The following is a 57,671-nucleotide window of genomic DNA, read 5'->3' as shown; positions in this document are numbered from 1 at the left end:
TAATGCATTATTTAATGTAGGCGATGATACAACAATATCTACAATAGACCCTGCAGGGGTTGCCCTTATTGGAATACAGGGACTAAATACCAAAATCGATTCGTCTTATTATTTAATAAATGAATTGACAAAACAAAATGAATTGCTGAATAATAAAATAAATGAATTGGCATTACTGGTAAATCAAATGCAAAGCAATTTGATGAATTGTTGTAATCCCGTTACTCAAAATCAAATAATTACAATTTCAAATGAATTACCATCTTTAGGACAAAATATTCCAAATCCACTAGATAATAATACGGTAATTCCATATCGAATTCCAATGAATTGCAGTGATGCCTATATTTTAATAAGTGAAATTTCTACAGGTAGAATAATTATTGAAGAAGAAATTGATTGTTACCAAAACCAGCTTATATTAAACACGGCAAATCTTTCAGCAGGAACATATGGTTATACACTTAAAGTGAATGGTTCAATCATCGATACCAAAATAATGATTGTTCAGCGATAAAACTCCGAAAAAAGAAAATGAGCAATTTGTCAGCTCATTTTCTTTTTATCATACATATTAATTTTGAAACATAAGTTTTAAACTTTTTACTGCACCTTTGTGTTGCATTCAAAAAGATAATATGTTAGTCTGGCAAAACGGCATCGTAAAAGAAGTAATCATCCAAACCCATAATACCCGTAGTTTTATTATTGAAGCAGCAGAAAACCCGGTTTTCGACTTTATTCCCGGTCAATTTGTTACCCTCGACCTTCCTATCAGCGAACGACCGAGCCAACGCATGCGCAGTTATTCAATTGCTTCAGCACCATTTGGCAACAACCTTTTCGAATTATTAATCAGTCACAAAGAAGGCGGACTCGGTTCAACGTATTTGTTTGAACAGGCTGTTCCCGGAGCGAGTTTAAAATTTCGCGGACCCGCAGGAAAATTTGTATTGCCTGATACACTGGAACGCCCGCTGGTGATGATTAGCACCGGTACAGGTATTGCACCTTTTCGTTCTCAAATTTTACATCTGCTCCACCATAATATTGCCACTCCTGAAATACATCTGGTTTTCGGAACACGAAAAGAATCGGATATTTTATATCATAAAGAATTTCTTGAACTCGCATTAAAATACCCGCACTTTAAATATCATGTGGCACTAAGCCGACACGAATCGCATGAATGGGCTGGTGCAAAAGGATATGTTCATGATGTTTATGATGCTATTTGTGAACACGGAAAACGCGACATGGACTTTTACCTCTGTGGCTGGCGAAACATGGTTAATGATGCCAAATTGCGTATTGCCGATTTAGGGTATGAAAAAGAAAGAGTACATTTGGAAGTCTACGACTAAACCATGGCCATCATACTACTCATAACCGGAATTATTGTTTTTTTAGTGATGGCCGGTTATGTGAAAAATTATAATGCCGGGTTCATTTTACCATTTGTATTAACCTTAATCGGTTTAAGTGGATTTATCTACCTTTCAACAGAGATTTTAAACATTTTTAATGCGTTAACTACATTTCCGGTTTTAATTGCCTGGATGTTATTTGCAGGCACCGGATTTATAATCTGGTGGCGAAACGGAAAATACATTCCAAAATACAATCTCCAATTTTTAACCTGCCGATATCAAAAAGGATTATTTTATGCTATCCTCTTTATTTTAGGCGTAACTTTAATTACTGCATTATTTGCGTATCCAAATAATTGGGATAGTATGACCTACCACCTCGGCCGTGTTATGCAATGGAAACAACATCATAATGTTGCGCAATATCCAACGCAAATCGACAGACAAATAACACAACCACCACTTGCTGAATATGGTATTTTGCATCTGCTATTACTCAGTAATAACGACCGGCTTGCAAATTTAATACAATGGTTGTTTTTTGCCGGAAACATAGGTGCAGCAGCACTTTTGGCCGCAGCAGCAGGCGCAAATACAAGAACACAATTGCTCGCTGCTTTTTTTGTTGCAACAATACCAATGGCAATTTTGCAAAGCAGCAGCACACAAAACGATTTAGCGGTTGCATTTTTTGTAATGATGGCAATTTTATTTGCGCTTTTATCAGTCAAAAATCAATTCTCATTTTATACAACAGGTGCGTTTTATTTAGTTTGTGCGCTCGCACTTTTAAGTAAAGGCACGGCATTTATTTATTTATTACCGGTTGTTATATTTTTTGGAATAACTTATTTAATAAAGAAAAAATTAGCTGCAATGCCATCCTTAATTTTTGGATTAATGCTGGTAGCAACTTTGTATTTTCCTTTTGCCTATCGCAATTATGAAATATATAAAAGCCCGCTGGGCAAATCTTACGAACTCAATAACGATGTTTATACCATCGGCGGATTTATTTCTAATGTGAGCAAAAATGCAACAATGCATTTACGTACACCTGTACCCGCAATTAATCATGCACTAACAAACGGTGTTACCCGGTTTAATAAATTAATTGGGGTAGATGTTAATGCGCCAAAATACAACTGGGCACCTAGTCCCGATTTTGAAGTTGGCTATTTTTCCTCGCATGAAGATGCCGCGGGAAATTTTCTGCAAATATTTTTATTCGCGTTTGCTCTAGTTTGGATGCTGGTGAAAAGGAAACACTTTTCCGGCACACAAAAATTGCTCGCAGGCCTTATTTTAATCATGTTTTTACTCTTTTGTTTTGTATTAAAATGGCAAATCTGGCACGTAAGGTTGCACTTGTTGTTGTTTATTGCCGGGGCTGTGTTATTTGCAATTGTAATTGAACAAACACCACGCTTATTGAGTCGTGGTATTGCGCTCATTACATTTTTATTTTCACTGATATTTCTGTTTTATAATCAGAGCAGACCGCTCATTGGAGCTAATAATATTTTTACAACTCCTGCTGCTACGCAATATTTTGCTTCCAATAAATTATTGCAACACGATTTTATGGAGGTAAATACTGTTTTACAAAGTAATAATTGTAATGCGGTAGCATTTATTTCGGGTGGCGACAGCTGGGAATATCCATTTTGGCGATTTAATAATCAAAATGAAGATTTTTCTATTTATCAAATTCGCATCAAAAATGAAACAAGTGTGTTGGAAGCAGTCTATTATGCAGACAAACCCATGCCCGATGCAATTATTAATGTGCGCGGCGATGAACCATTAGGAGAACAATTTGACTATAAAAAACAAACGTATAGTCTTGTGAGGCAGCAGGGAATCTACGCCGTTTATTTAAAAACCTTACTGCTTAAATAAGCTTTCTAAAATTTCATAGGAACGTAATTCGCCAAAATCCTGAATGTGCAGGCGGAAATAAATTAATAATTGTTGCAATATTATTTTTCTATCTGCAGCCTTTAATGTTATCTGGTCATAATTTTTTAACTCAGGTTCTATAATTGCCCTAAATGCGTTGGACAAATGTTCATTCAAAAATTGCTGATGCGCCGGAAAATGTTCAACAAACATACCTTCTTTTAAATCAAAATAGGTTTCAGGCGATGAGGTTGGGTAGCAGCCTAAATATTTTGTAAGCGCCAGCAAAAACCATATATGGTGATTGGCTAATGGTTTGGAAGTTTGATCTAACTCGATAAATATTTCAAATAAAAAATCAAATAATGCTTCGTTTGTTTCATGTTCGCCAACTATTTTATTTAAAATCTCCAAATAAAATATCAGCAACGAACTTTTTACAATATTAAAAGGCAAATCTTCATAAATATGTGCAAACCCACATTCACTAATGCGCAACAAATTTGCCTGCTCCTTGTGATACACCACCATATCGAGCAAATTGCCATGCTGATACAAAGCAGATTTAGACTTCCCTTTTGCCGACCGAACGCCGTTTATAATATACGATTGTACACCAAACATGTCGGTATACGCTTTTATGATTACACTCGACTCTGAGTATTTTGTAACCTTAAAAACAATAGCCCGGGTTTTGTGTAACATCTCCTAAAATTAATCAATAAAATATTCGGCTATCGATTTTATATGCAGAAAAACAAGGAATAAAATATTATTTGTCGTCGGATGGAGCATCCTTTTTATCCATCAATTTATCGTAACGATCAAGGTCGTTTACCACCGCTGTATCATCCGGATTTTCATATGCTTTTACCACTTTTTCAGTATAAACAGCATCATTTTTATGCGTTCCGAATAAACTATAAATGCCATAATTACTGCTGATTAAAAATGCTATGGCAACACAAAGTGCTAATATGGAACGTAAAACCAGCGGTTTAATCCAAAGTAATAATGTAGCCTTATCATCCCCCTCAAGTTTGCGGTAATATAACAGCAAATAAGCCATTAAACCCATGCCTGATGAAACAGAAATAATGAGCAACTGCTTATCCATTTGCAACAGCAATGTTCTCGCCATCACCGCCATCACTGTAATCGATACTGACCACAAGCCAAATAAATAGATTAACCGCATTATTCGGCCAATACGTTGTTTATCCAAAAAAACCAGAATACCCGATGCCAGATAATAAAACGATAATGTGCCAAAAAGTATCATACTCATTCGCTCACCATAGGTTGGCAGCATGGGTTTAAGCAAAACCATCAGAATGGTATTTCCAATTAATAAATATTCAATGTATTTGGAAAAAAATTGTTTCAAGGCAGTAATTGAAGTGTAAAATTAGAAAATAACCGGCACTATTCTTTTGCTTTGCTGTCAATTATTATCGTAACCGGACCATCGTTGATTAATTGCACCTGCATATCTGCACCAAAAACACCGGTAGACACTTTTTTATTTGTGCATGATGATAGTTCAGTAACAAAACGTTCATACAACGGAATCGCAATATCCGGTTTTGCACTGCGAATAAATGAAGGGCGATTACCTTTTTTTGTTGAAGCAAATAACGTGAACTGACTCACCACCAAAATTTCGCCATCAATATCCTGCACACTAATATTCATTAATCCGTCCGCATCCTCAAAAATGCGCAACTGGGCAATTTTTTGTGTCAGCCACAAAATGTCCTCATTGCTATCATTTTCTTCTACCCCCAATAAAATAAGTAAACCTTTACCAATGGCAGCATGTGTTTGTTGTTCAATAACAACACTTGCGTTTAAAACCCGTTGAATTACTACCCGCATATTACCACTTTTTTGCTCCTTTTATTTCTTCATAAAACGTAATATAGCTGGTGTATCGCGAAGGCGAAAATTTTCCTTCCTCCAGCAATTGTTTAACAGCACAGCCGGTTTCATTTATGTGCAGACAATTATTGAATTTACAATTTTGCATTTCTTTTCTTATTTCCGGAAAATAATGTCCCACTTCATATTCATCAATATCAACCAGTCCGAATTCTTTTATACCAGGTGTATCAATAATAAATGAATGTTCATTTATGCGATACATATGTGCAAACGTTGTGGTATGTAAACCCTTTTCCGTATACGCCGAAATAGCACCCGTTTTTAAATTTAAATGCGGAAATATACTATTCACTAACGATGATTTTCCAACGCCCGACATACCAATTACCAGCGTAGTTTTATTTTCGAACAGCTCGTGCAATTGCTCAAGATTTTCTTTATTTAATACCGATGTAGAAAAACTTTCATAACCCGCTTCATTATAACTATACATTAATTCCTGAAGCAACTCATCATCTTTTTCCTGATATAAATCATGTTTATTAAAAATTACTTTTGCAGGAATACCATACACTTCGCTGTTTAATAAAATGCGGTCAATAAAACCAAAAGCAGTTCTCGGTTCACGCAACGATGCAATTACAACTGTTTGATCAATATTCGATGCAATTACATGTTTGTATGCTGCTTTATGAATATCAGAACGAACAATATAATTATTGCGCGGCAAAATTTCATTAATAATATAATTCGGTTCATCACTGCTTTCGGTCGGACCTTTTTCCACCATTACAAAATCACCAACTGCAATCGGATTCGTTTGTTTTTTATTATCGAGGCGAAATTTTCCTTTCAAACGGCAAATAATTATACTGCCATCAGCCAATAACACATCATAAAAATTTCCGGTACTTTGAACTACGGTTCCGCGCATGGTGTAAAGTTAAAATTCAGGAAGTAAATACGCGATTAAACAGTAACAGAATGTACTGCAAACGAAATTTCCTTAATCAGTGAAGTATCTTTTTCAATGGCATTGCCCACCACAACAATATCGGCGCCAGCGTTGCAGGTTTCGTATGCTTTTTCGGGGGTTCTAATGCCACCACCAACTATTATAGGTAAATCGCAATGTTTGTGCACAGCCGCAATTACCTCAGCAGGAATAGCCCTTTTGGCACCGCTGCCAGCGTCCATATAAATCAGTTTCATGCCCAATAATTCGCCGGCCATAGCAGTGCAGGCCGCAATTTCGGGCTTATCGGAAGGAATTGGATTCGTATTCGAAATATAACTCACCGTTGTCGGCGCGCCACCGTCAATCAGGATATAACCCGTTGAAATAGCCTCAATACCCGATTTTTTCACGTAAGGAGCCGCCAACACCTGGTTGCCAATGAGCAATTCGGGGTTGCGTCCACTTATAAGCGATAAAAACAGGAGTGCATCGGCATTTGGGTTCACCTGCTGAATGCTGCCCGGAAAAATCACCACCGGAATATTCGTTTGCTGCTTCAGGGTTTTGATGGTTGTGTCCAGGTAATCGCCAATAACCAGGCTACCACCCACAAAAAAGTAGTCGACATGGTTCTCATTTCCCAGTGTTACCAATTGGTTCAACGCCTTTGCATCCACCTCATCGGGGTCGATTAAAACGGCAAACTTTTTCAGTCCCTTACTGTGATCGGCTGCTATATTTTGATATACCTGATTGCGCATTGTTTCGGATAAAGGCAAAAATAGGGTTTTTTGCTGACAGGAAAGCAGGTGCCCGCCCAATAAACCGTTTCTTTTTTGGAGCAGCAACTTTTTTCCACGCCAGCAAATTCCCAACCTGCTTTTCGCTCCAACCCCTTTTCCGAGGCGGACAAAGGGGGTTTCCGCTGCAATCAGGGCTAGGAGGGGCGGAGTCGAAGCTAAAAGGATTTGAAAAAAATTGAAACAGCCGGTGAGAAAGATTGAAACAGCCATTGAACAAGATTGAAACAGAATTGAACAAGATTGAAGCAAAATTGGGGTTTGGTTGTTGGATTAAAACTATAATGCAAATAATAAATTGAAACAGCTGGTGAAAAATTGAAACAGCCATTAAACAAAATTGATCAAAATTGAAACAAGATTGAACAAGATTGAGCAAAATTGGGGTTTGGTAGCGGCATTAAAATTTTGATACTAATAATAAATTAAAACAGCCGGTGAAAAATTGAAACAGCCATTGAACAAGATTGAATCAAGATTGGGTTCGGTAGTTGCATTAAAATTTTGATTCTTCCCATAGATATCGTGATTGTTTCAATTTTGATCAATCAAAAAATCCCCTCCCCAATTGGAAACCAAAATGTTATTTCTAGTATGAATCAAAATTTTGTTCAATCTTGTTTCAATTCTGCACAATCAAAAAATAAAAACCTGAATAGGAAATCAAAATGTTATTTCTATCATGAATCAAAATTTTGTTCAATCTTGTTTCAATTCTGCTCAATCAAAAAATATAAAACCCTCAATATGAAATCAAAATGTCATTTTGTGCAAGCCCTAAAATTTTGCCTCAATTTTGCTCAATTCTGTTCAATCCCCAAATAAAAAACCCCTTGGTTTCCCAAGAGGTCTCAAACAATATCAATTTTTTAATAAGTGCTAAAGCTCACATCACTTCACCTCAATCAACTGTATCTCACAATTAATTCTAACATCTTCACTTACCAATACACCACCTGTTTCCAAAGCAGCATTCCAGTTTAATTTAAAATCGGTACGGTTAATTTTTCCGTTGATGGTAAATCCGGCTTTGGCATTTCCCCAAGGGTCTTTCATTACACCACCAAATTCAACATCCAGTTTAATATTTTTTGTGATGTCACGAATGGTCAAATCGCCGTATAATTCATAGCTGCCATCTTTGTCTACATTTTCAAATTTTGTTGGTTTGAAAGTAATTGCAGGATATGCTTCAGCATTAAAAAAATCATCGCTGCGTAAATGGGTGTCGCGACCTTCGTTGCGGGTGTTTACGCTTGCAGTTTCTGCTGCAAATGCAATTACTGCAGTCATAAAATCTTCACCTGTTGTAGTTACATCGATCGTGTATTTATCAAATTCGCCACGAACGGTTGTCATCATTAAGTGTTTTACACTAAATCCGATAGTTGAATGGGTTGGATCCACCACCCAGTTTCTTGTTGTTGTAGTTGCTGTACTCATTTTATTTATTTGTTTAATTTAATTTCATTGGAACTTCCATAACCAATATCTCAGTATTTGGTTCATTTGAAGTTATTTTTAAAGATGTAATATCCCATACACCATATCCGTCGCGTTTGTTTAATAATTGCTCATCAATTTTTACAGAGCCGTTTAACACAAAAAAATAAACGCCGTTTGTTTTATCATTTAATGTGTATTCTGTAACAACACCATTGTCAAACTTGCCTAAATGAAACCACGCATTTTGATGTATCCACACACCTGCATCATCCGGATTAGGAGATAATATTTGTTGTAGTTTATTTTTACTGTCAGCCTCGTTTAATGTAATCTGATCATAACGAGGCGCCACATTTTTTTTGTTCGGGAACACCCATATCTGTAAAAACTTTACCGGTTTATCGCTGTTTTTATTGTATTCACTATGGGTAACCCCGGTCCCGGCACTCATCACCTGAATATCACCGGAACGGATTACCGTTTTATTACCCATACTATCCTGATGTTCCAAATCGCCTTCCAGCGGAATAGAAATAATTTCCATATTGTCGTGCGGATGTTTGCCAAAACCCATTCCTGCCGCAACAGTATCGTCGTTAAGCACCCTTAACACACCAAAGTTCACCCGTTCAGGATTATAATATTGAGCAAAACTGAACGTATGGTAAGAGTCCAGCCAACCATGTTTAGCGTGTCCTCTTGTGTTTGCCGTATGTAATACAACATTTTTCATAACGTTTCCTTTTTTGATTACGCTGTGCGAATATCGCAAATTTCAGCAATTTGTATGTATATACATATAAATTACCCCGAAAGTTCGAATAAACAGAAAAAATGTTCATTATGGAGGAGTTGTTTATTAACTATTTGTAATAATCAATGCACACCCGAAATATGTATAAAGTAATCAAGTAGACTAACTACAAAGCCACAAAAAGGAGAATTTAAAATGCTTAAATATCTAATACCTTTCTTATAGCTTCTTTAATTTCATTAAAAGTTGCCTCATCAACATCACCAAGTTTTTTAAGCCTTCCTAGAGAGCGAGCGAGGAGCCGCCGGTTTTGAAAGATTTTTTGCCCAACCTTTCTAACACACAGGTCTTTTTTCTGAATTTCAGCACCTTTTGTAGGGTCAAGGTCAATCAACCAAATTTCACTTTGTTTCATAGAAGTTTTCCAAATCAAGTGAAGTAAATGCAGTTAAATCTTTGTCGTTTACATAATCATTGTAAAGTTCATTGGCAGCAAATTCCATTTGATTTCCCATTTCTTCCTTTTTAATGGATTTAATCGTTTCCTCTACCACATAAAACCTTTGGGTAAGTGGTAATCGTAAGATTTCCTGTATTAAATCAATAGTTTGCATATTCATAATATTTTAAAAAGTAATATTGCTATCTACCAACAATAGCCATTGCCATTTTTCTTTATTAAACGTATTTATTGGGACTACAGTGTCCATTTTTTTTGATAAAGATTGGATACAAAATTAACTTAAATATTCAAAAAGGTATTCATTGAGCCTATAATTCAGGTAGCACTTGGATTGCATCAGTGCTGAATTTATGCCTGTCACCAAAGATACCTGCTACCAAATAGTCCTAAACGTTTTCAACTAGTAGGTTAACATTTTAAATAGTACATTTAATTATTTCATCCCAAAATTAAACTAAAGTATACCTTTTCATAAACTCCCCGGCACTCATCACCGGCACCACCGCATTTTTAAAATCCTTAGCATTGCGAGTAATAATGGCATCGGTGAATTCGGTTTTTGTTGCAGCGTTATGTAATAGTGCTTCTTCAAATTCAGTGAAGTTTGAATTAAATGCCATTAAGATATCCTGTTTATTTATTTCAATAATTTCAACAATATTTAATAACTGTTGTAAATGTTCAACAGCTTTTACTTTTCCTATTTCTCTACGCAAAAAATAATAACAGTTAATAATACTTTGTAAGCTGATAAATGCTTCCAGTTTTTTATTTTCACATAATACCAATACCTGTTCAGCATAATCGCCAAAAGGTTTTCTCCCGAAATAAAAATCGAGCAAAATATCAGTATCAATAAAAACAGTTTTCAACGAGCGGGTTTATCTTCTTTATTTTTAATTAATTCTTTGTAAGTAATTTGTTCCGGGTATTTCCATTTAATTATGCCCTTCGATAATAAAATTGTTGCCGGTTTTTTTTCCGATGTATCATTTATTTCATATAAGCGTTCAATGTATTCTTCAAACAAAGCTGATACCGAACGTTTTTGATTACGACTAATGGAACGCGCTTTTTTAATCACGTTTTTATCGATGCTTAAGGTGAGTTTTGTTTTCATTATACGTATGAATTATAAAGATACGTATTGTTTTATTCATTTTATACCTATTAAACACCTCTTTTTTCCGCATCCAAATTTTTTTATGAAATGTTTTCCCCATTTTATATGTTTATTTCAACATAACAACACAGTACGATTCATCAATCATATTATATAAAAATATATGTGTACAAACCCGATGCACTGTAAATCATACAAAAGGTCGTTTATGAACATGCGAGTGGAAAAGTGTGACTTGTTTGTAAACACTTTTAATTCCTACTTTCGTAAAACCTCTCGCCGAAAAGTGGGAGGTTTTTCTGTCAATAACCAATTACGAACCGAAACGAATCTTATCACAATTTATGGCCAGCGTTAAAAAACAAAAAGCAGGGTTAAAGTTTGACCGCTACTTTACAAAAGAAGGTGTGAGCCCCTTCGACCAGTATGAATACGAGCTCCGTTCATCAGTTATCCGGAATACAACCGGCGATGCAGTGTTTGAAATGTATAATGTAGAAGTACCAAAAGAATGGAGCCAGGTGGCGACCGACATTCTTGCGCAAAAATATTTCCGCAAGGCTGGCGTTCCTCAGGCCGACGGCTCTTTAGGCAGTGAAACTTCTATTAAGCAGGTTGCACATCGTATGGCTGACTGCTGGAAACAGTGGGGTGAACAGTATGGTTATTTTGCAAGTGCAAAAGATGCCGCTATTTTTTACGAAGAATTAGTGTTTATGCTAGTTGGTCAGTTAGCGGCACCAAACTCTCCGCAATGGTTTAATACCGGTTTGTATTCTGCTTATGGCATTAAAGGTAAACCACAAGGTCACTATTATATTGACCCGGTTACCGAAGAATTAAAAAAATCTACTTCCGCTTACGAGCGCCCTCAGCCGCACGCATGTTTTATTTTGAGTGTGGATGATGACCTGGTTAACGCAGGTGGTATCATGGACCTCTGGACACGTGAAGCACGTATTTTTAAATATGGCTCAGGTGTTGGAACAAACTATTCGAAAATTCGTGGTGAAGGTGAAAAATTATCAGGTGGCGGAACATCAAGTGGCTTAATGAGCTTCTTAAAAATTGGTGACGCTGCTGCAGGTGCAATTAAATCGGGTGGAACAACACGTCGTGCGGCCAAAATGGTGTGTTTAGATCTTGATCACCCTGAAATTGAAACATTTATTGACTGGAAAGTAAGAGAAGAAGATAAAGTTGCTGCATTAATTGCTGCAGGTTATGCATCTGATTATGAAGGTGAAGCATATCGCACCGTATCAGGACAAAATTCAAATAACTCGGTTCGTATATCTAACAAATTTTTTAAAGCATTAGAAGAAGGCACCGACTGGGAATTAATAGGTCGCTCTAACGGTAAAGTGATGAAAACCGTTGATGCGAAAAAATTATGGGAAAAAATTGCCTACGCTGCTTGGCGTTGTGCTGACCCTGGTATTCAGTATGATACCACCATCAACGAATGGCATACCTGCCCTAAATCCGGACGTATCAATGCATCTAACCCATGCAGCGAATATATGTTCCTCGATAACACAGCATGTAATCTTGCCTCCATTAACCTGCGTAAATTCTACGACGATGAAAAACTCGTATTTAATGTAGAAGCATTTGAAAATGCATGTCGCATCTGGACCGTTGTTTTGGAAATTTCAGTATTGATGGCGCAATTCCCTTCAAAAGAAGTTGCTGAATTATCTTATGAATTCCGCACTTTGGGATTAGGATTTGCCAACCTCGGTTCTGTTTTAATGGTATCAGGTATTCCTTATGATAGTGATAAAGCTCGCGCAATTGCAGGTTCTATTTCTGCTATCATGACCGGTATTTCTTATAAAACATCTGCTGAAATGGCAGGCGTTTTAGGAACATTTAAAGGTTACGATTTAAATAAAGAAGATATGATGCGTGTTATGCGTAACCACCGTTATGCAGCATACAACGCTTCAGAAAATTACGAAAACCTCGAAATTAAACCAATGGGTATCGATCAGGCTTTATGTCCTGAATACTTACTCAAAGCTGCCTGCAACGCATGGGATGGTGCATTACAATTAGGTGAACAATTTGGTTACCGCAATGCACAATCTACCGTAATTGCTCCAACAGGAACTATTGGTTTATTAATGGATTGCGACACAACAGGTGTTGAACCGGATTTCGCATTAGTGAAATTCAAAAAATTATCAGGTGGTGGTTACTTCAAAATTATTAACCAGTCTATTCCGCTTGCATTAAAAAATCTTGGATATAAAGATGACAGCATTCAGGATATTGTAAATTATGCTAAAGGAACAGGCACATTAAAAAATGCACCTGCAATTAATTTTGAGTCATTAAAATTAAAAGGATTTACACAAGCTGAAGTTGAACACGTTGATTCAATTATGGCTGCTGCATTTGATATCAGTTTCGCATTTAATGTTTTCACTTTAGGTGAAGCAACTATGGAACGTTTAGGATACAGCACAGCACATTATACCGAACCCGGATTTAATTTATTACGCGCTTTAGGATTTTCTAAAGAAGAAATTGAAGCTGCTAATAATCATATATGTGGAACAATGACCATTGAAGGTGCTCCACACTTACAGGAAAAACATTACTCTGTATTTGATTGCGCAAATAAATGCGGAAAAATAGGTGAACGTTATATCCACCAATATGGCCACGTGCGCATGATGGGTGCTGTTCAACCGTTTATTTCAGGTGCAATTTCAAAAACAATTAACCTGCCTAATGAAGCAACCGTTGAAGATATTGAAGGTTGTTATATGTTAAGCTGGCAATTAGGTTTGAAAGCAAATGCATTGTATCGCGATGGTTCTAAATTATCACAACCATTATCAACAAAAAGCGATTCAAAAGAAACTACGGAAGCACCTAAACATGAATGGACTTCAGAAGAAGTACTTGAGGCAGCACGCAGTATCATCATGCAATCAACCGACACCATTTTTAAACGTCAGTTGTCACGCGTAGTTGAACGCAAAAAATTACCTGCTAAACGCGACGGGTTTACACAAAAATCGAAAATAGGCGGACAAACAATATTTGTACGCACAGGTGAATATGAAGATGGCACGTTAGGTGAAATCTTTATCGATATGCACAAAGAAGGTGCTTCTTATCGTTCATTGTTAAATTGTTTTGCAATTGCAGTATCTATCGGATTACAATATGGTGTGCCACTGGAAGAATTTGCGGATAAATTTACCTTTACCCGTTTCGAACCAAGCGGACCTGTTGACCATGCGAATATTAAATTCAGTACATCAATCGTAGATTATGTATTCCGTTTATTAGGATTTGAATATTTAAATCGCACCGATTTAGTACACGTTGCACCTGAAGATTTAAGTACATTAGAAAAATCAACTCAGGATATATCGACAGAAGCCACGGGAAACTATCCCGTAACTGAACCGATTGCAGAATCAAAAGAGAAAAAAGCTCAAGCAACCAGAAAAGCTACAGCAGAAAAATATGAAATTGTTAATGCAACAGATGCAGCAAACAAATCATTAATGGGAGATGCTCCTCCCTGCCCAAAATGCGGTCACACAACCATCCGCAACGGCACATGCTATAAATGCTTAAACTGCGGTGAAAGCTTAGGATGCAGTTGATCTTAAACCATTGATACTAAAAAACCCGGCCAACGCCGGGTTTTTTTTATGAGTAATGAGTTGTTCGCGGAGCTCACATGAGTAATGAGCGGTGAGTCGAAGCCTGAAAAATTTGATTATTACTTGTAATTCAACCTAAAATTGAGCTGTCAAATATTAAATGTCAAGCACACTCAAAACCACTCATTATTCATTACTCATCGCTCATAAAATGAGTTGTTCGCCTCGGCGGACAAAAATTTGATTATTGCTTGTAATTCAACCCCAAATTGAGCTTTTAAATATTAAATGTCATGTTCATACACCACTTGAACTCCCAACCACCAAACCCCATCAGCTAATTTGCTAATTAGCTAATTGAAATGTTAAAGTGATTCCCCAAAAATCATAATCTGCCAATCATTACGTTAATTTGTTCTGAAATCAACCACATGTTTTCGAAAATTTACCCAATCTGCTTTGTTTTAGGTATTGTATTATGTTCTTGCTCAGGTAAAAAAGCTACACCTGAACATGTTGCATTAGACTTTTATGACCTGCTGTTTAACGAACACAATCTGGAAAAAGCGGCAGACCTGGTTACAGTTGAGAGTCGTGAAAAATTAAAAAATGATTTTAAATTTATTGAAGGTGCTTTACAAATTGTACAGGAAGCAGAACCTGTTAAATATATTTATAAAGTAGATGAAAGTAAAACGGTAATAAAAAATGATTCTGCTTTTATTCAGGTTTGGACATCATTGGATAGCACAACAATGGAAACATTATTAATTAAATCAAATGAAAACTGGCTTGTTGATTTTAATTACACACCTCCGGTAGATGCATTTAATAAAGAGTTAATTAATGATGTATTGACCGAGATGAGTAAATATGTAGATACTGTTACTGTATCAAAATAAATTTATTTATTAAAACGGATTATTATAAGCAGGATTATCTTCAAATGTTTCATCCGTTAATGTTTTTAGAAAAGCAATTATTGCAGCCTTTTCATCTTCAGTTAATTGAACACCACCCTGAAATGCAAACTGCATAAAATTATCTGTAAACGGCGTATCATTTACCTGCTCAGAGTAGTAATCCAAAACCTCTTCCAAAGTCGCAAAACGCCCGTCGTGCATATATGGTGCGGTTAATGCAATGTTGCGTAATGTTGGTGTTTTAAATTTACCGTAATCAGATGTATCACCTGTTATTGCCCCATATCCGGGGTCTGGGAATTCTGTGAAATGCGAAACGAGGTCAATACCATTATTGCGATATTGGTAATCGGAAAATAAACCACCATTGTAACCGTGACAATGAAAACAATCGCCACCTTCTAAGGAATTAAATAATTCAAAACCTAATACTTCCTGGTCGGTTAAAAAACCCATTCCGGCTACAACTTTATCATATTTACTATTTCCACTGAGGGCAGATTTTACAAATTGTGATAGTGCTTTTCCAACTAAGTCGGACGTAATTGTTTTTTCTCCAAATGCCTCATAAAAAAGTTGCGGATAAAAATCGCTGCGTGATACTTTTATAACCACATTAGGTAAAATTTCATGCATTTCAAGTGGATCCTGAATTGGCATTACGGCCTGATCTTCTAAAGTTGTTGCACGTCCATCCCAAAAAAATCCATTATCGTATGGCTGATAACCCAAATTAAATATAGGCATGGCATTTCGTTTTCCCGGCAAGCCATCAATACCTATGCTAAATTGGGTGGTATCAGAAAATGCATGTTTCACACTATGGCAACTCGAGCAGGACAAGGAACTATCAGCTGATAAAATAGGGTCGTAAAATAATTTCTGACCTAATTGAACACCTTGTACGGTTAGCGGATTGTCTACAGATGCCGGTAATGGCGGAATACCCATAGGTTGCAGGGCTATATAAGGCGTAGGGTCGTAAACCCAGCCTTCGTCGCTTATTAGTTCCGGATCCACTTGGCACCGTGAAAACAAAAATGTTGTGATTGCCAGTATTATGAAAGATGTTCGCTTTATCATGTTATTTGCGCCTATAAAGTTATTTAAAATATCTAAATAAGATGATGATTTATTTTATTCACTTAATTCCGGATTACTAATAAAATTTTCATCCGTAAGTGATTTCAAAAAATTAATTAAATCTGTTTTTTCTGTTGGTGTTAAAGTAAATCCATGAATTAAAGTACTTTGATTTTCATGTCCGCTTCCACCAGCCATATAATTATTAATAACTGCTTCTAAATCAGGAACAATTCCATTATGCATATACGGTGCTGTTAACGCAATGTTGCGCAAAGAAGGCACTTTAAATTTACCTACATCCTGATGCATTAAAGTTATTCTTGCACGACCGGAGTCTGCAGTGTAATCGGAAAAATATCCATTGTTCTGATAGGTATAATTTGTAAATAAATAACCTGTATGACAGCTACTGCAATTTAATCCCGGACTAAAAAACAAATTCATTCCATTTATTTCAGAAGCATTTAACGCAGCAGTATTTCCGTGATAATAATATTGATCAAATTTTGAATTTCCACTTATAATTGTTCTTTCAAATGCAGAAAGCGCTCTGGTCACACCAAAAGGGTCAGGCGTTGTGCCGAATGCAGATAAAAAATCATCAACATAACTCTGGTCGGCGCTTAATCTTTCTACCAGCAATACCATATTAAAATCCATTTCAAAATGTGTTTCAATGGGCACGTATACCTGAGTTTCCAGACTGGGATTTCCGCCATCCATCAGCATTTCAGGCGCCCATGCAATATTGGCAAGCGAAGGTGCATTTCTGAATCCCAATCTGTTTTCAACGCCGGGTGAAATGGCAATATTATCGCTGAAAGCATATTCCTGTTTATGACAAGAACCACACGAAATGGATGAATCTACAGAAAGCGCTTTTTCATAAAATAATCGTTTACCAAGCGCAATTTTTTCATAAGTTAAAATATTATCATCAGGAATTACAGGAACAGAAAAACCGGTTGGTATCTGTAATTGATAATCAACCGGTTTTTCATTTATTAAAGGGTCTGTATCGCAAGAAAAAAATAAACTACCTGCAATTAAAAATAACAATAATCTATTTCCATAAAACGATATCATTTATTCTTCCTCACTAAACATCCCAAATAAATTATTATATAATATATCCGCAAGTGCTGTGTTATCAGTAACATGTGTTGTATTGTCGTTAGCCATATCTACCCCACTAAAAAAAGTGTCCCAGTTGGCTTTCATATGAACAATATTTTCGTTACCGGCACCAATTGAAACCGGAATTTCAACTTCCACGGTTGCTAGATAAACGTCACTGCCAAGGTGCATTTCAAATTGACCATCCGTATCAGGAACGCCATTGCCATCGGCATCAGCTTCACCATCTATACGCACAAATATGTATCCGAAACTCCATCCCCAATGCATACTTGGAAATTGAGCACCTAGCGGATTCCCAATAGGATATTTACTCGGGTCGGCATGGTTGGTTACGGAATCAATACCTACATTAAATTTAATTTTTGTGTAATCGCCAACCGGAAAATTACCGATTGCATATTCTTCAACCTCAGGTGAAACCAGCAGGTAAACATCATCCGCGGGAGTTTCCACGCCGTTTGCATCAACAAGGCTGATCTCGGAAATGTAAAATTGAACCAGGTTAAGATTGGTTTCAACGCCATTTATAGCATGTTGCGTTTCTTCAACCAGTTCATCACCTCCGATATACTGGTGAATATGCAATTCCACGGCCTGATCCTCATTTGACGGGTATTCGCAACCCTTATCTACCTCGGCTTCCGGGTCATAATTGAGTGCGGTTTCGTCCATACAGCCCTCTTTTTTGGCGCAGGAGCTCAATACAAATAAGGCAATAAGTGTGGTAAAGGAGAAGAGATTAAGCGTTCTTTTCATCATACTAAAACAATTAAAAAGTTATTAAGTTTTAAACTTATTGGTAAAGATAACCGTTATAAACCTGTAAACAATGACATTTAGCACCCTTAAAGGGTAAAAAACGGACAATTTTACATAAAAATGGTAATTTTGTATTTATGAAACGTATTGCGAAACATTTTAGTGCCCTTTTGATGCTGGCTATTGTATTTGCCACCTCAACAGGGTTTACCATGTTTTCACATTTGTGTTTTATGGATGGCAAGCAAGAAGTTTCAACTACTAAAATTGATTCCTGTTGTGCCCATGAAGAACAATTTCAAGGTGCTACTTTCAAGGGAGTATGTTGTAATGATGAATCCACTTTTTATAAGTTAGATTATACAGCATCAGTACAACGGATTAGCGCCGTTGATTTTAATATTGTTTTAATCGATTTAATTAATTTTAATACACATCCGGAAGCAGAAATTTTTGTTGCTCATGCAAATAAAAGTTTACCACCTCCAAAATCCGGACGGGAAATTCTTGCCTCTAATCAGGTTTTTCGTATTTGATTTTACATTTTATGTTTTTTTGTCGTTCACCAAGTGAAGGGCATTGTATTTTTTATAATATGTAAATCAAATTGTAATGAAATTTAAAATAATTTATTTATTTATCGTCACTATTTTATGTGTTCCGATGGTTGCTCAAAACATCAGCGGCCATATCATGACAAACGATGAAAGTGGCAATATGATTGGCCTTCCGGGTGCTAATATTGTCTGGTTAAATACTACAAACGGAACAGTAAGTGCCGAAGACGGGTCGTTTACTTTAGCAAAAACAAATGCTGCTCAAATATATTTTGTAGTGAGTTTTGTTGGTTATCAAAACGATACACTTGATGCCAGATCAAACACTAAATTTCACATTATGCTTCAACCTTCAACTGATTTAAATACTGTTGAAGTGGAGGGTTCAGCTTCAGGAAAAGTTGCAAATACAACAAATCCGATAAATACGGAAACATTAAACAAAAAGGAATTATTAAAAGCAGCCTGTTGTAATTTAAGTGAAAGTTTTGAAACAAATAATACCGTTGATGCGGAATTCAGTGATGCCATAACCGGTGCTAAAACAATTAAATTGTTGGGACTGGATGGTGTTTATTCGCAAATAATGGTAGAAAATATGCCGAATGTGCGTGGTTTGGCTTCATCTTATGGTTTAACCTATATACCCGGTCCCTGGTTGGAAAGTATCCAAATTACTAAAGGCCCGGGCTCCGTTGTGAATGGTTATGAAGGTATCACCGGTGCAATAAATGCCGAGCTTAAAAAACCATTTGACATTGATGAGGAACGTGCCTTAATTAATTTATACGCAAGTAATTCAGGCCGGTACGAAGCGAATGTTATATACAAACATTTATTTAATGAAAAATGGTCAACGGCATTATTTGCACATACCAGTCAACTCCAGACGAAACTGGACCATAATACCGATGGATTTCTAGATGCTCCATTAAATTCAACCTATGCAGTGATGAATAAATGGAACTACTTTTCAGGTAAAAAACATGAAGCGCAGTTTGGTGTTAAATATGTTTCATCTGACCTTACGGGTGGACAATTAAATTACGATAAACAAATGGAACCGGGCGTTAATAATGGTTACGGTGTTAACGTTAACATCAATCGCTTCGAAGCATTTATGAAAAACGGTTTTGTATTTACACGCCCAAATACTTCAATTGGTACTATAATTAATTTTGCAAGCCACCAGCAAAATAGTTTATTTGGATTAAATGAATATTCCGGGAACGAAATATATGCATCAGCAAATTTTATTTTCGAAACATACCTAAAAAATACAAACAATACGATTAAAACCGGATTGAGCTATTTGTATAATAATTTTGATGAAACCTTTCAGGGTATTGATTATTTGCGGGAAGAATCTGTTCCGGGTGTATTTGCAGAATATCAATATAAACCTTCCGATAAATTAAGTGTTTTGGTTGGCGCCCGTGCCGATTATCATAATTTATACGGCACATTTTTAACACCAAGAGTACATTTTAAATATAATGCGTTTAAGGCAACAACGTTTAGAGCATCAATAGGTAAAGGATATAGAACTGCAAATGTGTTTGCAGAAAATACCGCTTTGTTAACAAGTAACAGGGCGTTGCAAATCAGTTCAAATTTATTACCTGAAGAAGGTTGGAATTATGGTATTACAATTATTCAACCTTTCGAATTAAATCACAACGAGGGAACACTCACATTTGATGTTTACAGAACTGATTTTGTTAATCAGATTGTTGTTGATATAGATGCAAGCGCCGATTCCATTTATATTTATAATTTAAAAGGTGATTCCTATAGTAACGTGATTCAGGCAGAATTAAATTATACCGTATTCAAAAATTTTGATTTGCGCACTGCATATAAATTTACCGATGCAAAAGAAACTTACCATGGCGAATTGCTTGAAGTGCCATTAACATTTAAACACAGAGGATTGGTAAACTTAAGTTACAATTGGAAAAGAGCAGGTGTTTTATTTGATGCTACTGCTCAATTGTATGGTTCCAGCCGTTTACCTGATTTAAGTGAAAACCATGCGGCGCATGATATCGGGACAAGCTCGCCTGCGTATGCTTTGTATTTGGGTCAGATAACGAAACAATTTGATAAAATTGAAGTGTATATCGGGTCTGAGAATATTGGTAATTACACACAACATCATCCCATTATTGGCGCAACTGACCCTTTTGGAGCAGATTTTGATGCATCTGTGATATATGCTCCACTAATGGAAAGAAAATTTTATGGAGGAATTCGAATAATATTTAATTAAAACGCGAGATTTGTAGTATCGCATAAAACAAATGTATATGAAAATAATAATAACAATAATCAGCTTCTTTGTAATTACGGGAAGCTTGTCAGCCCAAACCGGTGGCAAACAATACGTAGAAATTAAAACATCTGCACAGTGTGGAACATGCAAAGCGGCTATTGAAAAAGCGGTAGGCAGTGTAGAAGGTGTAAAAACTGCAGATCTTGATTTAGATTCAAAAGTAGTAGCCGTAAAATATGATGGTGATAAAACAACCGCAGAAGCTATTAAAGCAGCAATAATTGCAATAGGATATGATGCTGATGAACTTCCGGCCAACCCTGAAGCATATGATGCATTACATTCTTGTTGTAAGAAAGAGTAAGCGTATAAAATTATATAAACCAAGGCTTCCTAATTTACAGGGAGCCTTTTTTATTGTGTAAAACATACCTGAGAACATCTTTATTTAAAACTTTATCAGCCGGCTTAAATTCATTTAATTTTTTTACGAGTTTCGGATCGTAATCAACATATTTTGAAACCAACCGATAAGCCTCATTATATATAAATGACTTTATTTCATTGCTGTTGTTGTAATGTGTATGTAATAAAAATAAATAATTTGAAATATTATTTTCAGTTAAATACTTATTAGAAATTGTTGAAATTTCTGCCTTCAGTTGCTCAGCCTCTGTAATATTATTCAAATACATACCGAGACAATTTCTTGCATCAGCATTATTTACCCAACCGCTTAACAACAATTTTTGAGCACCCTCAACATTGCCCATTTTATCTTTATAAATGATTGAGCTTTTAATATATTGATTACTCGCATTGTAATTTTCAACAACCTTTTCATACATTACAAATGCTTCCTTTTTCTGATTTAATTTGATGTACAAATCACCAGCTTTTTCGTATTGTTTTAACTTAATATGTATCTGAATAGCCTCATTCAGCATATTGCCGGCTTCATAACAAACTGCGGCCTGTCGTGGATTTTTATCATAGTTAAGATAAATAGCAGCGGCTTCCGCAAATAATTTGCCCTCATAAAGTGTTTGAGCTGCTTTATAATAATTTTTAAGCAATTTCATATATACAAAGGCAGCCTGTTCATATTTTTTTTGCTCAATTAGCAATTCCGCTGTTTTGACATATTGATCGTACAGTTTTTTAATTTCTAAATCTTCTAATGATACGCTCCCACCGGTGGTTCGATGATTTTGATTTAAACCCAAATTTTTCCAGATTTGTGAAACCCGATAAGTGCCTATGTTTGTTCCACGTTGTGCACCCGTACTGTTTATAGGTAAAGCGTATTTCAGTGCCTCATGCGGATCTTTTTCTAACATACGAATAAGCTTGTCAAGCTCCTTTGCACTTCGGTCATCAAGTGCTTCAAATTCATTTTTAGCATCTCCCTGCCAATTTTTATTCTTTTTATTAAATAGGCCACCAATTTGCATCCATATTTTATAGGCAGGTTTTTCGGTTGTTTTGGGTGATTCGGTATTTAACTTATCTCTTCTGAAAAGTAGTTTATAAAATTTATATTTGATTTTTTCCTTATAACTCAGTTTGTTTTCAGATAAAGATTTTTTTTCAGGGACAACTTTTTTTTCTAATGCCTCTAAAACATTTACATCGTTAGCTAACAACACCTTAAAACTATTTATGGTAGATGGTGGCTGGTAGCCAATATTTGGCATTATAGTTAACTGTTGCTCAGAATCAGGTAGTTTTATTAATTCCTGCAAATTTAAAGGTTGGTCTAATTCAAATAAGCCGAAATCAGGATGAAAAATATGACGTTTGTTTTTAAATAGTATTTCAATATCCCTGACCGATAAGTTAGGCAAAACATCGGCACTCTCGGGGATGTAAATTACATTATGAATAACCTGACAAAGAAGATGTTTACCCGCCAAATCTGCATTTAATTGGCCATTCGTTATTAGGAGACATCCCCAGATGGAATTAGCCTGTAAGCCCGGGATGGGATATACTTCCACATGACGCATATTAATTTCCATGCGCATGAACTCCTGAAACCAATAATGCACACCTTCACCCTTTATAAGCAATGCACTTATCGGATACTTGTTTTTTTGATATGGAATTAATTTAAGCTCCATTATTCAGAATTGCTGTAATATACGGTGTAATAATTTTTTTAAAAAAAGCTTCCGGCTCAATAACCTGTAAAACACTTTCCTTTGCCACACCAATTTGTGCCGGTATAATATCACTCTTTACACCAGACGATTCTAATTCATGCTTTAATTTATGCGCCAGCTCGAGCGTTGTGTTAATTTCTTTTATATTACTATTGTTGTCTATTAGTTGTTTAACTTTTATAGTGGGGATATCTAATACTTTTTTAAACACTTTAATTGCCATTAGTGGAGAAAGTATTGGTGACAGGATATTAATATCGTAAATTTCATCTTTAAAATAATAAAGGTTTCCCGCAAATTCAGATTTGGTGCTAATCGCAAGATTCGTTTTTAACCCGGGTATGAGATATATATTTTCCTTTGCGTTATTGCTTATAATAATAACCCCGGAATCATGCATTTCAATATTGAATCCATTGCCAAAACTAAATTTATTGGTATCAATTCTAATTGCGGAAACTAAATAGTCTATATTAAAATTGGTTTCCATTCTGATGTTATTCAGTTTATCTACAATCAATTCGTGTTTATTAAATACAAGATTATGGTTTGAACTGATATGAATTGATTTTATATTTTTAAAAACGTTCGATTTGTTAATATGCAATTTTTCTATCTCCGATTCCTTTTTTTTCATATCCTCAAACTGCGGGTAAACATCCTTTGTTGGGCCAAATGATATTAAATTGCCTTCATAATCAACACAATAACTATTTGTTCTATAGTGGAGATTAAACAGGTTATTGTTATGAGTAATACCTTGAATACGTAAAGAAATACTTTCAGGAATTACCAACTTAATGTTTTGTTTGGTTTCTAAATTAATTACACCTACTTCCTGTGTATTAAAATTTACACAACATAAATAATAGATGCCATTTTTTGATTTTCCAATACAAAATTCGGCAAAAGTTACAGGTATGTCTCCGTATATAAGCTCCCAACCTTTCGCTTTGGGGGTTACCGTATGGTTATATAATTTGAACAAGTATTTGGTATGGGTTATTATAAACACCTCATCATTTTCTGTAACAATTGTTCTTTTTAAATTTCTTGCATTATTCACTAATAGCGGAAGGTTGTGCAATGTTTTTTGGTCAAAGGTGTTATGTAGTGATTTTGATTTTGTTTCGAAAAGACTTTTTAACGGCAACAAAATATGTTGGATATGTTTTTTGCTGTTTTGTTGTCTTTTAAAAATATCGATATTGCCAAATTCATCTAGCGCGATCCAATAATGAATTTTGAGTTTAAAATCGGCTAGGGTGTTTTTAATTTCAGGAAATTGCTGACTTTCTTTTCCATAGATATAAAACACCTCAATTTTGCTTTTACCAGAATAGGTTGCAAAAAAGTCTTTAATGCCATTGGCAGCATGTAAAGCAGTATCCAAATGTTGAATACCGGCTATTAATTCATGAATGGTGTTAAATTGAATTTGTTTTGCAGTTTTGCCCACCACAAATGCTGTGCTTAAAATATCCGTTTTCGGATGATGTGCAATAGCCAATAAAATTGCATAAGCTATTGATTTGATGGTCCCCCAATTATGAATAGATATGTCAATTAGAAAAACCCTTTCTAATTCGTTTTTTATGGGCGGTATTTCTTTATTTAAATACAGCGATTCATTATTGGCAAGTCGCTGTAAAAAGATATCATCCTCATAAGCGAACTCAGAAATCAGCAACCGGTCTAAATCGCCTTTATTACTTAAATCAGCTACTCCGCCTAAGGGCTGAATGCTGGGAAGTGCACTATGAACGGGGATATTTAAACCACTTCGAACTGTTTTTATCATTGCTCCAATGAAAAATGTTTCGTGGTGATTAATTAGTGCTTCTTCTAAATTTTGTTGTGGTGCAACTAGCTCAGAAACATTTTCCGTTTCAATTTTAATTGTTTTAAACTCAGGAACACTACTCAAATCTTTTAAGATGGATTCAACAGAATCATATTTTTCAGCTAAAAGTGCAAAGGGCTTAAAATCCAGTTCAATTGGTGGAATATATATTGTAGTAACAGTATCATTAACTTCCACTTCATTTTTTGGGGAAATAGTAAAGTAAATTATTTGTGATGTTTTTTGAACACTTAATTTATTATGTGCATTCGTTAATAAATTATACAACAATTGAATTCTGTTTTCTCTTGTTTTATAATTATCAGGCAGCTCACTTATAATTTCTAAAACTTTTTTCGCCTTTATTAATATGTCATCATTTTTGGCATAGGGTAATGCGTTTACTATTTCGAATACTTTATTAATATCGGCTTTACCATAGTTGTTTGTTGCAATAACGGCAAGCAGTAAGGTTCCAAATGGAGGTAAACCACTTTCATTAAAAGATTGAAATAAGGTGAATATAAAATCCTTATAAGCTATTGTTGATCCATTGGGAATAGACAATACCGTTCCGTTCTCCTCCCATTGCCAGAAGTATTGTGAATGTTGTTGTAAATAGTTTAATGGATCCATTATAAATTATTTCAAACAAGCGTTTGCCGCAACGAACTTCTGGTTAACGGAATAAAAACTGATTTGTCAATCAGGGAATAATTACCCTCAACATCCCACAATACATAATTGTGGTTTAAAGTATTCAAATAAACTTCAATATGATTTTGTAGAAAAGGGTAAGTTAAATCGTAGCCCGAAGGCAAAATAAATCCTGCATTTATCCAATAGGTATTACCCGGCAATGGCAACAACGGTGTACCCATTACTAAAGCTTCCGAATCGCCAAACAAACACCATTTTAAAGGTGCTAATCTAATCGCGGGAGCTATGTTTATATATTGTACTAAATGGCTGATAGCAACTTTTTGCAACACCGCTGTTTCCTCTTTTTCTGAGGGATTTAAAGTAATTTCAATTTGCTCATTAACACCGAAATAATTGTGATTAAACTGCGGCAGGGTAATTGGCAATCCATTTTCGATAGGAGACCATAAAATTCCGGGTATCGAAATTTCAGGAAGTAAACTGTTTAATAAAAACAATTTATTGTCTTTTTCATAAAACAAGACTTTTTCGGGTATGATTTTAACCTTAACATCGTTTATTTGTTCCTCCGTAAAACCTTTTACCCAAAACATTTGGCCGTCGACTCCGGTTTTTAAATTAGCCCAGCTTCTGATATGAGCCAATTCTGCCCTACAGGATAACGGCAAACGCAAATAGTAATTTATAATGTTTTCAGCATTGTTTGCCATAATTGCTCAATTTCATTTTCAATATATTGCTTATGCTCTTTGTTTTTTATCCAGTTACATCTGTTTTGAATATAGCGCAATTTGTCTTTAATAATATTTTGCTCCTCAAATGATAATCCCTCAACCGACCATTTATCTTTTAACAGAATTACTTCTTTCATTAATTCTTCAGGGTGAGGTGCTTTATTAAAAAGCGCTTGCGGATGTGCACCGTCGGTTATACTTTTATCTATAACATTATCAACGATACCCGATAAAATTTCAATTTGCTCTTCCGTATCCCATATATATTTTAACACCCACAAATCCGATAAAATTGCTTCCTCGCGGCCACACATTACTGCACTCGCTGCTATTAGATTTTGCACTTTCACTGCTCTTCGGTCAGAAACTTTAATACCGGTATTTCTCAAATTATGTACTAAATCAACATATTGTTTTCTTATTGGAGCAATGTTTACTTTTTTGCTTAATTGCTGTAACTCAATAATTTCTGCAGGCGTAATTTCCGGCTTAATTTTAAGTTCATTGTTTTCCAGTTGCCAGCCTTTAACTAAAACCTGTTCCATTAAATCGGTATCCACATAATCGCACTCAATTCGTATCAAAAAACGATCGAGTAGCGCATTTAATGCTTCATCCTCAGGTAAAATATTACTTGCGCCAACAAACATTAAGGCAGGTAACTTTTTAGTTTCTTTCCCCCTTCTGAAAATTCGTTCATTTAACGCCATTAGCAGGCTATTTAAGATGGCGCTGTTGGCATTAAATATTTCATCTAAAAAAACCATCGACGCTTCAGGCATCATCCCCTCGGTGTTGGTTTTTAATTCACCTTCCTTTAATTTACGAATATCGAAAGGCCCAAAAATTTCGTTAGGTTCGGTAAATCTGGTTAATAAATATTCAAAATTCTGACCGTCCTTAATACATTCGGAAAGCATACGCACAATAGCACTCTTGGCAGTACCCGGAGGGCCTAGTAAAAATGCATTTTCACGGGCAATTAAACAGATACCCAATAAATCTACTATTTCATCTTTTCCAATAAAAGCATCTTTTACGTATTGTAATACGTTATTCAGATTGGTTACTTTGCTCATTTATTTTATTTGCTGTTTTTAATTCATTCCAAAATATATGTGTATGAAGGCCTAAACATCCTTTTATATGACTGTTAAAAACCGGTAATTGTGCCAGCTCCAGATTTTTAAATTGAATAATACGGTCACAATAAAGCTGATACATACATACATTATCAGAAATTGTTGTAAAATTTATTTTGCTATAATTGAGTTGATAGTTTATTCCTGAATAATGCCAGGTTGCTAAAATATTTTCCAATAACACTATTGCCTCATCTTCAACATCAATTCTTTTAAGTTGAAACAATATAGGAGGTAAAAAGCGTAAACATAAATCAACCGATAAAATACTGCCGGCCTCAATATTTCCTGCATATGGAGGAAAAAGTAAATCTAATTCATTATTGTTTTGATTCCTATCCAGTAATACTCCGGCAGCAGCGTAAATTGTTTTGGCCCCCCACAACGCAGCTTCTGCATTGAAAGCTGGCACATTCATCGGAAATCCGGTTGATTCTTCCAAATATTCTTCTTCTAAAAATGTAATTACATCTTTATAATCCGATTCCGGTATAATCTCCATTTTGCCAAATACAATTAATTCTTCCAACATACGCAGGGAGCTAATGGTTTGAAGAAAATTATTAACGGTGTTTGACATGTTTTAAAAAATGGGAATGAATTATTTAGGGATTTTTTATTTAATTAATCAAAAATAGCGCAACTACTTTAAAATGTAGTCCCTTCCACAGCAATTTTTAGTTTTTCAACGATACTTTTAATCCAAAACGTGTTTAAATTTTTGCACAATCTGCTCAACAATAACACAATACTATCATTTTTATTGGAACCCTATACTTATTTATAAAAAATCGTTTCGCTCTCCTTACATTAGCATGTCAAATACTTTTTCTATGAGTTACCCTTACCAAATCAAAACCTTTGAGCAGTATCAAATTGCACATGCCAAAAGTTTAGCCCAACCCGGTGAATTTTGGGGAGAAATTGCCAACCATTTTACCTGGAAACAACCGTGGGAAATGGCGCTGGACTGGAATTTCGTTGAGCCGCATGTGCGCTGGTTTTTGGGCGGTAAACTCAATATAACTGAAAATTGTATCGACAGGCATTTAGCCGAACGCGGCAATCAGCCTGCAATTGTGTGGGAACCCAATGATCCCGATGAGGCACATCGTGTGCTCACATACAAACAATTATATGATAAGGTTTGCCAGTTTGCGCACGTGTTACGTAATAATGGTGTGAAAAAAGGCGACAGAATTTGTATTTATATGGGTATGACACCGGAATTGTCAATTGCCGTTTTGGCTTGTGCACGCATTGGTGCTATTCACTCGGTTATTTTTGGCGGATTCAGTGCACAAAGTATTGCTGACCGTTTAACAGATGCGCATGCTGAATTTATAATTACCAGCGATGGCGCCTACAGAGGCGGAAAAGATATTCCTTTAAAATCAATAATTGATGATGCTTTAATTGCATGCCCTTTTGTTAAAAAAGTGATTGTAAGCACAAGAACCCGTACTCCGGTAAGTATGATTAAAGGCCGCGATGTTTGGTGGGAAGATGAAATTAAAAAGATTGAAACTTTAGGATTACACGATTTTGAACCTGAGGTAATGGATAGTGAAGATCCTTTATTTATTTTATATACTAGCGGTTCAACAGGCAAGCCAAAAGGTGTCGTTCATGCCTGTGCCGGATATATGGTATTTACCAATTACACGTTTGTAAATGTTTTTCAATATCAACCGGGAGAAGTACATTTTTGCACTGCTGATATTGGCTGGATAACAGGTCATAGTTATATAGTTTATGGTCCTTTAAGTGCAGGTGCAACATCGTTATTATTTGAAGGCATTCCTACCTGGCCCGATGCCGGACGGTTTTGGGAAATTGTAGACAAGCATAAAGTAAATATTTTATATACCGCACCAACCGCAATTCGCAGTTTAATGAGTTTTGGCACTGCTCCGTTTGAGGGAAAAAATTTATCATCGCTGCGCATTTTAGGAACAGTTGGCGAACCAATTAATGAAGAAGCATGGCATTGGTATGATACACATGTTGGCAAAAATAAATGTCCTATTGTTGATACCTGGTGGCAAACAGAAACTGGTGGTGTGTTAATTTCAAACCTCGCAGGTGTAACGCCATCTAAACCTTCATTTGCAACATTACCCATGCCGGGCGTTGATCCGGTTTTGGTTGATGAAAAAGGCAATATTATTACCGAAAATAATGTAAGCGGTAATTTATGTTTACGCTCACCATGGCCATCCATCATCAGAACTACTTATGGTGATCATGAACGTTGTCGTACGAATTATTTTGCTACTTACCACAATATGTATTTTACCGGCGACGGGGCTTACCGCGACGACAATGGATTTTATCGGATTACAGGAAGGGTTGATGATGTATTAAACGTAAGTGGTCACAGAATTGGAACTGCAGAAGTGGAAAATGCTATAAATATGCACGCAGGCGTTATTGAAAGTGCTGTGGTTGGTTTTCCGCATGATGTAAAAGGCCAGGGAATATATGCCTATGTGGTTTATAATGGCAGTTCAGCAGATGATGCACATCTCACCAAACAAGACATTTTACAAACGGTTACAAGAGTAATTGGCGCAATAGCAAAACCGGATAAAATTCAATTTGTTTCAGGGTTACCTAAAACAAGAAGTGGAAAAATAATGCGACGTATCTTAAGAAAAATTGCAGAAGGAGAAGTAGAAAATATTGGTGATACAACTACATTATTAGACCCGGCAATTGTAAATGAAATTGTAAACGGTAGAGTTTAATAGAAATAGGTTGCTGACAAAATAAATTAAACTCAAATAAATAATAATATTTTTTTGGGGAGAGATTTATTTATCCTTTAACACGATAGTACCCGAAAATATGTCGTGTAATGCCCGCCGTTCGCGGTTTCCGGTAATAGAGAAAAATGAAATCCAGCCAAGCGCGACTTTAATTGCAAAACGTAAAACACCCTGGAAAAAATTTATTTTTTGATTGGGATTATTAAATCTGCGCACTTTAATTCCCATAAAATTATTTCCGAATGTGCTGCCTAACGACTGGCAAATTGGTTCGTAAAGAAAAAACAAAAAAATGAAAATTACAGCACGGAACCAATCAGGTGTTGCAGTAATCTGATTAATAATTGCGGCAACAATAAACATCATGGTAAATACAAATAAAAAATCTATAAACGTTGACTGGTAACGCGTAATTAAAGAAGGATAAATTTCAACTTCAGGTGTTTTTTGAATTTCAGGAGTGTCCATTTTGGGTAATTTGATGATAAATGTAGTAAATAATTAAAAGAGTTGTTAATGTAACATACTTTTATTCAATCACTACTGAGCCATAATGCATTTTATATCCATTACTAATTTGAATATAATAATAGCCTGCCACCAGCGTATTTGCTTTTAATACATAGTTATTATAATTTTCACTGATGATTTCATCATAAACCAATTGACCATTTAAATTAAAAATAGTAATCTGGCCACCGTGTGCTAATAAATCTGATTCAATCGTAATATCACCGGAGGTTGGATTGGGGTAGATATTAATTTGTGGCGCAATAGAAGTTGTCAAATTCAATGCAGCTGTTGTTATAACAATTGAATCTGCAGCGTTTGTTTTTTGAGATGAACAATTGGTTAATACAATGATGATATATGTTGTTTCAGCATCCAGATCGTTTATGGTTATTGTGTTGTAGGTTGATGTATAAAATAAAGTATCCTCACCATTTATTAATAAAACAGTATAGTCAGTATAATCAATGTTAATTTCCCAACTTATAATTAAAGTATTGCTATTAAAATAATCTACAGTAACTTGTTGTGGAGCAATACATTCAGGTAAAATTGATACTGTAAAAGAATCGGTTTGTGTGCAAATACTATTACTTACTGTATTATAAATAATATAGCTACCCGGGGTAGAATTAATTAAATCGATAACACCAAACACATCTGCAAATAATAAACCTTCCGGCACAACAGTAAATATTCCTGCTTCACCAGTTATATTTGGAACAGCATTTACATCTCCAATAAAAATGGTGTCAGGAAAATAATTAAATGTTGCATCTGGATTAGCAATTATAATAATCGTGTCACTATAAGTTATTTCACAACCTGAATTTGTTGTGAGGGAATAAAATATGATATGCACACCATCAGGTGTTTCTGAAACAGATAACTCTCCGGTAGTTGTATTGACAACAGCTGTTACTGAAGTGTATGCACCACCTGTTAAACCGCTTAATACAGGTAAAAGATTTGGGTGACTTTCACAAATACTATCTTCAATAAAATTAAAAGCAGCTAAGTTATTGTCTGCACTATCAATATAAAATACAGCTGCTGCGTTTGCGCAAATATTGTTTAAGTTATAATAAATATGAAATGGTCCGCCCACTCCGGTTTCCATTAAATCAATTGATCCGGTTTCTGCATTCAATATCGCATCCGGTGAATAAAATATTCCGCCTTCAATATTTACCACTGGTAATGTTGTTCCGAGTTCAATACAAAAAGTATCTTGTTCTAAATTCAGTGTAGGCGGTTCCTGAAAATACAGTTGTAACGTATCAATAAAGTTGCAACCTGCATTTGTAATTCCTGAATAATAAATATTTACCAAGCCCGGTATAACTGCTGCTGTATTTATATTTCCTGTTATGGCATCAATTTCGATAATATCAGATGAAAAAACACCTGTTGATGCAATGGTTATTTCCGGAGAAATTATTGTTCCATCCAAACAAATACTATCATTTCCATAATTAAATGCTGAAACTGCATTTGCATCTTCAATCCAGATATTTTTACTTACTGCGCAATAACCATCTACCGAATAAGTAATTGTAAATGGTCCGCCATAACCACTTGCTGTTAAATTAATTTCTCCGGTTGCAGCATTCGTAATTAAATCATCACTTGAAAAAATACCACTCGTAAAACCGGTAATTATTGGTAAAGGATTAATTGCATCTATACAAAAAGTATCTTCTTCAAAATAAAAATCGGCTGGACGAGGAGCACCGTAATATGCATAACCTTTACCATCTGCTTCTAGCACTTCCGAATACCGGTAAGCGCCAACCATAAAATCGGAATAACCATCATTATTAAAATCTGCATCCCCACCAACATGTCGGCCAAAATAACCGGCATCCTGATTTCCTTCAGCTGAAAAACAATAATCTGTTTCCAGTCCTGCTGCACTTCCAAACCAAACAAAAGCACCACCTTCATCCAACTCACCATTGTCCCAATATTTTGCACCACCAATCACATCATCATAACCATCATTATTGATATCACCGGCACCTGCACAACTATATCCAAATTGAGCTTCAGCCTGATTAATTTCTCCGTACCAATTTACCTCATTGCTTAAACCGGAAGGCGAGCCGTGATAAACAAAAATTCGACCTTCATTATGGCTTGCAGAATCACTTTCGTACAACAACGCAGAAACTACCACATCATCATAACCATCTCCATTTACATCGCCGGCACCATCTACCCAATGCCCGAAATTGCATTTTTTTTGTCCGCTGCTCATCATCCAGTCCGGCGAAGCATTCAATCCTGCTGCGGAACCATAAAATGAAACCGCCAAACCATCATCAATTTCATCAAAATCATATTGATTTGCACCTATTACCACATCGTCAAAACCATCGCCATTAACATCTCCCGCATAATTAACCGGAAAACCTGAAATGGCACCTTCCTGATCAGCCTGCCAGCTCCATCCTGATTCAACCGGGCCATCGGGGCTACCCCAGTAGAGCCAGGTTTTGCCTTCTTCAATTTCAGGCTCGTCCCACATTTTTGCAGAAAGGAACAAATCGTTATAGCCATCGCCATTAATATCGCCGTCCAAAGCTACTCCGCTGCCTAACAGAGCAAAAACCTGGTCAAAATCCAAGCTCCAGTCCGGCTCACCGGGGTTTAAACCCGAAGGAGAACCATACCAGAGGTAAATACGGCCTTCGTTATACTGGTCGCCGGTCCATTGCAGACAACCCGCCACCACATCGCTAAATCCATCGCCGTTTAGGTCGCCTCCGGAAGTGCTAAACCCCAAAACCGAACTATCGTTATTCGACTCAAACTCCCATGCCGGTTCGGTTTCCAGACCGTCAGGGCTTCCGTAAAATAAAAATAATTTCCCTTCTTCGCCGTTGGTTGCTTCGGGGTTACTGTAGTCGATTGCCGAAACAATCATATCTGTAAACCCATCACCATTCACATCCCCGGCATTACTCATGCTCCAGCCGAAAGCGGTATAGGTAAGTTCGCCGTGGTATTCCCACCCCGAACCCGTATAAAACGCTTGTGAATAGGCACCAAAGCCGCTTATAAGCAGATAAATCAGTAAAAACCGACGCATAGTTGTCCAAATATACGGCTGAAACTGATTGTCGGCCAATGATTTTAATCCGGCAATTGCACATACCGAAATTGAAATCCTTATCGTTTTTGTTTAAAAATAGACGGGCTATTGATTTGTATTGAAAATCTTAGTAACTTTGCACCCCGGCTCGATTTTATTATTTTTATTGAGTTTGAGGAAACTTTTTAATGAGCATACCGTTCTAATTTAACGAACCATTCATTTCACAAGAAACAAACGAGGTTAATTAACGATGCGTCAGCTTAAGATTACGAAATCCATCACCAACCGCGAAAGCGAGTCGTTAGAGAAGTATTTACAGGAAATTGGTAAGGTAGACCTGGTTACTGCAGAAGAGGAAGTTACCCTTGCGCAGAAAATCAAACAGGGTGACCAGCTTGCGTTGGAGAAACTGGTGAAAGCCAACCTTCGTTTCGTGGTATCGGTTGCAAAACAATACCAACACAATGGTTTATCATTAAACGATTTAATTAATGAAGGCAATGTTGGTCTGGTAAAAGCAGCTCAAAAATTTGATGAAACGAAAGGTTTCAAATTCATTTCATACGCCGTTTGGTGGATTCGCCAAAGCATTATGCAGGCATTGGCTGAACAAAGCCGCTTAGTGCGTTTACCTTTAAATAAGGTTGGCTCACTCAGCAAAATCAATCGTGCATTTTCTGAATTAGAACAAAAATTTGAACGTGAACCAACTTCCGAAGAATTAGCAGAAGTTTTGGAACTGGCACCGGAAGAAATTAAAAATACATTAAGTGTTTCAAGCCGCCACGTATCTGTTGATGCACCTTTCGATGATGGTGAAAACAGCAGCTTACTCGACGTATTGGAAAACCGCGATACAGAACGTACAGATGAAAAACTGGATTACAGTCACTCATTAAAAGTGGAAACTGAACGTACTTTGGCAACTTTAACTGAAAGAGAACGCGATGTTATTAAACTTTTTTTCGGAATTGGTGTTCCTTACGCAATGACGTTAGAAGATATTGGTGAAGAATTTGGATTAACACGTGAACGTGTACGTCAGATAAAAGATAATGCTATAAATAAATTACGCTCAAGTACAAGAAATAAAGCGCTTAAAGCGTATCTTGCGCAGTAATTAAGATATTGTTCGCCATGGCGGACTAAATTTTGTGTTTTCATGGGGATCCCCCGGTAAAGTCTCCCGACTGAGCTGGGGTTTTTTATGGAAAATTTTGCAGTTATGAGGCATCCACTATTGTGGAAATATTAATGAGTAATGCATGCAAACACTGAAATGAAAAATTGTGCATGTTCAGTTGTCGAACAATTGAAAATTCCTCAACAAACAGCCGAAACCTCAAAGGCTCCAAGGCCGCTAAGTTTCGCTAAGTGAATTGTATTAAAAACTTTGTGTCTCTTTGTGGCCTTGGAGTCTTTGTGGTTAAGGCTGTTCTTTACATTATTCTAAAAACGCAAATTTTCAAATTAATTCAATTCATCACCTCATTTCCATCCACGTCGCATCTTAATTTCATCATAAGCTTCAATTATTTTTCGAAGTTTATCTTGCATAATTATTTTTTCTGAACCGGATGCAGAAGGATTGGAATCAGGATGGTATTTTTTAGCAAGATGATGGAATGCGGTTTTTAATTCTTTTTCAGTGCAGTTTAATGTGAGATTAAAAGTGGAATAAATATCAGTTGAATTATTGGTGTAAGTTGTAGTCGTTTTATATTGTTGTCGCGTGTGCTGATTTTTAAATGCGGAATAAATTTCCTGTACCGATTCGTAAGGTAATGAAATACGTGCAGCGATATAATTAATACTATGATGTAATTTATCGCTGTTTGCTGTAGGATGAAAACTTAAATCGAATAAAAACTGAATGATATCTTTTTTTTCATTTTCAGTTGCATAACTTTTTATCTGATCACAGATTGCTTCCACCTGGATACGTTGTCGCATCAGTTCATTAAAAAATGCAAATCTTTTTGCCGCATAATTATCTCCAAATTTTTCCACCAGTCGATAGCGCAGTGTTTCATTCATAATCCTGTCGCCTAACTCACTTGCCTGTAAAACAAATGCACCTAACATTAAATAACTGATACGATTATCGCCCGGTTTTTTGGGTTTGCGTTTTACCATTAAATCGCAATCCATAATCAATCCAATAAATAAGCCAAGAAAAATTCCGCCAATACGACCGGTTAATAAAAACCCAAAAAATGCAAGCAATAATTTATGGTAACCAAATGGCTTAAAAACTAATTTCCATTCAGTTGTGCGTAATAATACAATATTGAGTTTCGTATTGATGCGCAAATTATTTGGCTTTACTGGTAAAAGGTGAATTAGCTATTCGAAATCGCCAGGGTATTAATTTATAGGGACCACTAAAATTCATTCCTACACGTGGTGAGGCAATAATATTTTTAGGGTCAACGGGTTCGGCATCACATATTCGAATCGCCTGCCCCATTAACGATAAACCATTATGTTTTGTTGTAATACCCAAACATTGGGTTACCAAACCCGGTCCGGCACCAATACTTTTTGAATATTTTTGAAGATTGCGTCTTTCCAGCATAAATGGTATTCCGTCTAACGGTTCTATTGCTCTTATTAAAATGGCATGCGGTTCACCGGCGTTATGTGTAACCACATTAAAAAGATAATGTATGCCATAACAAATGTAAACATAACTCACACCACCTTCGTTATACATAACCTTTGTTCTTTCCGTAAAACGATTGTTATATGCATGGCAACCTCTGTCTAGCGTGCCGCAATATGCTTCTGTTTCACATATAATACCCGAGGTGGTAATACCATCAAAAGTGGTAACCAACTTTTTACCCAATAAAGCCTGAGCAATACCTAAAGTATCGGCCTGGGTATAAAATGTTTTTTTTAATGTGAAATTATTCATCCAATTTTGTTCTGCATCTGCAACAACAACGCAAAGATATTAGTACAATTGCAGAGCTTCATCAACACGATACTTTTTTATGAACGGCACCTTATATCTGATACCTACTGTTTTAAGCGAAGAAGCGATACATGTAATACCACAATATGTTCATGATATAACAAAAAGATTAACCGTGTTTTTTGTTGAAGATGAAAAAACTGCGCGCAGATACCTGCGGAAAACAGGATTTACCGCTTCATTCGACACAACTATAGTTTTACCACTCAACGAACATACAGATGCTACAGCGGTGTCAACATACATTAGCCATTTAAAAAATGGAAACGACTGCGGTTTAATGAGTGATGCCGGTGTTCCCGCAGTTGCCGACCCGGGTAGTGCATTGGTGCAGTTATGTCATCAAAATGGTATAAAAATAATTCCACTGGTAGGCCCTTCCAGTATTTTGCTGGCTTTAATGGCAAGCGGATTAAACGGTCAGCAATTTCATTTTCACGGTTATATTCCCGTAAAGCAACCGATGCGCAAACAATATATTCAGCAAATGGATACTGACGCACGAAGGGGAATTACTCAAATTTTTATTGAAACACCTTATCGCAATAACGCTATTATTCAGGATGTAATAAGTGCCTGCAGTTCAAACACTAAATTGTGTGTGGCCAGCGACCTCACCGGACCAAAAGAATCGATTCGAACCAATGAGGTTCAATATTGGAAAAAGCAAGTGCCGGTGATGGAAAAAATTCCTGCAATTTTTTTGTTGGGGATGTAATTGTATTCTAGGTAGATAAGGTGTTGCACCTGTAAAATTCATCCAAAAAAGCTGTAAATTTGCAGTATGATTATTATTCAGCAGACTCTGGTAAGTGAAGATATTCTTGATAAAGAATTTGTTTGCAATTTAAATGCCTGTATGGGTGCTTGTTGTGTTGAAGGCGATGAAGGTGCATTTGTTGATGAAGATGAAAAAAAACAATTAAAAAAAGTATATCCTATTGTAAAAGAATACCTTACAAAAGATGGTATTGATGCAATTGAAAAACAAGGCTACTGGGTTACCAACGAAGAAGGTGTTTTAAAAACTCCATTAATGAAAGACGGGCCATGTGCTTATACCATTTGGGAAAAAGGTGTCGCTTTATGTGGCATTGAAAAGGCGTTTTTAGATAAAAAAATAAAATGGCAAAAACCGGTTAGTTGTCATTTATATCCAATTCGAATTTCAAAAGTTGGAGATTTTCAGGCATTGAATTACGAAAAATGGAGTATTTGTAAACCGGCTTGTAAAAATGGAAAAGAATTGGGCGTTCCAATTTTTCGTTTTGTAAAAACTGCATTGATTCGTAAATATGGCGCTGAATTTTATGAAGCATTAGAAGCAACTTACCAATACCGCGAGCAAAATAAATAATTAAAAATATATTAAGCGGAATTTATTTATTTAAGATGGTAATTATTTTGGCAATATGATGATCATCATGTTCAGCAATAAAATAAGCCAGATCTACAATCCGCATTTTTACTTCCAATCGCGGATGCATTGCCGTATTATTTAATTCGTTATCACTAAAAGAAGTTAAATCAAATAATAACATATTTCTTACCCGTCTAAATTCTGATAACAATTGTTGTAAAGTTTGCTGATTGTGATTTCCCAAATTTGTTTTTTGATTTACAACATCCCAGGCGCGCAATATTGTTGCTCCCGATTTGTAATCCTCAAGCCTGCCGATATGTAATTCTTCCAAATCAATTAAATGGCCAATATGTTGCTGAATACTCCATTTGGCTTGTGGCTGATAGGTGAGCAAATTGGTATTACAATTATTCGTTATTTCGGCTAAACGCGCATAAGTGCCTGATAATCGGCCGGTTATAACAGGAAACAAACCGACAGGGAAGTCAAAATTGAAAGTACGTGATATCCAGGTTGTTTGTTCCATAAGCGGATTTTTATATAATAAAATTAATGAAATCAGGCGAAACGGCTTACCTTCGCATAATGCATAAAGCCGATTTTCTTGTAATAGGTTCCGGAATTGCCGGACTAACATTCGCGCTCAAAACAGCACGTCGTTTCCCCGATAAAACAATTACCATCATAACAAAAGCTGAAGAAGAAGAAACCAATACCAAATATGCGCAAGGTGGTATTGCTGCAGTATGGGATTTTGAAAAAGACAGCTATGAAAAACATATTAGCGATACATTAATTGCCGGTGACGGATTATGTAAACGCGATATCGTTGAAATAGTAGTTAAAGAAGGTCCAGAACGTGTTAAGGAAATAATTAATTGGGGTGCAGATTTTGATAAAAATAAAGAAGGTGAATACAGTTTAGGAAAAGAAGGCGGCCATTCAGAATTTCGTGTACTCCATCATAAAGATGTAACAGGAAAAGAAATAGAAAAAACATTATTGGAAGAAGCAGTTTCGTTACCGAATATTACCATTCATGCACACCATTTTGTTATTGATATTATTACACAACATCATCTTGGAAGAATTGTAACAAGGCATACACCGGATATAGAATGTTATGGTGTGTATGTATTAAATAAAAAAAATAAAACCATCGAAAAAATTATTGCAAAAATTACGGTAATGGCGAGCGGTGGTGCCGGACAGGTTTATAAAAATACGACTAATCCATTAATTGCAACCGGTGATGGTATGGCAATGGTGTATCGTGCAAAAGGAAGAATTTCGAATATGGAATTCGTTCAATTTCATCCTACATCATTATATCAACCCGGTGTTTCTCCATCCTTTTTAATTACTGAAGCAATTCGCGGCGCAGGTGGTGAATTAAAAACCAGCGATGGCCAGCCGTTTATGCATAAATACGATGAACGAAAATCGTTAGCGCCGCGAGATATAGTTGCGCGTGCAATAGATAATGAAATGAAAATTCGTGGTGATGAATTTGTGTATTTAGATTGTTCACCAATTCCTAAAGAGGAATTGTTAAATCATTTCCCCAATATTTATGAAAAATGTAAATCTATCGGATTAGATATTTTAAAAGATTTTATTCCTGTGGTTCCTGCGGCACATTATATGTGTGGTGGTGTTTTAACAGATGCACATGGCAATTCCAGCATCAATAATTTATATGCCTGCGGCGAATGTAGTTCAACCGGTTTACATGGGGCTAACCGACTTGCAAGTAATTCATTATTAGAGGCTTTAGTTTTTGCGAACAGAATTTATGAAGATGCTGCAAATAAAATTGATACCATCGAATTTCAGGAAAATATTCCTGATTGGAATGCAGAAGGAACGAATGAGCCGAAAGAAATGGTTATGATAACACAAAGTATCAGGGAGTTGAAAGAAATAATGACAAATTATGTTGGCATTGTTCGCAGTAACGAAAGGTTGGAGCGCGCATTGGCAAGATTACATTTATTATATGAGGAAACTGAAAAACTATATGATACTACTACAATTTCACCTCAATTGTGTGAATTGAGAAACCTGATTACAATTGGATTTTTAATAACCCGCGGCGCAAGTGCAAGAAAAGAAAGCCGTGGTCTCCATTACACCACCGATTATCCTGAAAGGTCGAATTGGGCTGAGGATAGTTTATTTTAAATACCGTAATTTTGTAATGTTTGATTTGGTGTTCAAAATGAAAACATTTTTATTTAGTTTATCCGTATTATGTAGTGTGTTGCTGTCTGCTCAGGACTATTGTAACATGAATCGTTTCGATGAATTTATTTTCGAAGAATCAGATATAGAGGTTACTTCAGATGTAGTTTACGGAGAAGGTATTAATAATCTGGGAAATATGCAGGATTTGAAACTGGATATTTACAGGCCTAAACCTGCTCTGGATGAACTCACTAAAAAACCATTAATCTTTTTTGTACATGGTGGCGGATTGGTTGGTGGTTCAAAAGACAGTCAGGGAGCCGTCGACCTTGGTTACTTATATGCGCGCATGGGATATGTATATGTAAGCATCGATTATCGCATAGGTTGGGATAATGGTGATGCTGATGATGGTTGTGGCGGAGATACTACCGATTTATTTCGTGCTACCTACAGAGCTATACAAGATGTGCGCGCGGCTTATCGTTTTATTAAGGCAGAGGCCGATGGTTATGGTATAGATACCAATGCAATTTTTGTTGAAGGCAACAGTGCAGGTTCACGTTTAATTTTGTTTGCCTTATATGCCTCACAAAGTGATTACGACCCACAATTTTATGATGAATTAGGCAGTATTGATACAGCAGTAAATGCGTATACCAATTATCATTTTAATCCAATGGGCGTAATAACTGAAGCAGGAGGAATTGAAGACACCAGTTTATTATATAATAATAGTTTCCCGCATTTATATTTTCATGGTACCTGCGATTCTATCGTTCCGTTTTTTTCCGGCCCAACATTTTTTTGTTATCAGCCCTTTGAATATCCCAATCTGCATGGAAGCTGGCAGTTGGTACAGATGTCGAAACGTTTAGGCAGAACATATCAGTTTTATATTGCCGAAGGTGCAGGACACGACGCCGTTATTCCGGACTCAATAATTATTTATGCAGCACCATTTATAAAAGATATTTTATGTAATAATTTACAAACGGAAGAATTTTACCGTGTGTTGGGAAAATATAAATGTGCGGTTGCAAATGAAGGTGAATTGGTAATTGTTGACATTTATCCGAATCCTGTTATCGACAATATTTATCTGCAGGTAACCAGCACCCGTGATAAAGAAATTGAAATGGCAATTTATAATGCTTTAGGACAGGAAGTAATTAGCTATAACCTGGAATTTTATCCGCCCATAAAAGATTATATCATTGATGTTTCAGGCTTAATGCGCGGTATTTATTATCTACGCATCAGTCAGCGCCAGGAAATTTATGTAAGTAAGTTTTTTAAATAGGAGCTGCAAAATTTTATCACTCTAATAAATCAAACAGTTCTTCTAAAACAACATAGTGATTCCAGCCATTCGGTTTAAAGTTCGAGGTAAATCCCTGTTCTTGTAAATCTTTAATGTAAAAGTTATTTGCATAGGTTGTTTCATAAGCGCCTAAATCTTTGAAGTAATAGTTTATAAGTTTTGCGGGATTCAATGCTATTTCACCGCGATGATTGTTTTTATCATCTTTATCATCCCAACCCCATGGCGTATTTGATGAATTGCTTGGGCAACCAAAAGGGAAAATTCCATCACAATCCCCACCATCATCTCCTTTTAAAACACCCCAGCTATAAAATGTTTTTGTATCTGAAGAATTTTGTTTTGCTTCTAACAATTGAAAAGTCCACAAATTTCCATAATCAGCCATATTTATTAACTTGTATTGTACATTGCGATTGTTACCATCGGTTGGCATTTCAGAATCTGTTAATGAAGGAAAATAAATAACACCATCTTCATCATCTGCACCACTAAAATTTGCTACTGATGAATCACCCATAATAGGATGCCCCCGTGGGCCTTGATAAATTTTTGGATGCATTTCGTTTTGAAACACTTCAAATCTGATATCTCCATCAATAGATTTATTATTAGCAGATAAACCGGCATTGGGGTTTACATAAGAATAAAAGTCGGTATGAGAAGTAGTTACCATGGCAATCAAAGTTCCAAATTCACTATTATCTTTTTTTATGACAGACAAAATCCCTTCAAAATCGTTTTCGTGTTCATCAGTAATATATGGAATATGCGTCCAGTCACGAGGGTGATAAAATGCATAAATAATAAAAAAATGAGTTGCTGTTTCAACTACCGAGTAATAACAAGCGGCATTAATTTCAAAACTCGATAAATTTTCCCAATTGTTAATTCCTTTCCAATCTCCATCGTAGTCGAACCTGGTAATGTAGTCAGCAGAGTAATGCCAATCATCTGTATCCTGATAAAGTATTGGAGCATGATGGAGTGCAATTTCGTCATAATTGTTATTTGTACCGGGATTACAGCCATCTATTAATATAGTAATAGCAATAATACTTAATAGTTTGTTTTTTAAAGTCATGTCGTTTTATAATTATTAGCAGCAATCGGTTGCTAAGTTAAATGAATTAACAACTCGCACATAAGATTCTAATCAAATTCACGGTTTTCCGTTAATGGAAATATGAAGTATCCGTGTAATTTTGATGATTATAACTCACTGAAAATGTACAAGTATAAAGAATTAATTATTTTAAATAATTTACCGGTTGAAATTCCAATTGTTGGTAGTTTGAAAAACGGTTCGAATGTTTTACAGTCAGAAGGAACAGACAAAAGTTTTGTTGGATGGTACTTATGGCTGGGAATTGGCAGTAAGGTATCATTTGAGGGTTTATTCAAAAACGCGAATAGTGTTAGATATTGGCTTTATTATAGAAAAACATTAATTGAACCATTAGAACTGATTAAAGAATTAACCATTGATGCAGTTGAGGATTTGAATCTTGGTGAATATGTTTTTGTTGCTCAACCCGGGAATACTCAGATTAGTTTTGAGTGTGTTATTAATTCTAATAATCAAATAAGTCAGGTCGCAAAACGACCGAATAAAATAAAAGAAAGCTGGTTTCCGCATAACCTTTTTGAGACATTAAAAAACAATGGTCTTAATAAATTGTCGGAAATTAATATTCATGGTAACTACAATAAATTACTGAAAGCGGGCTTAAGTAAAAAATTGTTAGATGAATTAGTTTTACTTGCACCTTATTTAGATATTCCAACTATATCTTATCAGAAAGCAGCTCATATTATAAGGAAGAAAATTAATCTGATAAAAAATAATAATGAAGTATTAAATCAACCGATAAATATAGAAGGCCTTCTTGTTGACGGGGGTTTAAATCCAACCGATAATGATTTGCCATGTATTTCTATTGGTACCATTTCTGGCATAATTGATGACAATGATTTGAACCCTAAAGTAGATTGGAATTGGTACAATGAAAATGGTGAAATTGACCATCTAATTATTAACCGTCCATGGTGGGAAGTGCCCGATAATTATGATTTTAATGAAAATGAAGTTCAAAATTATTGGTATCCTGATAGTCAAAAAGGGTGGCGGGTATTTGGATATCAATTTGGCGGTTCTCCAAACCAAATCGGTTATGTATTATTATATAATATTATTACCGGCGTTTTACGCTTGTTTATTTATTTACCTAATGTTCAGGAACGAAATTTTAATAAATTACTCGTTAAAACTTCATTAGTAAATTCTGAACGAACTGCCGTTAAAACATGGAGTTTCCCGCTCGTTGATATTCCGCCAAATGTGGTTTTACCTCAACCCAAACCTAAAACAAATGGTTTTTGGGATTTAATATCCAATTGGTTCAATAATCGTAACGCAGATGAAGTAATTATTTCAGAAGCTTACACACCTACTTTTACATGGCCGGGTTTAAATGAAGCATTTCATGACCTTACAGCATCTTCATCAACGTCTGAAGGGAAATGGCTTAGAACCGAAACTGCTACCTTATTTGATCCTGTTTTATATCCTGAAACCCAACCATTGAGAGCGCTGGGAGGTTGTTTAGGGTTGTTGTTCCCTAATGTTGAAGCTAATGCAAATGAATTAAAAGAATCGGATAGAAAATTATTGCGGTTAGATTTTAAAGGTATTTTGGAAGGACAAGTAAATCTTGAAGCGAATTTGTCACTTAATTTAAGCGGTAAAGGTGTGCCTTCCACAAGTGTTGAAGAGGATCAATATGGAACGGTAAAAAATTATATTAGTACAAGCGTAAATGCACTGAAAGGTGCCTGGGAAATCAAAGATTTTATTACAACAGCCGTTGCAGCGGGCTCAATTGAACTAGCAGCAGCTGCAAAAGCCGCCGGGGTTATCTACTCATTATTTCAAAGCGAGAATGAAAATACACCTACTGAGTATGATATAAAATTAATGGGTGCAGCAACCGGTAAAATTGAAGGAACCATCGTAGTCGTTTTACCTGTATCGGATTTTGAAATTAATTTGACCGGCACTTTTGAAGCAAAAACAATTATGACAGAAAACGGTCCGGTTTATTTGCCACTTGGATGGCCTCAAACATATCAACGTTGCAATAAAATCAGATTTGGTACATATGGCTTTAAAGCTGCTGATGAAGTTGGTGTTGCATTTGGAAATGATCCGAGACCAAATTCAATTGAAGTAGAGTGGATTCCTGCTGATGAATTTGCGCAAAATTATTATGCTTTAGTAAAGGTTTCACCAATTGGATTATTCCAGGTAGCTCCCTGGGCTGACATGACAATTACTAGCCAATATGCTGAATTAGAAAGATTTCACAGAAACGCTATATTACCACATACAATTACAACAATTCGACGACTTGAGGTAAATCAACAAAATCAATTTAGACTAACGAGTCCTTCGGATCTTAAAAACCTTTCAGAAAATGAACAAATTAGAATTCGCTGGGTAGCATTATTTACTCCTGCAAATACTTTGGTGCCACCTTTTGAAATAACTTATGTTTTAGATTTGATAGGAAAAACAAATTTTATAATTCCTGTTATGCCCGGTAGTGGCGATGTGCCTGATGACGACTGGAATTAACTTCCCTTTTCCTTCATCATTCCGTACAACTTCACATACCGCATAAACACGCCTTTTGCAGCAAGTGAACAAACAATAAATCCCGTCCAACCGTCTAAAAAACCCAGGTCGATAATATAATGTTTGAAAAAACGGAAGGCAGGTTTAATAATAAAATGAAAAAACCCCGGACGTTTCACTTTTTTAGCAGCATCGTTTGCACTCCATGTTGAATAACGATCCCATTTTTCGAGGTAATGGAAAATATCTTTATAGGTATTGTGTACCAACTTATTTTTTAATTTGCTTACTGAGCCCGAAGTAATAACTTCTGCATGAACATGTTTTTCTTCATAACGACATGTATCGCGTTTAAAAAAACGAATTACCTTATCACGTTGCCATCCGCTGTATTTTACTTCTTTACCCATAAAATAATTTTTACGGTAAATCCAGTAGGCATCGTGTGGAATTATATCCTGTTTTAATAAATTTTGTATTTCGTTTTTTAATTCAGGGGTTACACGCTCATCGGCATCTACTAATAAAATCCATTCGTGTGCAGCCTGCGGAATAGCCCTGTTTTTCTGACTTGCAGAATTAATATATTCGCTTTCAATAACGCGGGAAGTATATTTTTTTGCTAATTCAACAGTATTGTCCGTGCTAAACGAATCAACAACTAAAATTTCATCACACCAGGCCACAGAAGCCAATACCGCTTCAATATGAACGGCTTCATTTTTTGTTGGTATGATGGCAGTTATTTTATGCATGTAATTTTGCTTCTACAGTGGTAAGTTGAGAATCGTCGATGTATTTTTTTATCAGCAACAAAAATAACAGATAAAATGCAGTTCCAATTTGTATTTCCAATGTATGTTCAGCCATAAAACTAAAAACCATAATCAGCAGAAACACGGTATACAACATATTTTTATATCGTTTTTTGCTAACCCATGGATACAGCAGCGATAATAAGAATACCAAAAATCCAATTATACCACTTGCTGCAAGAAAATAGACAAACTGATTGTGCGGTAGTTTAGACTTAACAAATTCACTGCCCGCACTTTGATTATATAATTTATCCATTTCCGATTTAATATCCCCAACGCCAACACCTAACAACGGATTTTTTTCGGCTATCTGCAAACCATATTCAATACTTAATAAACGTTGCGCGTCGCTGTGTTCAGGATGTAATTCACCTTTTTTTATTAAATCCATTTCATATTGGAAGTACGACATTCTTGAATGTAAAGATGGTATAAACTGCACTGCGGAAAAACCAAATGCACCTAAAAGCACTAATGCGATTATGCCTTTTAAATATGCTTTTTTGGTAAACAACCAATGAAAAATCATTACAATTATGGCAATGTATAATGTAACGATGCCGGAGCGAACAGCAAAAATGTGAATGAAAATCACTAAAAAAATGATACCTGAAAGCAGCAGATATTTTTCTTTCGGATTGGAAAAACGAAATTGATTGTTCCATAAATAAATACCTACAACTATGGCAAAAGCCATTTCCAGACTAAAACGGATATGGTCGCGCAAAGGAGCGGGAATTGGTTGCCCTCTCGACAAATTAGCGTTCAGTGTGTCAAAATGGGCAAAATAATTTATACATACTACGATAGCTGCAGCAAAAATCACATAAAAATACACGGCCAGCCATTGCTGAAACCTCTTGGTAGTTAGGGTTTTCACGGTAGTGAAGCCTAATGGTAAGGCTAAAAAGGGCAATTTCATGCGACAACGGTCAATCCAATAACCGGTATCATCAGAATAAAACCCCGTTAAAAGGTAAACCAGAAATAGTAATATGAGTAAAACACTGGTTGTATCGCCAATCCAGCGTTTAAAATTGTCGACAATGCGCAAATTGATAATGGCATTGCACATAATCATAATGGTGGCTACACTAAGCACCACTTTTGAGGTAACAAGGCCAACAATTAAGCCTAAAATAGCTAAAGAGGCAAAAAACTGATTCGGAAAAACCCTGAGTAATGAACGCATGTTGCAGTAAGATTCGTAGAAGTAGGGTCTATAGCCGTGGTTTTGGGTTTTGATAAAATAATGAACCAAAAGTAAAAAAATTATATTAAATGAAAAATGCCGGTAAAAATGGTTAATTTGAATCATCGGCAACTTTATTCTAATTTTACCCTCGTGGACAAAGGCAACCTCACTAAAAGCAACAAAGACCGCATCTTTAATAAGGAGTTTTTACCCCATATGGATGCGCTGTACAACTTTGGCTTTCATCTTACTTTAGACGAAGATGATGCAAATGATCTTGTACAGGAAACTTTTTTGAAGGCTTATCGCTTTATAGATTCGTATCAGCAAGGTACCAATGCCAAAGCGTGGTTGTTTAAAATTCTAAAAAACGGTTTCATCAACGAATACCGTAAAAAAACTAAACAACCGGCGAAAGTTGATTATGATGAGGTAGCGAGTTTTCACGATACCGACGATGAGGGGCATGTTGAATATCTTGACCTGAGACAGGAATTGTTTCAAGGCATGCTTGGAGATGAGGTGACACGGGCGTTGAATCAACTGCCGGTGGACTTTAAAACAATTATCCTTTTATGTGATATTGAGGAGTTTTCATACGAGGAAATTGCTAAAATTATTGACATACCCATCGGAACGGTTAGATCACGCCTTCACAGGGCACGCAATATTTTAAAGGAAAAATTACGCGAATACGCTCAAAAAGAAGGTTTTAAAGAAAAAAGATAAGCTATGGATCAACAGCTACCCAAACATGATTGCCGAAACTTTGTAAAAAAGGTTTTTTTGGTTTTAGATGGTGAATTACCTGAAACTGAACGCAATTTATTTATTATGGATATCCAGCGTTGCAAGGGTTGCCTTGAACATTACCATATTGAAAAAACATTTAAAGAGTTTATTACTGCAAAAGTTGAACGTAAAGACTGCAGCGAAAAACTTAAACAAGCTATTATTACTCAGGTTCAAAGTAATCCCGAAACCTGATTAAAACTGAAAGTAAATAAACGTTTCAGCATTGTTTCTCCCCAATAAAATTACCAGCGCCACTACTGCAAATAAAAAGCCATAAGCATATTTAAATTTAAAATGTTTTGGCAACCACACAGCAGCTACAAATAAAGCAGCTACTATACAACATAAGGCAAATTCGTATCCTGAAAATCCATTCAATATTTTTTGTAAACCGAAACTAAAATCGGTAAACAGTTTTTTATAATATAACAAGGCATCAGTAAAGTTTTTTGCTCTGAATATTACGCCCGTCAAAATAAGCAAATGGAAATTCCATATAATTAAAAATATTTTTCCGGCTTTTGATTTGAATTTTGGCAAAAACGAAATGCGTTTATATAATGATTGTAAAATGGATAATAAACCATTCAGCAATCCAAATACAATAAAACTTAAGCTGGCACCATGCCATAATCCAATCAGTAAAAAAACAATAAGCGTATTTAAATAAATTCTACTGTAAGTAGTTACTCCTCTGTTTAAAGGGATAAAAATATAATCGCGAATCCAGGCTGTAAGTGTTATGTGCCAACGGTTCCAGTAATCGGCAATACTGGTTGCAAGATACGGCTGATTAAAGTTTTCAGATAAACGAATGCCAAATAAACGTGCAGTTCCAATTGCTATATCGCAGTAACCACTAAAGTCGGCATATAATTGCACAGCGAAAAATAATAGCGTAATATAAAGTTGTATTCCATTTGCACTTTCGATATCAGCAAAGGTGAAATTAACAAAGCCGGCTACAGTATCTGCAACAACTAATTTTTTAAAAAATCCCCACGCCATTCTGCTACAACCATACATTAAATCATCATAACTTAATTTTTTTGGCGCATGTAATTGTGGTATTAATTCATTAGCACGTTCAATTGGCCCCGCAATTAATTGAGGAAAAAAGGATACATATAAAGCGAAATAGCCAAAATGTGGTTCGGGTTTGGTTACATTCCGGTATACATCAATTAAATAGCCTTGGCGACTTAAATGTATAAAAGGAAATACCAATTGGCAGTAAAATGGTTTCCGGACTATTTTGTAGTGCTTCCGGATTTTTAATTGACTCAAATAGTGATTCAAATAATCCAAAATATTTAAAAACAAATAAAATACCCGCATCAATTATTATCCCGATAATAAGGTAGCGTTTGCGCGTTTGTTTATCGCTACTCCTGCTAATTAAATTCCCTACATACCAGCAAACCGAAGTTGAAAACAATAAGATTAATCCGTATTCTGCTTTATAAAGCATATAAAACAAATAACTCGACACCAATAAGATTTTCCAACGGTGTTTTTCTGCAGTTAAGTAAAAACAGCATAAAACCAGAGGCAAAAACAGCAGGAACAGGTATGAGTTAAAAGCCATGAGGGTAAAAATGAGACTTTCCCATGAATTTTCAAAGGTACAACATTCATAAAATATTAAATGTCAAGTAGTTAGAAATTTAGCTATAAGCCTTTATAAATAAGGATTATATATGAATTATTATTAAGTGTCAAGTATAAACAACAGCGCGTGAAATAACACGGAATTTGCTAACTTGGTATTCGGAAATAGCTTTAATATTGCCCTATACCGGACCAAATTCTACAACAAATTACCTATTATCCGCAAGGTTTTTAACGACAATGGTTTAATCCTGCAACCTGCGAATATATCGCAGCCGATTTTGACAAATGGGATTCTATTAATCATGTAGTTACCTAATAGCAAACGTTTTTTGATAGGAAGTTATTTAATATTAATATAAATACCGCTGAATTAATGCAATTAAAAACTATTGTTATTTGTTGAACATCATTGAAAAAGAAGTGACTTTACTACAGTATCAACGGCAGATATTTTAATCAGTTAAACGGCGTTACCATTAAACGTGTTGCTACTGCTTTTCCCGATGGGATCGCAAACTAGTTAAATACGCAATACATGAATTATTATGGACCTGATTGCGGAGAAAATATTTGCTGATAAAATTACGACTCCGATTTTGTTAAAAATACGCTTGGTTATGAAAGCAGATACTGGAGTCACGTGCCCGGAACGCCAATTGTAAAAATGAACTTACTACTGCTGATTTAATGATCAAAGCAGCGCAAAAAATTCGTGAAAATAATGTTTTTAACCGATACCATTGATATGGTAATTTCCGGTAACGGTTACCTCACCATTTTATACAAATTCTACAGGCACTTATGTTGCGGGGAAAACTTGAAAGCCGAAGCTGCCCTGCTATGGAAATAAGAAACGGTTGCGGTTCTGTAATCTATGCGATGGTTTGGCGTCGCAATTTATTCGTTCAGGTGCCCGTAATGTGCTGATTACAGCGGGTGAAGCGCCAACAAAAGTTCGGGACAAAATCTTATTTATGCTGTGGGAGGATGCCGGTGCCGTTAATTTTAACTAGAGCGAATGAACTCGGGTATTGGTGCTGCCTTTTAGGGGCAGATCGAGTACTTATTCCTTGCGTAATGGGCAGTCAGGTTTTACTGCCACTAATCAGGTTGATTTGAATGACAATGCTTATGATATAGAAAATGTCAAAAGAAACTGAATCAAATTATTCGAAAGCAGGCTTGGCGGGAAGTTCACAATTATTATATCACAGTTCAGGAGTTTAACAAAAAGTGATATTGACTATTTAATACCGCATCGGTAAATAAAAAACGCTGGTTTATGCCATTGCTTATTCAGGGATTGCGCGCGAAATACTGTCGATGTAATTCAAGATTATGCAGGTGCGGTTTCTAGCGGTGTTTTTTGCCTTCGCTGCGCATATCAATGACTAGAAAATAATCCAAAATAAAAAGTTTATGCTCTTTACTTTTCTGTAAGGTGGCGGAATTTTCTTGCGGCGGCTTAATATTCAATGTATAAGTCATTAAGAAAGGCTGAGGCGTTAAAAATTACTAGGCAGTGGAATTTGTTTGCGGGGTGAACCGGTTACAACGGAAGAATTGAGCAAAAGACTGAATCTGGATTTTGAATATTGCCATGGTGCGCGATAAATCGGAATAAAAACCGGACATATTGCTCCCGATGATTTTGCAACCAGCCCTTATCGCAGCTAAAGCAGCACAAATGGCGTTGGATAATGCGGGTATAACGGCAAAACAACTCGACCGTATTTTATTGGGCACATCAACTTTCCGATTACACTAATGCACAGCATCATGCAATGTGCAATATTTATTGGGTTATACTTGTCCTGTTGGTGTTTAACTGAAAGTTGCGCAAGTTTAATAACATGCCCTGGATCATGGAATCCGATTAATACCAACAGGTATACGGCAATATGTTTGTGTAATTGGTGCGAATATTAAAACACGTTTTGTAGAAAGACGACCCAAAATTTGTCCATTTTTGGCGATGGCGCCAGGGCAGAGTTATTTTAACCCGCGGCTGGTCTTATGATTCAGGATTTATGGTAAGTGAATTATTTGCCGATGGTTCCGGACTAAAAAATGTCTATGTTCTACTGCAGGTGGCAGTACAATGCTTTCAAGTATCGAAACTTCTTAACGAGGTTTGCACGGAACACTCATGACGATTTGGAAACGTATGGTGGAAATTTCGGTGGAAATTATGGCCAATATCGGAAAAGGTATGTGCCGCATGGCATCCGACCGAATGATATTGATATTGTATTTCCGTCTCAGGCAAATTATATTCTTATTGAAGGAGTTGCCAATGCGATGGGAATTGATATTGAAAAATGGAAGTTAGTATCGATACGCTGCTACAGCATACTATTTCGGGTATACCTATTACCTTACATCAGGCGACTAACAAAATAAATTACAATCGGGGAAACTTGTTTTATTGCCCAACCGCAGCCTCCGGATATGCCGGAGGTGCAGCAATTATATAAAATGCGGCCGCATGAAAACAGAAAACGTTTCCACGGCACTCGTAACTGGAGCCGGAAGCGGAATTGGCAAATCAATTGCATTACAACTTGCTAATCTGGGATATAAAATTGTAGCCGTTGAAGAAATGAGACATCATTTAAATGAAATTTCGTCTGCCCTAAGCAATGCCAAACATATTACACTACAAAGCCGATTTAATTTCTGATGCCGGTGCGAAAAGAAATTAGTCGCATGCCTGCATCAAAATGGTATGCCACTATTGAGTATCGTGACTAAATTCTAATCCCCAGAAAAAAATTGCAACAACTTGCTGCGGGTATACAAGAAAAAGTATTACTGAAATATAAAACTTTTGTTCTGTATTATGCCTCAAGTAATTCAGTTCCAACAATCAGCAATATGGAAGATGGATTGGAATCAACAGCATGTCCCCACAACTTAGGGGTTCGGGGCATTTACAGTTTATAATATGCAAAGGCGTATTGGAAAATTGTTTTTTGCCGCCACGCTCTGCGTGACGAAAATAATATTAATATCACAAATATTATTATTGCACGGGGTTTAGTTGCAACATAACCGTATTACAAAATTATATCCCTGAAGAAATGGAAAAAGAAAAAGAAAATGTAATGCATAAATTGGTTCGCCCGGATGATATAGCGGCTGCTGCTGGCCCGGTACTAGCATCGCCGCAGGCAGGATTCTCTTGGAATTACGTTACCCACCGTTAACGGGAGGAAATCATTTAGCCGCAACGTATCTCACAACTAAAATGATTCAACTATTTATAGCGAAATATTAAAATTCAGAGCACTATGCATGCAGAGCAGTGCGTAATCAACAACTACGATGTTTCGTATACGTATGCTGAATATATGCGCATAGCCATTGCGTGCTGCAGCATGGATTGAACCAAAACGAATTTAAACAAGGGAGCATACTTTTCCTTTGCTGGATATTAATAATGCGGAGTATATAACTGGCAAATGGTTGTTTATTAGCAAGGAATTATTCCGGTTTCTATTAACTGGCAGGTAAACCCTGATGAAATGCGGTTTTCTTACATAATTGACGATGCTGATATAAAAATGTTTGTTACGGACAGGCTTTTGAACAGACTGCAAACCAAGTGGTGAAAGATTATGAGAGCAAGTAATTGAAATTAAAACATTATTTAACAGAAATACATAATACACAAACAATTAACCCTGATTTACTTCCGCAATTAAATTTGAATGATCCGACATTAATAATTTTATACTTCGGAACAACGTTTAAAGCCAAGGGTGTAATGCTCAACAATAAAAATGTTTCCCCCATGTATTATACACCTCGCAGCGAAGCACCGGGATGTTGGACAGCATCAATGTAAATTTAGTTTGCAGGCCGCAAGGCATGCTGTTGTAGACGTAGGTTGTTTATATTCCGAATTTTTACCTGGTTGCACAAATGTGTTATTAAAGGTGTTTGACCCGATTGAAGTGATGCTTTGATTGATAAACACGGAAATTACCCCTAGCCACCTGAGCATGAATTATAGTGAAGATTATTTGTAGCATGGAAGAAGTGCATCAGTATAATTTTATCTTCATACTAAAATATTCAATATTCAATGCAATTAGTTCCGCCAATTGAAGCTGTGCAACGGAAATTTGTTACGCTACTTTTGAAATCTTAATTTCACACAAGGTTGCGGATTAACCGAAGCCAGCGGTATTGCCCTGCACTCCGTTTCGGCAGGGGAAACCACTTGCGCATTTGGGTGCTGATAAACCGGAATTAAAAGCGTTGCTTCATTCAGCAGGAGAAAGGCATATGATGATGTTTCGGTAAAGGTGATTGATGATGAGGGTAATATATTACCTCCCGAAAACAATTGGGGAAGTGTCTTTAAAAGAGTGATGTTGTAGCTATGGATATAAAAACCTAAACAGGAAAATGATAAAATATTTTCTTCTGATGGCTGGTTTGCTTCTTTTTTTGTTTTTGATGAATATGGTTTTCGATGAAAGCGAGAAGGTTATTTATTTCCTGAATGGACTGGGAAAAAAATAATGTACTTTCCATTTCCAAGGACAAAATATTTTATCCTGCAGAAATTGAACAACATCTATTATTACATCCATAAACAAGAGATTTATAAAATAAATTGAGTTCCCCTTGATGTTTATGGTGAAGCTGTTGGTGTGGTAGCAGTCCTAAAAGACGGCGTATTAACAAATACAGAATTGCGCAATTGGGCAAAAAATAAATTACCCGAATATAAATTGCCGGTGGTATAGAAAGAATTGGGTAATGGAATTAAAACCGATGAGGAAAATTACACGAGTTAAATGGGTGCTTTGCAGAACTAATGTATGCACAAACACTGCGTGCTAATCGTTTTTGGCTAGCCTAAAACTGCTTTTGAAGCAGAGGTAGTTCCTATGCACCTAAATAGCGGATAATGAAGTAGTGGTTGCAGTAATGGCTGCGGTTAAAATTATAAGTCTGTTTGAGCAGCAAGAGCATATCCTGAGCGATATGATGGCATTGATGGCGCAAAGAAATGAATCGAATTTACCCTATTATATTCCGGAACTCCCATTGTTCCGGTATTGTTTTATAAAATCGAGAAAAATGTAACAAATGTTCATGTTGGTGATGCAGTTGTGATTCAAGGCGGTTAGTACGATGAAAATGACACCTATGTAAAATCAGGTGGAGATATTACCTGAAATAAATCGTTTAGAACTTAGGATATGAAACTAATTTCGGCAGCTATGCACATTTTTGTAAGGTAAAATGACTTTCCAGTGTTTACCAAAACCGAATCATTTTAAATTTGGGATGCGGGCTCTACACGGTGCTTCACATATTATGGTAAGCAGCGTTACAACGCCCTGCAGATATTGTTAAATCATTATGAACCACATACCTTAAAACAAAAACATTGACATTTGTATTAATTTGGGAATTGAAGTGGCGATGGTTTCAGGTGCAATGACAATTCAATGAGTAAAAACAGCCGGAGCAATTCCTGTGGCCGTAGTAAATAATCACGAAAAATGGTGTTTTTTGTCACGGGTGGGGTGCACTCGCTTTAAATCGATTCTGCAGTATTCGCGATTGGGGTGCTATCCCGGGAAACGATGTCCCGCCTGAAACACAAGATCGATGTTGGCGCAACGAAGTGGAAAGCCCTTTTTAAGTTTATTGGATTTAACTACGGCGGACGATTACGTAAAATTGTCATAGAACATCCTGCGGTGAAGATACATTTCCTAAATCTTTATACGTATGCGATAAAAATGGAATGGTAGTTACTTGTGCAGGAACTACAGGTTATGCAGCCCGCTTTCGACTTTACTTCTTTATGGTTAAGCTAATAAACGGATTCAAGGTTTCTTATTACGGGAATTTGGAAGAATGTATTACTAAATAATTTGATTACCGATAAAACTGTTCTGTCGGTTTCAGGGGCAACATTTTCTTTTCATGAATTACCAACTGCATTACAATTAATGCCCGATAATAAGTATCCACAAGGAAGTATTGCCTTGCCATTAAAGTAGGACATAATAGCAATTAAAATAATGTTGAATAAAAATTTTAACAAATAACATATATATAATTTACAATAACTTAGAATCCCATTTCATCACACCAGCATCAAACCATCTTATGCGCAACCCGGCATCTAAACACTTAAAGCCAGCAATAGCAAAAGTCCTATAAAGACGATTATCCCACTAATTCAGAAAATTGTAACAATTGCTCAAAACAAATCCGGTGTGGTATTTGCTTTGGATTCTGACTATTTTGGAAAAAATCCAACAGAGTTATGATTACATCCACCACTTTAGTGCCCTAAACGGTAAACCCATTTTATGGAGTAAACACATAAATTTGGCAGAGTAGCCAACCAATTATTGTCCCACGAAGAGAGAAACACAACAACTGCAAACTAATTTGTTATTCTTTTTAAAATCCGGAACAATGATTATTTGGATGATGTATATGTACGCGCGCCGCAATGGTTATTTCAATGAATGCATTGTTAAAAAATGAAGCAAAATTCCTTTTGAAATGTAGGCAGCGATATGCCTTTTTTATTAATAACAACATAACACCACGGATTCGCGGGTTAGGATCCAATTGGCGCCAGTGGCGACCTCCTGATACCATTAACCTCAGTAGCGGTGCTGTTATCGGATTAGCCGATTGTTTCCAGTAAGTTATTTAGGTGAGCAAGGGAGGCCCGAATGAAATAATTGCGAGATTTAACCTGGAGCGCATTAAATTACATCCCAAAGAAGGACTTGCATTAGTAAACAATGGTACTTTATATTAACAGGCATTACATCTGATAAACATGGTTGAGTTAAATAAATTATTTACGAAATTATCACTGCACGCCTTAACTGATGGTGCCGGCGCTTCATGCATCTATACAGCCGTTTGATGAATTCCCACATCAACACAAATGACATACAGGTCAAATATTTATTGCCGAAAAATTAATGAATTACTTTTTGACGGTTTAAATTGATTCGCAAAAACGACGATGTAATAAATGATGAAAATAAATTGTATCAGGATAGATATAAGTATTCGTTGTATTCCGCAATTTTTAGGACTACTGCAATTGACGGATTTAAAACTGTGCACCAAAATATTTCGAAATAGAAGCCAATGCTGTAACCGATAATCCGCTTATCGATATCGAAAACTTCCGGATTATGCATGGTGGTAACTTTTAGAGGCTGAAGTATATATTGCTATCGGAATGGACCAGGTGCGTAATTATATCGGATTAATTGCCACTTGACATCTTGATGCGCAAATTGCCATGCTGGTGATGCCGAATTTACGAATGGAGGATTACCATCCTCACTTTCAGGAAATGCCGGAAACCGCGTGAACATGGGTTTAAAAGGATTGCAAATTTCAGGAAATTCGATTATACCTCTGTTATTATTATTTATGGTAATTCCATTGCGAAATAAATTCCCAACCGCTGCCGAACAGTTTAATCAAAATGTTAATAGTCAAAGGTTTAATTCTTCGCTTCCCCATATTTTTGACAAAAATCGATTGAATTATTCAGAAAATATATTTTTATATCGCTCATATTTGCAGTGCGAACGGTAGATTAGCGTATTCTAAGGTAGATCCAATGCTATAAATGCGGAGATGATTATTTATCAGCAGCAACCCGCAAAACCTATCTTTAATACCGCTCAATCTGCTTAATAAAAACCTTTGTCCCTAATTTACCATTGGTTTATAACGACAATG

At 36.0% G+C, this 57,671-nt stretch carries 49 protein-coding genes (1 of these 49 running past the window's edge); 20 read left to right on the top strand and 29 right to left on the bottom strand.

All coding sequences use genetic code 11. From position 1 onward, the window contains the following. From IPI65_22830 to IPI65_22820, 3 genes are all read left to right on the top strand, one after another. Positions 1-517, top strand: the end of a protein-coding gene (locus IPI65_22830; protein ID MBK7444268.1) for a tail fiber domain-containing protein. It extends 2,153 nt beyond the left edge of the window; 517 of the gene's 2,670 nt are visible here — the last part of the coding sequence; the start codon falls outside the window, past its left edge; its stop codon occupies positions 515-517. Positions 518-638: 121 nt separating this feature from the next. Further along, a complete protein-coding gene (locus IPI65_22825) occupies positions 639-1,364 on the top strand; it encodes an oxidoreductase (protein ID MBK7444267.1) in 726 nt (241 codons plus the stop codon). Positions 1,365-1,367: 3 nt separating this feature from the next. After that, a complete protein-coding gene (locus IPI65_22820; GenBank protein MBK7444266.1) occupies positions 1,368-3,272 on the top strand; it encodes a DUF2142 domain-containing protein in 1,905 nt (634 codons plus the stop codon). On the opposite strand, the gene recO is transcribed toward IPI65_22820, so the two are convergent. The 11 genes from recO to IPI65_22765 form a co-directional block, all read right to left on the bottom strand. Next, positions 3,258-3,977, bottom strand: coding sequence for a DNA repair protein RecO (gene recO, locus IPI65_22815; protein ID MBK7444265.1), 720 nt, complete (start codon positions 3,975-3,977; stop codon positions 3,258-3,260). The two genes, IPI65_22820 and recO, sit on opposite strands and share 15 nt — an antisense overlap. Positions 3,978-4,044: 67 nt before the next feature. After that, positions 4,045-4,659: a hypothetical protein gene (locus tag IPI65_22810; protein MBK7444264.1), complete on the bottom strand. Its 615-nt coding sequence runs from the start codon at positions 4,657-4,659 to the stop codon at positions 4,045-4,047. 38 nt (positions 4,660-4,697) lie between these two features. Next, positions 4,698-5,150, bottom strand: coding sequence for a D-tyrosyl-tRNA(Tyr) deacylase (locus IPI65_22805; GenBank protein ID MBK7444263.1), 453 nt, complete (start codon positions 5,148-5,150; stop codon positions 4,698-4,700). A 1-nt stretch (position 5,151) separates the two neighbouring features. Then, the gene (rsgA, locus tag IPI65_22800) at positions 5,152-6,090 is read right to left on the bottom strand and encodes a ribosome small subunit-dependent GTPase A (GenBank protein ID MBK7444262.1); all 939 of its coding nucleotides are present in this window, start codon (positions 6,088-6,090) and stop codon (positions 5,152-5,154) included. 35 nt (positions 6,091-6,125) lie between these two features. After that, positions 6,126-6,875 (bottom strand): geranylgeranylglyceryl/heptaprenylglyceryl phosphate synthase, encoded by a 750-nt coding sequence (locus IPI65_22795; protein MBK7444261.1) that lies wholly within the window; start codon positions 6,873-6,875, stop codon positions 6,126-6,128. 930 nt (positions 6,876-7,805) lie between these two features. Further along, entirely contained in the window at positions 7,806-8,357 is a 552-nt protein-coding gene (locus IPI65_22790) for a polyisoprenoid-binding protein (GenBank protein ID MBK7444260.1), read from the bottom strand. A 13-nt stretch (positions 8,358-8,370) separates the two neighbouring features. After that, positions 8,371-9,093 carry a pirin family protein gene (locus IPI65_22785; protein ID MBK7444259.1) on the bottom strand — a complete coding sequence of 241 codons (723 nt, stop codon included), beginning with the start codon at positions 9,091-9,093 and terminating at the stop codon, positions 8,371-8,373. 220 nt (positions 9,094-9,313) lie between these two features. Continuing rightward, positions 9,314-9,529, bottom strand: a complete 216-nt coding sequence (locus IPI65_22780; GenBank protein ID MBK7444258.1) for a hypothetical protein — start codon at positions 9,527-9,529, stop codon at positions 9,314-9,316. Further along, the gene (locus IPI65_22775) at positions 9,516-9,728 is read right to left on the bottom strand and encodes a hypothetical protein (GenBank protein ID MBK7444257.1); all 213 of its coding nucleotides are present in this window, start codon (positions 9,726-9,728) and stop codon (positions 9,516-9,518) included. The genes IPI65_22780 and IPI65_22775 overlap by 14 nt, the downstream gene beginning before the upstream one ends. 298 nt (positions 9,729-10,026) lie before the next feature. Continuing rightward, positions 10,027-10,449, bottom strand: coding sequence for a PIN domain-containing protein (locus tag IPI65_22770; protein ID MBK7444256.1), 423 nt, complete (start codon positions 10,447-10,449; stop codon positions 10,027-10,029). Further along, complete coding sequence (locus IPI65_22765; GenBank protein ID MBK7444255.1) at positions 10,446-10,697, bottom strand: hypothetical protein; 252 nt, start codon at positions 10,695-10,697, stop codon at positions 10,446-10,448. Before IPI65_22765 ends, IPI65_22770 begins: the two co-directional genes overlap by 4 nt. Positions 10,698-11,044: 347 nt before the next feature. Here IPI65_22765 and IPI65_22760 point away from each other — a divergent pair, with 347 nt between their 5' ends. Beyond that, positions 11,045-14,332, top strand: a complete 3,288-nt coding sequence (locus IPI65_22760; protein MBK7444254.1) for a vitamin B12-dependent ribonucleotide reductase — start codon at positions 11,045-11,047, stop codon at positions 14,330-14,332. A gap of 431 nt (positions 14,333-14,763) precedes the next feature. Next, positions 14,764-15,234, top strand: a complete 471-nt coding sequence (locus tag IPI65_22755; GenBank protein MBK7444253.1) for a hypothetical protein — start codon at positions 14,764-14,766, stop codon at positions 15,232-15,234. A 9-nt stretch (positions 15,235-15,243) separates the two neighbouring features. On the opposite strand, the gene IPI65_22750 is transcribed toward IPI65_22755, so the two are convergent. The 3 genes from IPI65_22750 to IPI65_22740 all read right to left on the bottom strand — a co-directional run bounded on the left by IPI65_22750 (position 15,244) and on the right by IPI65_22740 (position 18,240). Next, positions 15,244-16,275 carry a c-type cytochrome gene (locus tag IPI65_22750; protein MBK7444252.1) on the bottom strand — a complete coding sequence of 344 codons (1,032 nt, stop codon included), beginning with the start codon at positions 16,273-16,275 and terminating at the stop codon, positions 15,244-15,246. 117 nt (positions 16,276-16,392) lie between these two features. After that, complete coding sequence (locus IPI65_22745; GenBank protein ID MBK7444251.1) at positions 16,393-17,427, bottom strand: cytochrome-c peroxidase; 1,035 nt, start codon at positions 17,425-17,427, stop codon at positions 16,393-16,395. Further along, positions 17,428-18,240 (bottom strand): hypothetical protein, encoded by an 813-nt coding sequence (locus tag IPI65_22740; GenBank protein ID MBK7444250.1) that lies wholly within the window; start codon positions 18,238-18,240, stop codon positions 17,428-17,430. A gap of 137 nt (positions 18,241-18,377) precedes the next feature. Between IPI65_22740 and IPI65_22735 the strand changes: the two genes are divergently transcribed. The 3 genes from IPI65_22735 to IPI65_22725 all read left to right on the top strand — a co-directional run bounded on the left by IPI65_22735 (position 18,378) and on the right by IPI65_22725 (position 21,436). Then, complete coding sequence (locus tag IPI65_22735; protein ID MBK7444249.1) at positions 18,378-18,776, top strand: hypothetical protein; 399 nt, start codon at positions 18,378-18,380, stop codon at positions 18,774-18,776. Between the two features lie 76 nt (positions 18,777-18,852). Then, on the top strand, positions 18,853-21,069 hold the full coding sequence (locus tag IPI65_22730) for a TonB-dependent receptor (protein ID MBK7444248.1): 2,217 nt from the start codon (positions 18,853-18,855) through the stop codon (positions 21,067-21,069). Between the two features lie 37 nt (positions 21,070-21,106). Then, positions 21,107-21,436, top strand: a complete 330-nt coding sequence (locus tag IPI65_22725; protein MBK7444247.1) for a cation transporter — start codon at positions 21,107-21,109, stop codon at positions 21,434-21,436. 34 nt (positions 21,437-21,470) lie between these two features. Here IPI65_22725 and IPI65_22720 read toward each other — a convergent pair whose 3' ends face one another. From IPI65_22720 to IPI65_22700, 5 genes are read right to left on the bottom strand one after another with little or no spacing between them, the layout of a single operon-like run. After that, positions 21,471-23,195, bottom strand: coding sequence for a hypothetical protein (locus IPI65_22720; GenBank protein MBK7444246.1), 1,725 nt, complete (start codon positions 23,193-23,195; stop codon positions 21,471-21,473). Continuing rightward, positions 23,185-25,716 (bottom strand): hypothetical protein, encoded by a 2,532-nt coding sequence (locus IPI65_22715; GenBank protein ID MBK7444245.1) that lies wholly within the window; start codon positions 25,714-25,716, stop codon positions 23,185-23,187. The genes IPI65_22720 and IPI65_22715 overlap by 11 nt, the downstream gene beginning before the upstream one ends. An 11-nt stretch (positions 25,717-25,727) precedes the next feature. Beyond that, on the bottom strand, positions 25,728-26,453 hold the full coding sequence (locus IPI65_22710; protein ID MBK7444244.1) for a hypothetical protein: 726 nt from the start codon (positions 26,451-26,453) through the stop codon (positions 25,728-25,730). Further along, positions 26,426-27,556 carry an AAA family ATPase gene (locus IPI65_22705; protein MBK7444243.1) on the bottom strand — a complete coding sequence of 377 codons (1,131 nt, stop codon included), beginning with the start codon at positions 27,554-27,556 and terminating at the stop codon, positions 26,426-26,428. Before IPI65_22705 ends, IPI65_22710 begins: the two co-directional genes overlap by 28 nt. Next, positions 27,531-28,199: a hypothetical protein gene (locus IPI65_22700; protein MBK7444242.1), complete on the bottom strand. Its 669-nt coding sequence runs from the start codon at positions 28,197-28,199 to the stop codon at positions 27,531-27,533. Before IPI65_22700 ends, IPI65_22705 begins: the two co-directional genes overlap by 26 nt. A 253-nt stretch (positions 28,200-28,452) precedes the next feature. On the opposite strand from IPI65_22700, the gene acs reads away from it, so the two are divergent. Then, positions 28,453-30,369, top strand: a complete 1,917-nt coding sequence (acs, locus tag IPI65_22695; protein ID MBK7444241.1) for an acetate--CoA ligase — start codon at positions 28,453-28,455, stop codon at positions 30,367-30,369. 66 nt (positions 30,370-30,435) lie between these two features. On the opposite strand, the gene IPI65_22690 is transcribed toward acs, so the two are convergent. Next, a complete protein-coding gene (locus IPI65_22690) occupies positions 30,436-30,858 on the bottom strand; it encodes an RDD family protein (GenBank protein MBK7444240.1) in 423 nt (140 codons plus the stop codon). Between the two features lie 61 nt (positions 30,859-30,919). Continuing rightward, complete coding sequence (locus IPI65_22685) at positions 30,920-33,994, bottom strand: FG-GAP repeat protein (GenBank protein ID MBK7444239.1); 3,075 nt, start codon at positions 33,992-33,994, stop codon at positions 30,920-30,922. Positions 33,995-34,250: 256 nt separating this feature from the next. On the opposite strand from IPI65_22685, the gene IPI65_22680 reads away from it, so the two are divergent. Beyond that, the gene (locus IPI65_22680; GenBank protein MBK7444238.1) at positions 34,251-35,120 is read left to right on the top strand and encodes a sigma-70 family RNA polymerase sigma factor; all 870 of its coding nucleotides are present in this window, start codon (positions 34,251-34,253) and stop codon (positions 35,118-35,120) included. 368 nt (positions 35,121-35,488) lie between these two features. Here IPI65_22680 and IPI65_22675 read toward each other — a convergent pair whose 3' ends face one another. Then, entirely contained in the window at positions 35,489-36,313 is an 825-nt protein-coding gene (locus IPI65_22675; protein ID MBK7444237.1) for a DnaJ domain-containing protein, read from the bottom strand. A gap of 1 nt (position 36,314) precedes the next feature. Beyond that, positions 36,315-36,920 (bottom strand): DNA-3-methyladenine glycosylase, encoded by a 606-nt coding sequence (locus IPI65_22670; protein ID MBK7444236.1) that lies wholly within the window; start codon positions 36,918-36,920, stop codon positions 36,315-36,317. A gap of 79 nt (positions 36,921-36,999) precedes the next feature. Here IPI65_22670 and IPI65_22665 point away from each other — a divergent pair, with 79 nt between their 5' ends. Then, positions 37,000-37,698, top strand: coding sequence for an SAM-dependent methyltransferase (locus tag IPI65_22665; GenBank protein MBK7444235.1), 699 nt, complete (start codon positions 37,000-37,002; stop codon positions 37,696-37,698). 66 nt (positions 37,699-37,764) lie between these two features. After that, the gene (locus IPI65_22660) at positions 37,765-38,337 is read left to right on the top strand and encodes a DUF3109 family protein (protein ID MBK7444234.1); all 573 of its coding nucleotides are present in this window, start codon (positions 37,765-37,767) and stop codon (positions 38,335-38,337) included. Positions 38,338-38,359: 22 nt separating this feature from the next. Here the strand turns inward: IPI65_22660 and IPI65_22655 are convergent, their stop codons facing one another. Further along, a complete protein-coding gene (locus tag IPI65_22655) occupies positions 38,360-38,869 on the bottom strand; it encodes a DinB family protein (GenBank protein ID MBK7444233.1) in 510 nt (169 codons plus the stop codon). Positions 38,870-38,928: 59 nt separating this feature from the next. Here IPI65_22655 and nadB point away from each other — a divergent pair, with 59 nt between their 5' ends. Continuing rightward, complete coding sequence (nadB, locus tag IPI65_22650) at positions 38,929-40,527, top strand: L-aspartate oxidase (GenBank protein MBK7444232.1); 1,599 nt, start codon at positions 38,929-38,931, stop codon at positions 40,525-40,527. Between the two features lie 37 nt (positions 40,528-40,564). Then, positions 40,565-41,833, top strand: coding sequence for a carboxylesterase family protein (locus IPI65_22645; protein ID MBK7444231.1), 1,269 nt, complete (start codon positions 40,565-40,567; stop codon positions 41,831-41,833). 16 nt (positions 41,834-41,849) lie between these two features. On the opposite strand, the gene IPI65_22640 is transcribed toward IPI65_22645, so the two are convergent. Then, on the bottom strand, positions 41,850-42,938 hold the full coding sequence (locus IPI65_22640) for a hypothetical protein (GenBank protein ID MBK7444230.1): 1,089 nt from the start codon (positions 42,936-42,938) through the stop codon (positions 41,850-41,852). 102 nt (positions 42,939-43,040) lie between these two features. Between IPI65_22640 and IPI65_22635 the strand changes: the two genes are divergently transcribed. Beyond that, positions 43,041-45,491 (top strand): hypothetical protein, encoded by a 2,451-nt coding sequence (locus IPI65_22635; protein ID MBK7444229.1) that lies wholly within the window; start codon positions 43,041-43,043, stop codon positions 45,489-45,491. On the opposite strand, the gene IPI65_22630 is transcribed toward IPI65_22635, so the two are convergent. Continuing rightward, complete coding sequence (locus IPI65_22630) at positions 45,488-46,246, bottom strand: glycosyltransferase family 2 protein (protein MBK7444228.1); 759 nt, start codon at positions 46,244-46,246, stop codon at positions 45,488-45,490. The two genes, IPI65_22635 and IPI65_22630, sit on opposite strands and share 4 nt — an antisense overlap. After that, the gene (locus IPI65_22625; GenBank protein ID MBK7444227.1) at positions 46,239-47,501 is read right to left on the bottom strand and encodes an O-antigen ligase family protein; all 1,263 of its coding nucleotides are present in this window, start codon (positions 47,499-47,501) and stop codon (positions 46,239-46,241) included. Before IPI65_22625 ends, IPI65_22630 begins: the two co-directional genes overlap by 8 nt. A 108-nt stretch (positions 47,502-47,609) precedes the next feature. On the opposite strand from IPI65_22625, the gene IPI65_22620 reads away from it, so the two are divergent. Together IPI65_22620 and IPI65_22615 are read left to right on the top strand one after the other, a co-directional pair. Continuing rightward, on the top strand, positions 47,610-48,233 hold the full coding sequence (locus tag IPI65_22620; GenBank protein ID MBK7444226.1) for a sigma-70 family RNA polymerase sigma factor: 624 nt from the start codon (positions 47,610-47,612) through the stop codon (positions 48,231-48,233). 3 nt (positions 48,234-48,236) lie between these two features. Further along, the gene (locus IPI65_22615) at positions 48,237-48,491 is read left to right on the top strand and encodes a hypothetical protein (GenBank protein ID MBK7444225.1); all 255 of its coding nucleotides are present in this window, start codon (positions 48,237-48,239) and stop codon (positions 48,489-48,491) included. On the opposite strand, the gene IPI65_22610 is transcribed toward IPI65_22615, so the two are convergent. Next, a complete protein-coding gene (locus IPI65_22610) occupies positions 48,492-49,526 on the bottom strand; it encodes an MBOAT family protein (protein MBK7444224.1) in 1,035 nt (344 codons plus the stop codon). It abuts the gene before it with no gap. After that, positions 49,480-49,791 carry a hypothetical protein gene (locus IPI65_22605; protein ID MBK7444223.1) on the bottom strand — a complete coding sequence of 104 codons (312 nt, stop codon included), beginning with the start codon at positions 49,789-49,791 and terminating at the stop codon, positions 49,480-49,482. The genes IPI65_22610 and IPI65_22605 overlap by 47 nt, the downstream gene beginning before the upstream one ends. Positions 49,792-52,401: 2,610 nt before the next feature. Here IPI65_22605 and IPI65_22600 point away from each other — a divergent pair. From IPI65_22600 to IPI65_22590, 3 genes are all read left to right on the top strand, one after another. Further along, complete coding sequence (locus IPI65_22600) at positions 52,402-52,596, top strand: SDR family oxidoreductase (GenBank protein MBK7444222.1); 195 nt, start codon at positions 52,402-52,404, stop codon at positions 52,594-52,596. 951 nt (positions 52,597-53,547) lie between these two features. Continuing rightward, positions 53,548-53,763: a hypothetical protein gene (locus IPI65_22595; protein MBK7444221.1), complete on the top strand. Its 216-nt coding sequence runs from the start codon at positions 53,548-53,550 to the stop codon at positions 53,761-53,763. Between the two features lie 3,292 nt (positions 53,764-57,055). Next, positions 57,056-57,133, top strand: coding sequence for a hypothetical protein (locus tag IPI65_22590; GenBank protein ID MBK7444220.1), 78 nt, complete (start codon positions 57,056-57,058; stop codon positions 57,131-57,133). Positions 57,134-57,671: the final 538 nt, after the last annotated feature.

Source organism: Bacteroidota bacterium, from assembly GCA_016706255.1.
Classification (GTDB): domain Bacteria; phylum Bacteroidota; class Bacteroidia; order Chitinophagales; family BACL12; genus UBA7236.
This window is presented reverse-complemented; position numbering and strand designations above follow the sequence as displayed.

What these genes read in the sequence shown, in the direction of transcription:
- IPI65_22690 (MBK7444240.1), bottom strand. Translation starts at nt 30,858, where the DNA reads ATGGACACTCCTGAAATTCAAAAAACACCTGAAGTTGAAATTTATCCT.
- IPI65_22645 (MBK7444231.1), top strand. Translation starts at nt 40,565, where the DNA reads ATGAAAACATTTTTATTTAGTTTATCCGTATTATGTAGTGTGTTGCTG.
- IPI65_22740 (MBK7444250.1), bottom strand. Translation starts at nt 18,240, where the DNA reads ATGATGAAAAGAACGCTTAATCTCTTCTCCTTTACCACACTTATTGCC.
- rsgA (MBK7444262.1), bottom strand. Translation starts at nt 6,090, where the DNA reads ATGCGCGGAACCGTAGTTCAAAGTACCGGAAATTTTTATGATGTGTTA.
- IPI65_22685 (MBK7444239.1), bottom strand. Translation starts at nt 33,994, where the DNA reads ATGCGTCGGTTTTTACTGATTTATCTGCTTATAAGCGGCTTTGGTGCC.
- IPI65_22665 (MBK7444235.1), top strand. Translation starts at nt 37,000, where the DNA reads ATGAACGGCACCTTATATCTGATACCTACTGTTTTAAGCGAAGAAGCG.
- IPI65_22765 (MBK7444255.1), bottom strand. Translation starts at nt 10,697, where the DNA reads ATGAAAACAAAACTCACCTTAAGCATCGATAAAAACGTGATTAAAAAA.
- IPI65_22755 (MBK7444253.1), top strand. Translation starts at nt 14,764, where the DNA reads ATGTTTTCGAAAATTTACCCAATCTGCTTTGTTTTAGGTATTGTATTA.
- IPI65_22635 (MBK7444229.1), top strand. Translation starts at nt 43,041, where the DNA reads ATGAAGTATCCGTGTAATTTTGATGATTATAACTCACTGAAAATGTAC.
- IPI65_22725 (MBK7444247.1), top strand. Translation starts at nt 21,107, where the DNA reads ATGAAAATAATAATAACAATAATCAGCTTCTTTGTAATTACGGGAAGC.
- acs (MBK7444241.1), top strand. Translation starts at nt 28,453, where the DNA reads ATGAGTTACCCTTACCAAATCAAAACCTTTGAGCAGTATCAAATTGCA.
- recO (MBK7444265.1), bottom strand. Translation starts at nt 3,977, where the DNA reads ATGTTACACAAAACCCGGGCTATTGTTTTTAAGGTTACAAAATACTCA.
- IPI65_22710 (MBK7444244.1), bottom strand. Translation starts at nt 26,453, where the DNA reads ATGGCAAACAATGCTGAAAACATTATAAATTACTATTTGCGTTTGCCG.
- IPI65_22630 (MBK7444228.1), bottom strand. Translation starts at nt 46,246, where the DNA reads ATGCATAAAATAACTGCCATCATACCAACAAAAAATGAAGCCGTTCAT.
- IPI65_22700 (MBK7444242.1), bottom strand. Translation starts at nt 28,199, where the DNA reads ATGTCAAACACCGTTAATAATTTTCTTCAAACCATTAGCTCCCTGCGT.
- IPI65_22620 (MBK7444226.1), top strand. Translation starts at nt 47,610, where the DNA reads ATGGTTAATTTGAATCATCGGCAACTTTATTCTAATTTTACCCTCGTG.
- IPI65_22625 (MBK7444227.1), bottom strand. Translation starts at nt 47,501, where the DNA reads ATGCGTTCATTACTCAGGGTTTTTCCGAATCAGTTTTTTGCCTCTTTA.
- IPI65_22705 (MBK7444243.1), bottom strand. Translation starts at nt 27,556, where the DNA reads ATGAGCAAAGTAACCAATCTGAATAACGTATTACAATACGTAAAAGAT.
- IPI65_22715 (MBK7444245.1), bottom strand. Translation starts at nt 25,716, where the DNA reads ATGGATCCATTAAACTATTTACAACAACATTCACAATACTTCTGGCAA.
- nadB (MBK7444232.1), top strand. Translation starts at nt 38,929, where the DNA reads ATGCATAAAGCCGATTTTCTTGTAATAGGTTCCGGAATTGCCGGACTA.
- IPI65_22785 (MBK7444259.1), bottom strand. Translation starts at nt 9,093, where the DNA reads ATGAAAAATGTTGTATTACATACGGCAAACACAAGAGGACACGCTAAA.
- IPI65_22670 (MBK7444236.1), bottom strand. Translation starts at nt 36,920, where the DNA reads ATGAATAATTTCACATTAAAAAAAACATTTTATACCCAGGCCGATACT.
- IPI65_22720 (MBK7444246.1), bottom strand. Translation starts at nt 23,195, where the DNA reads ATGGAGCTTAAATTAATTCCATATCAAAAAAACAAGTATCCGATAAGT.
- IPI65_22735 (MBK7444249.1), top strand. Translation starts at nt 18,378, where the DNA reads ATGAAACGTATTGCGAAACATTTTAGTGCCCTTTTGATGCTGGCTATT.
- IPI65_22660 (MBK7444234.1), top strand. Translation starts at nt 37,765, where the DNA reads ATGATTATTATTCAGCAGACTCTGGTAAGTGAAGATATTCTTGATAAA.
- IPI65_22600 (MBK7444222.1), top strand. Translation starts at nt 52,402, where the DNA reads ATGAAAACAGAAAACGTTTCCACGGCACTCGTAACTGGAGCCGGAAGC.
- IPI65_22825 (MBK7444267.1), top strand. Translation starts at nt 639, where the DNA reads ATGTTAGTCTGGCAAAACGGCATCGTAAAAGAAGTAATCATCCAAACC.
- IPI65_22730 (MBK7444248.1), top strand. Translation starts at nt 18,853, where the DNA reads ATGAAATTTAAAATAATTTATTTATTTATCGTCACTATTTTATGTGTT.
- IPI65_22655 (MBK7444233.1), bottom strand. Translation starts at nt 38,869, where the DNA reads ATGGAACAAACAACCTGGATATCACGTACTTTCAATTTTGACTTCCCT.
- IPI65_22680 (MBK7444238.1), top strand. Translation starts at nt 34,251, where the DNA reads ATGCGTCAGCTTAAGATTACGAAATCCATCACCAACCGCGAAAGCGAG.
- IPI65_22820 (MBK7444266.1), top strand. Translation starts at nt 1,368, where the DNA reads ATGGCCATCATACTACTCATAACCGGAATTATTGTTTTTTTAGTGATG.
- IPI65_22780 (MBK7444258.1), bottom strand. Translation starts at nt 9,529, where the DNA reads ATGAAACAAAGTGAAATTTGGTTGATTGACCTTGACCCTACAAAAGGT.
- IPI65_22615 (MBK7444225.1), top strand. Translation starts at nt 48,237, where the DNA reads ATGGATCAACAGCTACCCAAACATGATTGCCGAAACTTTGTAAAAAAG.
- IPI65_22745 (MBK7444251.1), bottom strand. Translation starts at nt 17,427, where the DNA reads ATGATATCGTTTTATGGAAATAGATTATTGTTATTTTTAATTGCAGGT.
- IPI65_22795 (MBK7444261.1), bottom strand. Translation starts at nt 6,875, where the DNA reads ATGCGCAATCAGGTATATCAAAATATAGCAGCCGATCACAGTAAGGGA.
- IPI65_22790 (MBK7444260.1), bottom strand. Translation starts at nt 8,357, where the DNA reads ATGAGTACAGCAACTACAACAACAAGAAACTGGGTGGTGGATCCAACC.
- IPI65_22805 (MBK7444263.1), bottom strand. Translation starts at nt 5,150, where the DNA reads ATGCGGGTAGTAATTCAACGGGTTTTAAACGCAAGTGTTGTTATTGAA.
- IPI65_22760 (MBK7444254.1), top strand. Translation starts at nt 11,045, where the DNA reads ATGGCCAGCGTTAAAAAACAAAAAGCAGGGTTAAAGTTTGACCGCTAC.
- IPI65_22775 (MBK7444257.1), bottom strand. Translation starts at nt 9,728, where the DNA reads ATGCAAACTATTGATTTAATACAGGAAATCTTACGATTACCACTTACC.
- IPI65_22640 (MBK7444230.1), bottom strand. Translation starts at nt 42,938, where the DNA reads ATGACTTTAAAAAACAAACTATTAAGTATTATTGCTATTACTATATTA.